The following is a 57671-nucleotide window of genomic DNA, read 5'->3' as shown; positions in this document are numbered from 1 at the left end:
TAAAAAATGGGGTTCTAAAGATCGGCGTTTTTTAGCCGCTACGATTTATGATGCGGTACGCTGGTACAGAACTTATTATGAAATATTGGGTAAAGAGCCTCAAAGCACACAAGATTGGTGGAAAATATTGGGTATTATGTGGATACTCCAAGGCATCGAACTACCTGACTGGGAGACCTTTGAAGCGTTAAATAAGGAATTTATTATAAATAAACAGGCTGAGTTGTCTACAGTTTTAAAAATAAAAACGTCGATTCCTGATTGGCTAGATGATTTGGGACGCCAAGAATTGGGCAACGAATGGGCTGCCTGTATGGAAGCTTCTAACGAACCTGCTGAATTGGTACTTCGTGCCAATAGCTTAAAAACAAGTACCGAAGATTTGCTAATTAATTTGGATAAAAAAGGTGTCCAAGCTCAAGCGATGGAACTGCCCGATGCCGTTATTGTTCCCAAACGACAAAAATTAACGGCTTTGCCTAGTTATGAGAGAGGATATTTTGAAATTCAAGATGCCTCTTCACAACAAGTCGCTCCCTTTTTGGAAGTCGAAAAAGGAATGACCGTTGTAGATGCTTGTGCTGGCGCAGGAGGCAAAAGTTTGCATTTAGCTGCCTTGATGAACAACAAAGGAAATATTACTGCTTTGGATGTGGAGGAAGAGAAACTGTATCAACTTGCTAAACGTGCTAAAAGAGCCGCCGTTTCTATTATCAAAACACAAACGATTACGAGTTCAGATACAATCAAGAACTTATATGATACTGCCGATCGTTTGTTGTTAGACGTTCCTTGTTCTGGCTTAGGAACCTTAAAACGCAGCCCACACATCAAGTGGCGTTTAACTCCTGATTTTTTAGAACAAATTAAGCAAACACAACAACATATTTTGCAAACATATACCCCTATTTGTAAAAAAGGAGGTCAATTAGTTTATGCTACATGTAGTATTTTGCCTTCCGAAAACCAACGACAAGTGCAAACATTCTTAGCTAGCGAGGCAGGAAGGGCATTTCAGTTGTTGAAAGAAAAACAAATTTTGCCTAATGAAGGTTTTGATGGCTTTTATATGGCGTTATTAAAACGAATCTAAAACTATTTCAAATGGCTATTACCACCAAAGAACAAGCCTTTCAGGTTTTAGAAACTCAAAAAAATGGAATTCCATTTGAAGCGATTGATTTTTTGTATAACAGTCCTACAGATGAAGATATTCTAAACAAAATACGTTCTACTTTAGAACAAATTTATGATAATATCGACCAATTAGAGGAAGGTTTTTATTCAGAACAAACACCTAAGGTCAATAACACTCCTAAAATAGGTCGAAACGCCCCTTGCCCTTGTAGTTCGGGAAAGAAATACAAAAAATGTTGTCTAAAGAACAAATAATATGCGCATTTTATTTTGTGATAGTGGATTCAATCCTAAAGAAATAGACTATATGTACCAAGAAGAATATGCCGCCGCAAAGGCAGCTAATCTTTCTTGTTCTTTGATTAGCTTTGAAGCCCTCAAAAAAGGCAATCTAGATGTTGCCCTTCGATTTGTTCATCCAGCCTCTGAGAAAGAACAGGCAGTTTATAGAGGATGGATGTTGACGCAGGAACAATACCAAACATTGTATGAGGCATTGTTCCAACGCAATATTCAACTAATCAATACGCCTGAGGAATATGCCTTTTGTCATTACCTACCCAATTCCTACGAAACCATAAAGGCAGTCACGCCCCAAAGCATCTTCAAGCCTCTAAATGGTGCCTTTGATATGGAAGATTTTAGAGAAGATTTAAAAGTTTTTGACAATCGCCCTATTATCGTTAAAGACTACGTTAAGTCTCAAAAGCATTATTGGGAAGAAGCTTGTTTTATTCCAGATGCAAGTGATTTAGCCAATGTTGAAAAAATAACCAAACGTTTTATTGAGTTACAAGATGTAGATTTGAATGTAGGGATTGTGTATCGAGCGTTTTTAAACCTACAACCTTTAGCCATACATTCTACGAGTGGGATGCCCTTAACAAAGGAGTTTAGAATTTTTGTCAAAAATGGCAAAATCATTCAAAGTTTAATGTATTGGGATGAAGGAAATTACGCGGCTAGTTTGCCCAACCTTTCGTTCTTAGAAAACGTTATTCCTACTATAAACAGTAGTTTTTTCTGCATTGATATTGCCCAACAAGAAAATGGTCAATGGATTGTTGTAGAATTAGGAGATGGTCAAGTCTCTGGATTGCCAGAAAATGCCGATAAAGCTACATTTTATAACCATTTCTCTTAAAATCAATTTCTATGAAACAATTTATCCTCATCGTTGCTCTATTCAGCATTTGTTTTGCTGCTCAAGCACAAAAAGTAGATTCCGACTTAAAGCTAAGTACCTTGTCGTTTCAAAAAACTTTCCAACAAGAGCCTTTAGTTATTGATGTAAAAAAAGCAAGAAAAAGCCCCACATTTGAACTACCTAAAGTACCCAATATCATTTGGAAGCACCATCCAGAAACTGTTAGTTATTATAATAATCATAGATTAAACCCACTGTGCTTTAATCAATCCAACGGTTGGGAGATGATCCAAGTACGCCCGATGAAGCACCAAGTGCTTTATGATGCGGCAGCCATTGGAGGAGGTATTATTTTAGGAACCGTTTTGGAAGCATTAAGCCAACTGTAATCAATCGCCTACAATAAATTCCTCATGCGCTTACCGGCTACTAATGCCCTTTATTGCGTTGGCATTCTTACACTTTTACTAGGTTTATCTTGTATTGATATAGGGCATAATTGGTCGGATGATTTTGCCCTATATCTACAGCAAACTCAAGCTCTTTGGGAAGGCAATACAGAGGACTTGCTTAAAGCCAACTACTTTGCCATGGAACATTCCTACGCCCATGTTGGTCCTTACCTGTATCCAAATGGTTTTCCTATCTTGTTGCTCCCTATTTATTTGATTTTTGGATTGAATTTTTGGGTTCTAAAAGTATATTGTTTGCTCTTTCTTATAGCAAGCATTCCTTTTATTTATGCAATTTTCAAACAATTTGGATGCTCTACCCCAAAAGCCCTTGCCATTACCTTCTTAGTTGTTATTAATTACCATTTTATACGTTTCTCAGATCACATTTTATCAGATCTCCCCTTCTTTTTCTTTAGCTTATGGAGTTATTATCACCTTCAACGACAGCAATATAACAGCTACTTTCAAAGTATTTTTTTAGGCATCCTCATTTTTTTTACGTATAACATTAGAGATATTGGCATTGTCCTATTGCCTTGTCTTTTTGCCTATCAATGGCAGCAATTTAAAACAGCAAAAAAAGCTTCTTTAGAGATTTACCTACTACCTTACATCAGTTTTGTATGTCTATGGTTAATGCGCTGGTATTGGTCCCCCTCTGTTTCAACCAAACAACTTAGCTTATTGTCTGAAACTTCTCTGGATATTATTATCAACAACTTCTACTATTATTTTTTATTAGTAGGCAACTATTTCTTAATTTTTAGAAATATTCCAACGTCTATTGCATTAGTGGTTGCCTGTTTCTTTAGTAGTTTAATCCTTCTTGGTATCTACCAAAAAGGCAATGCACACCTACCACTCTTGGTTTACCTTGGAGGAACAATAAGCATTTGTTTGATATGGGTTAGCTTTCAAGGCATGCGCTTTCTATTTCCAGTACTTCCTTTTTTGATCTACTTCCTATTAGAAGGCATCAAAGGGTTGCCCATTGCCCCAAAATTTCAAAAATACATCATTATAGGATTACTTTTAAGTAGTTTAAGCCAGAGTTTATTAACCAGCTATTATTATTGGCAGAAAGATACCAATGAAGCCTACTCCATCGAGCTGCAACAAATCTATCAATACATAAAAAACAATACTCCCAAAGAGGCTATCATTGTCTTTTACAAGCCAAGAGCACTGCGTTTATTTACGCAACGAAATGCCGTGCAAAAAGATATTTCAACAGCACATTATAACTTAAAGAAACGCACTCATTCACTCCTGCCAACAGACTCTATTTTATTAAAAACAGAACATTATATCTTAACTTATAAAAAGACTCGTTAGCCCTTTTGGTTCTTGTACCAAAAAAAATAGTGCCTATCTCATCTATGAAATAGGCACTATAATCCGCTTAATGACTTACGATCCGTGCGTAAAGTACAATAAGAGATTAACTCAATGCATCGACCGCTTTTTTAATGCGCTTTATTGCTTCCTCTAACTGTTCTTCAGATGTAGAATAAGCAATGCGCACACAATCATCTGCACCAAACGCTTCTCCAGCAACAATAGCAACATGAGCTTTGTGCAAAATATATTCGCAAAAATCCGAAGAATTTTGAATCGTCTGACCATCTACGGATCTGCCGTAAAGAGCACTAATATTAGGAAAAACATAAAAAGCCCCTTCAGGAAAATTCACTTTAAAGCCGTCAATTTCTTGTAATAACTTTAGAACCAAATCACGGCGTTTTCTGAACGCTTCATTCATATCATAGGTCGGCTTCATATCAGCCAACAAAGCCTCCGCAGCTGCTTTTTGTCCAAAAGAGTTTGCCCCAGAAGTAAACTGACCTTGCATTTTAGCACAAGCATTGGCAATCCAAGTTGGAGCTGCCATATACCCCAAACGCCATCCCGTCATAGAAAAGCCTTTAGAAAAACCATTAATAACAATACAACGATCCTTGATGGAGTCAAAGCTAGCAATGCTACAATGACCGCCTTCTAAGAAGTTGATGTATTCATAAATTTCATCCGAAGCAATCAAAACCTCAGGATGTCTTTCCAAAACCGCTACCAAAGGCTCAAAATCTGCCTTAGAATAAACTGTACCAGTAGGATTGCAAGGAGAAGAAAACAAAACCATACGAGTTTTGGCTGTAATAGCTGCTTCTAGTTGACTTGCTGTTATTTTAAAATCATTATCAATAGTAGCATTTACAAATACAGGCTTTGCGCCACTCAGCCCGATAATTTCTTTGTAAGAAACCCAATACGGAGCAAAAATAATAACCTCGTCTCCTTCATTGAGCAAAGACAAGGACAAGTTGGCCAAACATTGCTTGGCACCATTAGAAACTACAATTTGATTTTTATCAAAATCTAGATTATTGTCACGCTTAAATTTGGTAACAATTGCTTCTTGTAACTCTACTAACCCAGGAACAGGCGTATACTTAGTATAGCCCTCTTGCAATGCTCTATTAGCGGCCTCTTTGATGTGGCTGGGCGTATCAAAATCAGGTTCTCCCAAGCTAAGACTAATTACTTCATGCCCTTGAGTCTTCAATTCTCTTGCTAATTGAGCCATTTTGATGGTGGCAGATTCCGCCATATTTTTTAAACGGTCAGAAACGTACATTCTTAATAGTAGTTTTATGGTTGATTAATTATTGTTTTTTTCTATTTTTTTTGCACTATCCCATAATTCATCCATTTCGTCTAAAGACAAATCCGCTAAGGGTTTCGTTGCGTGGTCTTCAATATACTTAAATCGTCGGATAAATTTTTTGTTGGTTTTTTCTAAGGCGGCTTCTGGGTCAATTTTGAGATAACGAGCATAATTAATCAATGCAAAAATCACATCTCCAAATTCATCTGCAATACGCTCAGAACTTTCTCTATCATCAACAGAAACCTGTAATTCGCCTAGCTCTTCTTCTACTTTTTCCCAGACTTCTTCTATTTCTTCCCACTCAAAGCCTACCTGTTTTACTTTTTCTTGAATTCTGTAAGCCTTTACCATAGACGGCAAAGATTTTGGGACACCCTGCAAGATAGATTTTTTTCCTTTCTCTTGTAATTTTAACAACTCCCAATTTTTCTTAACCGTCTCTTCGTCTTCTGCCACCACATCACTATAAATATGCGGATGTCGATGGACTAATTTATCACAAATTGCATTTAACACGTCCGTAATATCAAAAGCTTTTTTTTCACTGGCTATTTTAGAATAAAAAACCATGTGTAGCATTAGGTCTCCTATCTCACCTTTCAATTCCTCCATATCTCCTTCCTGAATAGCATCCACCAATTCGTAGGTTTCTTCTATTGTCAATAGACTCAAACTCTCCAACGTTTGTTTTCTATCCCAAGGACATTTTTCTCTTAAGTCATCCATAATGTTGAGCAAACGCTCAAACGCCTTTAATCTTACATCCATATTGTGCTTATCTTAGTAGTTCTTCGTAAAGGTATAAATAACTTCGTTCAATTAATAATTACCTATACTAGAGTTCGTTGATTTTTTACTTTTTTAGTTCGCTATGCTGATAAGAGCCTACACCTGAGTAATAAAAAAACAAAAAGCACATACATACCAATCTATCAATCAACACTTTTAACACACAACTCCAATAACACCATAAATCTTCCCATAGTAACAACATAGTTAACTACAGAGTTATACACCATTGTTTTACCAAAAAGAGAAAGCCGCATTGAAGACTATTTTCCAATCTGTCCTCAATACGACTTTCATTTATAAACCGTATGAATATAATTAACGTCTTACTCCTTGATAATTTTGTGCGTATAAATGCCTTTTGAACTTCGAAGTTCTAAGAAATATACTGCCGTTGGCAACGCATCAACATTCAATTGAATGAACTGCTCACCATCTACTGTTTTTTCTACCAACACACGCCCATTTACATCCATCAATCGAACAAATCCTTGTTCCAACACCTCTTCTAACTCTATATTAACTTGTCCTGTTGTTGGATTAGGATATACACGAGCCTGCATGGTTCCTTCTTCAATAGTTGACACAGCATTGACAACTACATTAAAACAACTTGAAGTACTAGTACAATTATTGAAAGTAATCATCACCGCATAATCACCATCTATCGAAGGTGTAAAACTTTGCATGGTTTCTCCGACGATTGCTGCATTTCCATTGTTACAATCTACCCATTGATAAGTAGCTCCACTTTGGTTCGCTGTTAAAACAATTCCACTTTGAGTAACCATTGTATCTATTGTAGTAATGGTCAAATCCAAGGTCACCACACTATCACAACCTACTGCATTCGTCAAAGTATGCGTTGCTGTGTTGTTAGAACTCGTGTAGGTATTCCCATCTATCCATGTGTACGTATCACATGCTGTTTGTACATCTGTTCCCGTTGTTGGCGTGTTGATCGTCAAATTCAAGGTTACCACACTATCACAACCTACTGCATTCGTCAAAGTATGCGTTGCTGTATTATTAGAACTTGTGTACGTATTCCCATCTATCCATGTGTACGTATTACAAGCTGTTTGTACATCTGTTCCTGTTGTAGAGTTATTGATTGTCAAATTTAACGTCACTACACTATCACAACCTACTGCATTCGTCAAAGTGTGTGTTGCTGTGTTGTTTGAACTCGTGTACGTGTTCCCATCTATCCATGTGTACGTATTACAAGCTGTTTGTACGTCTGTTCCCGTTGTAGAGTTATTGATTGTCAAATTTAACGTTACCACACTATCACAACCTGCTGCATTCGTCAAAGTGTGTGTTGCTGTATTATTAGAACTTGTGTACGTATTCCCATCTATCCATGTATAAGTATCACAAGCCGTTTGTACGTCTGTTCCCGTTGTAGAGTTATTGATTGTCAAATTTAACGTCACTACACTATCACAACCTACTGCATTCGTCAAAGTGTGTGTTGCTGTGTTGTTAGAACTCGTGTACGTATTCCCATCTATCCATGTGTACGTATCACAAGCTGTTTGTACATCCGTTCCTGTTGTAGAGTTATTGATTGTCAAATTTAACGTTACCACACTATCACAACCTGCTGCATTCGTCAAAGTATGGGTTACTGTGTTGTTTGAACTCGTGTACGTGTTCCCATCTATCCATGTGTACGTATTACAAGCTGTTTGTACGTCTGTTCCCGTTGTAGAGTTATTGATTGTCAAATTTAACGTTACCACACTATCACAACCTGCTGCATTCGTCAAAGTATGGGTTACTGTGTTGTTTGAACTCGTGTACGTGTTCCCATCTATCCATGTGTACGTATTACAAGCTGTTTGTACGTCTGTTCCCGTTGTAGAGTTATTGATTGTCAAATTCAACGTTACCACACTATCACAACCTGCTGCATTCGTCAAAGTGTGTGTTGCTGTATTATTAGAACTTGTGTACGTATTCCCATCTATCCATGTGTACGTATCACAAGCTGTTTGTACATCCGTTCCCGTTGTAGAGTTATTGATTGTCAAATTCAACGTTACCACACTATCACAACCTGCTGCATTCGTCAAAGTGTGTGTTGCTGTGTTGTTTGAACTCGTGTACGTGTTCCCATCTATCCATGTGTACGTATTACAAGCTGTTTGTACATCTGTTCCCGTTGTGGAGTTAACTAAGCATGAAACATATTCTGCTGCTCCAATATCTCTACGACCTCCTTCTATACTGCCATTTTGTGCATCTGACATATCATTAGGATTTCCAGCATTAATCGCAATACTACCAACCCCTGGCATTCTTGTTTCCGTTACACCTCCATTATTTTGAAGTGGTCCAAGATTAACATTCGCAGCCGTTACTCCTACTTGATCTGTTGGCAACGCTCCACTCCGCCCAGCATCACTAATAAGGTTGTATCCGCTCGATGATATAGCTGAGCCTCCATTACCCCCTGACGTTCTAGAAACATAAAAATCACCTCTTGTATTAAATGCCCAAATACTACTTCCTATTGTTATATTGCCATTACCTCCTCTATTACCATAGTAAATTCCCTTTCCTATATTATCAACGACACTACATCCATACATCGTTAAATAATATCCTAAACTAGCAGCGGTAGCATAAATACTACTTGTTACCGTAAGAGCGGCACCATGTATTCCTAGGTAAGTATTTACATTCCCTGTAAAAGTAGATTTTGTAATGGTAATATTCGTATTTGAGTAGGTGCCATCAGGATCATGGTATGAATAAAAGGCAGCACCTTCGTACCCTGTATTATTTGCAAAGGTTGTTTCTGTAATATTTATGGTCATATCTTTGGTTGGCAATGAGGTGTTATCAATCCCATTGCGACAATAAATCGCTCCTCCATGTCTAGAACCAACAGCTGTATTGTTGCTAAAAGTCGTCTTGGAGATATTCCATGTCAACGCATAAGCATCATGACTCGTCAAATAAATCGCTCCTCCTCCAGAAGTACTAGAGTTATTATCAAACAAACATTCCTCTATAATAACATCTTTATCAGAAGTTTGAGAAAGGCTAGAATTGATGGCTCCTCCATAATTAGCTGAATTATTTTTGAATTCACATTTTTTTAAAGTAATACCACTACAAGCTAGGATCGCAATTGCTCCCCCCTTACCAAATTGTGTTGTAGATCCGTTTATAAAACCGAGGTTTTGTATTTCTAATGGGGGGCTAAATCGTGAAAAACTTACCTCTGCGATATTGGTACTAGTTTGACCACTAAGGTACAATTTATAATTAGGCATATTGGGTCCTAAAATGACAAGACTCCGATTGAGAATAAGTGGTGAATTTAGTTTTATAGTATCGCTACTACTAGAAAGCATAGCATTAGAAAAGAGAATTGTATCACCAGTAGCAACAAGACCGAGTACATCCCTTAATGATCCGCTACCTGTATCATTCAAATTAGTAACAGTGTGAGAAGTTGCAAAACTTCCAAAACTGTTCATGAGCAAGCAAAGAACAAGACTTACTTTTAATAGTCGATTTAAAATCATTTGTGTTTTTTATGTTTATTGTAAATAATAGTAGCCCTCCTTGGGCTGTTGAATAACAAGAGTTTATAAAAGTTATTTTTTAGTCATAACTTTGATTATGCAAATGTACTCTACTAGTTTCATAACCTCAAATCACTTTTAAGCCCTTTTTTAGGCTTTCAAAAAGTTCAAAAAACAAATAACCAGCTACAATTCAATTATTTAGACCCAATCATTCTAAAAATTCAGAAACATATTTTTTTTGATTACAAAATTAAAAAAATTCGCAAATAATTTAAACGTCATAATAGTAATTTTTTATTCCCAATGACGCCTTATGCTAAAAATAAAAAGCCGCATCAAATACTGTTTTACCAACTGTACTCAACACGACTTTTTTATAAACAATAATAAATCTTCAGCCTTTTATTCGTTTAAAGCTTTTTTCACTGCCAATTCTATTGTTGCAATATCTTCTAGAGATTCCAAATTCAACGTTGAATCAAGATTCCACAAACAGGTTTTATGGACATGCTCATTGTAAATTGTCACTGGAACATTCTTTAAGAAATCTTTAGCTATCTTTTTTGTATTCTCCGTTTGGTAATCTGAACAAAAAATGGTTATAACTATAGCTTTTTGCTTATTATTTAGGGCACTAGAGTAAAAATCTACACAAGAATTTACATTTCCTTCATTGATGTAATCTCTTGTAAATTCTGCTCCTTGAATATCTTCATCTTGGATGATCATATTAATATTTTCCCATGTATCTTGATTCATATTGTATATTTTTGTTGTTTACAATTTTTATACTTAATAAGAGTTGCGTTTACATAAAACAATAGTTCGTTGAAACCATTCAGTAGCACCGCAGGCAATCAACGAACTACTAATAAAAACAACTCTTATATTACTAATAACCTACCAGAGACAGTATTAAACTCCTAGTCAAAGGTTAGTTATTCGTCAAGCAATTTATTCTTTAATAATTTTTTGGCTATAAACACCTTTTAAACTTTGCAACTCTAAGAAATAAACAGCTGTTGGCAACGCCTCTATATTCAATTGAATGAACTGTTTACCATCTATAGATTGCTCTAACAATAAACGTCCATTTACATCCATCAATCGAGCCACGCCTTGTTTTAACACCTCTTCTAATTCTATATTAACCTGTCCTGTTGTTGGATTGGGATATACACGAACCTGTTTGATCCCCTCTTCTACCGTTGGTAGTGCATTCACAACTACATTAAAACAACTTGACGTGCCAGTACAATTATTAAAGGTAATCATCACTGCATAATCGCCATTTGCTACTGGTGTAAAACTTTGCCCAGTCGCCCCAGCAATTGCTGTATTTCCATTGTTACAATCTACCCATTGATAAGTAGCTCCACTTTGATTTGCTGTTAAAGTTAAACCATTCTGACTTACGGTTGTATCTACTGTAGTAATCGTCAGATTCAAGGTTACCACACTATCGCAGCCTGCTGCATTCGTCAAAGTATGCGTTGCTGTGTTGTTAGAACTTGTGTACGTGTTCCCATCTATCCATGTGTACGTATCGCAAGCCGTTTGTACGTCTGTTCCCGTTGTAGAGTTGTTGATCGTCAAGTTCAACGTTACCACACTATCACAACCTGCTGCATTCGTCAAAGTATGTGTTGCTGTGTTGTTAGAACTCGTATACGTATTTCCATCTATCCATGTGTACGTATCGCAAGCCGTTTGTACATCTGTTCCTGTTGTTGGCGTGTTGATCGTCAAGTTCAACGTTACCACACTATCACAACCTGCTGCATTCGTCAAAGTATGCGTTGCTGTGTTATTAGAACTTGTGTACGTATTCCCATCTATCCATGTGTACGTATTACAAGCTGTTTGTACATCTGTTCCTGTTGTTGGCGTGTTGATCGTCAAATTCAAGGTTACCACACTATCACAACCTACTGCATTCGTCAAAGTATGCGTTGCTGTGTTGTTAGAACTCGTGTACGTATTCCCATCTATCCATGTGTACGTATCACAAGCTGTTTGTACATCTGTTCCTGTTGTAGAGTTATTGATTGTCAAATTCAACGTTACCACACTATCACAACCTGCTGCATTCGTCAAAATATGCGTTGCTGTATTATTAGAACTTGTGTAGGTGTTCCCATCTATCCATGTGTACGTATCACAAGCTGTTTGTACATCTGTTCCCGTTGTAGAGTTATTGATTGTCAAATTCAAGGTCACCACACTATCACAACCTACTGCATTCGTCAAAGTATGGGTTACTGTGTTGTTAGAACTTGTGTACGTATTCCCATCTATCCATGTGTACGTATCACATGCTGTTTGTACGTCTGTTCCTGTTGTTGGCGTGTTGATCGTCAGATTCAAGGTCACCACACTATCACAACCTACTGCATTCGTCAAAGTATGGGTTGCTGTGTTGTTAGAACTTGTGTACGTATTCCCATCTATCCATGTGTATGTGTTACAAGCCGTTTGTACGTCTGTTCCTGTTGTTGGCGTATTGATCGTCAGATTCAAGGTCACCACACTATCACAACCTGCTGCATTCGTCAAAGTATGGGTTGCTGTGTTGTTAGAACTCGTGTACGTGTTTCCATCTATCCATGTGTACGTATTACAAGCCGTTTGTACGTCTGTTCCTGTTGTAGAGTTATTGATCGTCAAGTTCAACGTTACCACACTATCACAACCTACTGCATTCGTCAAAGTATGGGTTGCTGTATTATTAGAACTCGTGTACGTATTCCCATCTATCCATGTGTACGTATCGCAAGCCGTTTGTACGTCTGTTCCTGTTGTAGAGTTATTGATCGTCAAGTTCAACGTTACCACACTGTCACAGCCTGCTGCATTCGTCAAGGTATGGGTTGCTGTATTATTAGAACTCGTGTACGTATTCCCATCTATCCATGTGTACGTATCGCAAGCCGTTTGTACGTCTGTTCCTGTTGTAGAGTTATTGATTGTCAAATTCAATGTTACCACACTGTCACAGCCTGCTGCATTCGTCAAGGTATGCGTTGCTGTGTTGTTAGAACTTGTGTACGTATTCCCATCTATCCATGTGTAAGTATCGCAAGCTGTTTGTACGTCTGTCCCTGTTGTAGAGTTGTTGATCGTTAAATCTAACGTTATAACCGAATCACAAGTCCCTGGTGTACTAACAGTATCTACATAAATACCTGAATTCATATACACCTGCCCATTAAATGAATAGCTATTACAAGCGGTTACGGTTCTAGTCGCATACCCCAAAGAAGAAGTAATATTAATATCATCTAAATAAATGTTGTTGCCATATCCCGACAACACTGTAAATTTCACAATCACATCTGGCATATTACTGTAAGCTGACAAGTCGGCCGTATCTCGCACCCAATCAGAAGCCGTAAATGGAGGAAGAAAGTTGCTTGTACTTGCTCCCGCAGTTGCTAAATCCGCTCCTGATTTCATCCATACAGTTGTCCATGTTGCCCCACAATCCGTAGAAACTTCTACTTGCATGGTATCGACATTCCCTAAGTAATTTTGATGTGCGTAAGAAAAAGACACTTGAGCATTACAATCCAAATCGACTTTCTTCATTACAATAGCCATTTCATTGCCCGCAGGTATCGCATAAGTTCTAAAGCGAATAGAACGGTCTGAATTGACAAATCCTCCTGTTTGTCCATAACCGTACAACGAACCCTCTAAAGAAGAGAAATTGGCTTCTGATATATTATTAGGGTTATAAAAGTAAGCGTTCGTCAATTCTCGTGAATAACCAGTTCCTGAAATAAGTGCTCCTCCTTCCATATTTTCGGATAGGGTACCATTGCCTCCTGGTGTATTATAAATAATTAAATCCAATTGCACCACAGAATCACATCCAGTCCAAGAACCTCCTTGTATAATGTGTGTTGCTGTATTATTGCTACTTGTATACGTTTTTCCATCAATCCAAGTGTAGCTACTACAAGCCGTTTGCACGTCTACCCCACCAACAACAGGAGCAAAACGCCAAGCTTCAGGGGTCGCAATGGTCCATGCTATGCCATTTCTATTAGGCGCACTATATCCCAATACTCCTGTTCCATTTTCAATTCCCAATGTGTGTCTGCCTGCTGCCGGTTGTTTTGCAACATGCACTTCGATGATGTTGGTACTTTCGTAAATATGAATTTGCCCTTGTACACTGTCTCCACTAGGGTGATGTTCAATGTCAACAAACTCTACGACCAAAACTCTATTTGGTGCTGTTCCTGCTGTAAGGTAACGAATTGTTCCTCCATTCGGTGGCAACAAATCTTCCCAAAACAAAGCGATTAAGTTATTAGGTTGGTTGGTATTTGGCAATACCTGCCCTGAACAACAACCACTAGTAGTCGTATTCGTTCCAAATGTTATAAAACCATTGGAGCTAATTCTAAAATCATTGTATGTGTTTCCAAAAAAGTTAAAATCAAATCCAATTGGTAGACTTGCACTTAAAGCATCATCTCCTAAATTAACGGATGTTCCACCAGTAGCATTTATTGAAGTGTAAGTAATAGCGGATACATCATAAGTAGCTCCTCCAATCGTCAGATTAAGTGTTACGATAGAGTCACACCCACCAGCATTTGTTAAGGTATCCATATATACTCCTGAATTGGTATAGGTTTGTCCATTATAAGTATAGGAACCGCAAGCTGTTGCAGAGATACTGTTGGTTGTTGGATTACAAGCCGTACTTGTAGTTGTTGTTAATTTTGCCAAAAACCCATCCACAAAACCACCTCCATAAGTATTCTGATGACCACTTAATGCAATACCACTTGTAGAGCTTGTGTGTCCTGCCAAATAAACATGACCATTGGCATCGACAACACAACCTCTCCCTATATCACTAGCACTTCCACCCAAATAAGTTGCCCATTGACGCACACCATTCGTATTAAATTCAACTAGAAAAGCATCTTGACTACCTCCATGCGTATTTTGATGACCACCTGAAGCGATATTACTAGTAGATGCCGAAAAACCTCCTAAGAATATATTTCCATTGGTATGTATCGTCCCATATCCGCCAACATCAGAAGAACTACCTCCGTAATAAGTTCCCCATTGACGCACACCACTGCTATTAAACTTTACTAAAAAGGCATCTTGGCTACCACCTCCATAAGTATTCTGATGACCGCCTGAAGCCATATTCGTAGTAGATTCTGTTGAACCTATCAAAAAGATATTTCCATTGGCATCTGCAACACAAGCATTACCATTATCATCACCAGCAGTACCATAATAAGTTCCCCATTGACGAACGCCATTACTATTAAACTTTACGAGAAAAGCATCTTCGCCACCTCCATAGGTATTTTGATGCCCACTTGAAGCAATGTTATTCGCAGAACGGGTGATACCCGTTATATACGAATTGCCATTAGCATCTGCTGTACAATTAAGAAATATTTCTGTATCTGCACCACCATAATAGGTTGCCCACTGACGCGTACCATTACTATTAAACTTTACCAAAAAAGCATCCGAAGTCCCTCCTCCATGTATATTTTGATGACCACCTGAAGCGATACTACTAGTAGACTGTGCTCTTCCTACTATAAAGACATTGCCATTGGCATCTATAGCACAACCATCTCCAACATCACTGCCTATACCACCATAATAGGTTGCCCACTGACGAGTACCATTCGTGTTAAATTTGACCAAGAACGCATCTTCGCCACCTCCATACGTATTTTGATGACCACTTGAAGCGATGTTATTCGTAGAACGGGTATACCCTGCTAGGTAAATATTGCCACTGGGATCTACAGCACAACCATTCCCTATATCACTACCTGTACCACCGTAATACGTTGCCCATTGACGAACGCCATTGCTATTAAATTTAACCAAAAACGCATCTTCAGTGCCACTTCCATGTGCATTTTGATGACCACCTGAAGCGATATTACTAGTAGATCTACTGTAACCAGATACAAAAATATTTCCATTAGCATCGGTAGCACAACCAGTAATTCGGTCTAAGTCTGATCCTCCATAATAAGTAGACCAAATTAGGCTAGGGTCGATTATCAAGGCTTTGGTGGGGTCATAATTGCCAAGCTTAAATCGAATGCTATTTCCTTCCAACTCAAAAGAAGAACGCACTTCTTTTTTGCCTTGAAAAGAAACAGGAGCCTGCTCTGTAATTGTTCCCATAGAATTCGATAGTGTAAAACTACCATTTTTATTAAGCTGTAGTCCTTCATGGTGCTCAAACGCTAACTGAATTTGCGCAGGATCAGCGCCTGGATGTACTACAAAGTCATATTTCAACCCTTTATCTGTTGTGTATACCACCCAATCGATTCCAGGATAAATGTCTTTGTAAATTAATTTACCATAACTATGAATGTCTAGTCTATTTTCATTGTAATAATTGATGTAATTCTCCTGTTCCTCTTCCGCTTTAATAATAGCATTTGAATTAGCACCAACCAAACGCATATCCATTCGGTAAGTTTCTAAATCAACTGATTTCGGAGAGGCTTCCCTCCATTTATTATCATTTGAATTAGCAGCATTGACATCGTTAACCTTGCTAAACTGATAAGCAATTCCTGTCGATAGCATAAAGACGCTCGTTCCTCCCTGTTTGTAACGATAATGAACATAGGGTGCTCTATTGCCTTCTATATCCCGAATTTGACCTTTATTTTCCTCAAAGGCTGTTGATTGCCCTGAATGGATAAGCGCAGTTCCCTGTGCTAAGCTTACCCCCTGCCCATAACTAATTTGCAGGGTACAAAAGAGTAAAAGAAAAGAAAATAGTTTCATTTTTAGTAGTTTTAATTGCTTTGCAATCATTTTGATTACAGAAAAACATTATTTAGTAGATAAAAGTAAACATTTTGATGCAAAAGTATTCTTTTACTTATTTAACTCAAAAGCATCTTTTTGAGCATTTTAAAAGATTCAGCAAACTAATTCACAATACAAATCCATAAAAAACAATTACTTACAAGACAAAATAAAATATTTTTAGCCATATTTTTCTTTTAACAACACTTCCAAAATTATCACCAAATAATTTAAATACATAAAGTCATATTCTTTCACTTTAAGACAAGAGATGGCTCAATAATGCTGTTCCTATTTTTTAATTTTTATATTTGTTAACTCATCTATTTAACTAGAATAGTCTGTTTTCAACCTTATGCATCAAACAATCTCATATTCTTTAAGCTTTTTAGAGAAAAAGCACCTATCTACTGTGCTTGCTATTAGTCAACAACAACTAGGGGTAGGTTTTCTAGACCCAATATTGTTAGAAACCTATTTAAAAGCAGCGAATCAATTCTGCCATATTGTTTTACACAACGATCAGGTCATTGGCTTTTCATTAATGGAAATTTCCCATAGAACGATAGTGGCTCAAAAAATGAAACAAGCAGAACAATGGTTTTTAGATTACTTCAAAGACTACGACTATATTGGTTATCGTTCTCTAACGGCTGTGGATCGACGTTTTGAAGGCAAAGGAGTTGCTAGTTTTCTGGTAAAAAATGGCTTACAATTTTTATCACAAAAAGTACCCGTTGTTGTTTGCGATGCTTGGAAATCAGCAAACACTCATATTGGTTCGATTTTAGAAAAAAATGCCTGTCAACCACTAAAGGAAGTTCCTCATTTTTGGGCAATGGAAAGCATTCAGCATAATTACGAATGTAGTATTTGTGGTACGCCTCCTTGTCAATGTACTGCTATTATCTACGCTCGTTTTTTTGATAATAATAACACCAATACTCCCCATAAGAATAGACAGAACTACTGGTGGGAACGTTCGGACTTGCATTATCAGAAAGGCTATTTAAATTTTGCTACTACCAATCTTGTGGATTTTGTTAAGAACAAGCCAACTCCATTTTATGTCTATAACATTCAACGTATTTTAGACAAATACCAATCTCTATCTGCTGCTTTAAATCCCCATGCTATAGCTTACAACATTTACTATGCAATGAAAGCCAATAGGCACCCAGCCATATTAAGTCATTTAAAAGCTCAAACTAATATTGGGATTGATGTTTGTTCTCCCAATGAATTAGACTGGGCGATTCAACATGGCTTTCAAGAACAAGAGATTACTTATACTGGTACTTCTTTGTCACAACAAGACTTAATTGTTTTAACACAACATCCTCAAATCAAAATAAACTTTGATGCTATTAGCCCCATTCGACGCTTCATTCAATTAAATTCTAATCAAACTAGAGCAATTGGTATTCGAATCAACGCAGATATTGGCATGGCTTACAAACAAGATTTGGAATATTCTGGCAACAAGATTGTAAAATTTGGGATTTATCAAGAACAATGGGCAGCTTTAAAAGCACTTATTGATTCCTCCAATTTGGTCGTAACAACGGTTCATTGCCATTCAGGTTCTGGATTTTTAAGTGATCAATTACAACGTTTGCCGCGTATTTTTGATGTAATTGATGCTTTTATTGAGCTTTTCCCCACTGTTGAAGTTTTAAATCTAGGAGGCGGATTGGGTGTTCCACAAAATCAAGGCGATCAAATTCTAGATTTGGACGAATGGGCTTCTATTATTTGCCGCTATGCCGCCAAAAAAGGCTTGCGATTAGCTTTTGAACCTGGTGACTTTTTGGTCAAAGATGCAGGAATATTGATTACCCAAATAAACACCATTGAAGAAAAGAAGGGCAAATACTTCGTTGGCATTGACACAGGCATGAATATGAATAATGAATACGCCTACTATAAAATGAACTTAGAGGCAGTTCCTCTTATCGCTCCCAAAAGCAACCAAACGTTTAAAGCCACACTAGCAGGAAACATCAACGAACCTATTGATCTTTTTTCGGAAGACAAGCCACTAACATTTGTAGAAGAGGGGGATTATTTAGCACTCCTAAACAGTGGTGGTTATGGCGCTTCTCCAAGTTCCAATCATTGCATGAGGGGCGGTTTCAAAGAATACATACTTTACCAAAAAAATTAAACATAACACAACAAAGCAAAGACGATAAAACAATGACTTACAAAGCTTTAATTCCATTCTCTGGCGGTATTGACAGCACAGCAGGTTTGTACCTAACCCTAACACGATATCCTAAAGAACATTTCCTTGTTTTTAAAGTAAATCTAATTAATGGCGAATGTGCCAGCCGAACCGTAAAAGAAGAACAAGCCGTTCATCATATTCTTGACGAGTTGAGAAGGATGGGAATTCAGAATTTTACATTCAAACGACTCTCTTTTGACTATTCTCAATTGGGTCCTCCTCCTATTTGGGATAGCGAAGCCGTGAATTTTGCAGCGGCAACTTGTTTGCGTGCGCATCCAGAAATTTCAGAAATGGTTGAAGGAGCGATTGCAGACGATTATTTGCAAGAAGGCTTTCAAGACCGATTGGATCAAATTGAAAAAATATTATACTTGGTTAGCGAACAAAAAAAAGAGGATTTTAAAATAGTTTTTCCTCTTAAAAATATGTTTAAATACGAAGTTATGAAAGCCATTCCACCCAACATCTTAAAGCTAACTTGGTCTTGTCGATATCCAGAAGGAGCTGCCAATTGGGAATTAAAACGCTGTCATAAGTGTTCTACTTGTGAGACAATAGATGCTGTGCTAAAAAAACACCCCGACGAATTTCGTTTTTTACAAGACAGTTGGCTCTGATAACCACACCAAAACACCCCATTATGAAACGCTTATTCCTATTTCTCTTTTTTTGTAGTTCTCTATCTCTTTTTGCCAATAACTATGAGCCTAAAGACGTTACCGAGCTACAAGCTCAATACAACTTACTAATTGATTTGCACAATGAGCAAAGTATCTCTGAAAGTGTTTTTGAAGAAAAAACGGCTTATTTAGAACGCTTGGCTACAGAGAAGTTTCAAGTTGATATAGAAGGTTTGGAACTTCAGCAAATTGTTCCTGCTCAACGAATTGACTGGATTGGGTCAGCGTTTTACGTCATATCGGCTTTATTATTACTGGTTATTCTCGGTCCTTTGCTAAAAATAATCTTAACACCTTTAGGGAAGATTATCAAAGCACTTATTGATCACAAAACAGTTCAGCAACTTATCCATGTAATTCGTACTTTCGTTCAAAAAACATGGGAACCACTGGCTTATCTAAGCCTCTTGTGTTTTTTGTATGTTGTTCACAACGAATATGCGGTTTTGGTTACTTCTTTCCTATTGGGTTCTTTGGTTTCTTATAGCATTTACAAACGAAGAGGAAAAACAAAAGCTACTGTATATCGCACCATTGGCTCTTGGATTTTAACCATTTTATGGGGGTTGATTGCCTATTTTTTTAACAACGCTTTTGTTGGATTCATGAGTGTTTCTTCATTTATTTCAAGCATCGGTTTCTTTTTTTTCATGGACTCGGGACTGATTATGTTAGGTTTCAAAAAAGACGACACTCCGTTTGTTTTAAAATTAACACTATTCACATTTGCACTGACACTTTTATCATGGTTAATTTTTTACACCCAGTACATTCCTACTTTAAGTGCTTTAAAAACACACCTGCGTGTCTTTGAAACAGGAATGACTTCGTTGATTCCTATGGTTTCTTTTTTAGGACTTTTCTATATTAATTATATTTATAATTACAAAGACAACCCTATAAAAAAAATAGTGACCGAAACCATTGCCTTGGTTGCTGCCCTAAGTGTTTTAGCGATTGCATTGGTATACGGTATTGGTAGTATGTTCTGGATTGGATTGTTATTTACAATATGGTTTTCTTGCGACAAATTCTATTTCTTTGTCTACAAAAAAGTAGACTTTGTATGGGCAGGCTTAATTTTAGCTGCACTTTTGGCTGGCGCAGGTTACTTTATCAAAACCAATCTACCTATGATTATGGAATATTTAAAGTTTTTAGACTTGTAAACAACTACCCAAACACTAGCAAACTACTACTTCTGTTATGATTATAAAAAAGAAAAGACCATCCACAAGGATAGTCTTTTCTTTTTTAACAGCATTTGGGAAACGAAAATGATGCGAATTATTTCATCTCTAACTTACCTACATGAAGTGGATTTCCTGTCGCATCTAAAATTCTATAAATGTACATACCAGCAGGTAAATTTTCGCGATTCACTTGAAGTCTTTCATTCGAGTTGAATTCTACTTGTTTTACCTGTTGACCTAATACATCATAAAGGGCAAAGTTCAACACTTTTTGTTCCTCTGCTTCTACTAAAATAGTAGTTTCTTCGTCCATTGGATTTGGAAATACTTGAACCAATAGTCCATTACTACCAACATCTGTTGCATCCAATATCTGCAAATCATTCTCTCCTTCTAGTCCATCAAGACCATCATTCACTTTAGAAACTATCGAATTGTTATTTCCGCCAGAATGAGTCGTAAGAGAAGAAGGAGCATTACTAGCACAATGACGAATATTTACCCCTACCAGTCTATGGTAACCAACTGTTGTCGTTCCTCCACATCCAACAGGAACATTCATTACTTCTAGATTATAATAACCACAATCATTTACCGAAGGAGTGAAATCAACTGTTGCTATAGAATTGCTAAAGTTGCTTGGAATAATATTGCTACCTGTCAACACTGTTCCTGTTGTAGGACTAACCAAACGAACAGACAACATAGACGAACCTTGTGTAAAGTCAATATTTGCTCCAGACAGACGCAATCTCAACTGACCCGCTGTCGGTGATGGATAAGGATAGACGCTATACAATACAGGATTCAATGTACTACTTACGGTTACAGCATTATTATAAGTTAAAATATTATTTGAACAAGTATTTGGAACATAAACTTCCAAATCATAATTTCCACAATCATACGGCATTGAGTTAAAGTACGCCATAACTTCATTAGTTGAAATTGGTGCACTGAAAGAAGATCCTACTCCCGCTCCTGTTACCGTATTTCTCAACATGAAATACATAGACGATCCTTGAGTAAAATCAATTCCTGTTCCCGAAATATTAAGGACTAATGATTGTCCACCTTGTGCTGGAGACGGGCTAGAAGTTACATTCGTAATAACCGCTGGAACATTTTGAGCATTTACATACAAACCATCTTCAAAGCAAACTGGGCAAGTATTTGGTGTCTGCTCTACACAAACATCATAACTTCCACCACACATATAATTAGGTGTTGTGTAATTAACGGTTACACTATTGGCTGAAACATTACTAGCTGTCGCATAGAATCGTTGACCATTAGATTTTCTAAAATAAACAAGTAAACTTCCTTGTTGAAAATTAACCCCTGTTCCTGAAATAGTAATTGGTAATGTTTGCCCTGGAGTAATAGTATCAGGGTTGACCATTGTAATTTGTCCCGTATTTCCAATAACATCAAACGCATTGGGCATCGTAATGGCACAAGAATTACTACCCGGATAGACAATCACATCATAAGAACCATTGCAAGTCCCTTGAGGTATATTTACATCAACTGTTATACTATTCGATGTACCGCCTGGATTGGTACTAGGGAACAAATAATTGCCCGTAGCTGGGTCGTAAAAATACACCCAAGCAGCATTGCTTCCTTGACCAAAATTCATATTTGTACCTGATATACCTACCGTTAGGTTTTGACCTACCGTTCCTACATTAGGGTTAACAGACGTAATCTGACCACAAGAAACACTAAATGCATTCGCATAAGTCATTTGCCCATTTGCAGGAGTAGTAACAGATAAATCTGCATTGCCACATACACCACAAGGCACATAAAAAGTAACATCCATATTGGTATTCGTAACTGTATTCAGATCTACTATACCATGTACACTAGTACTACCAAATATAGCAGCAATATAGTTAGCACTTCCTGCTGAAAAGTTTGTTCCACTTCCAGAGATATTCACAGTAAGCACTTCCCCCCCTCGAACTGGATTTTGGCTAGGAACAACCGAGGTTATTGATTGTCCTTTTAATAATACTCCTCCCCAACAACAGAGGAAAAGTATTAACAGTATTTGTTTCATAATTTCATATTTTAATGGTTTAAAAATTTGTTTAAAATCGGGGTTAATCTATTAGATTCTTCTTCTGTAATGGCCTGCTGTTCTTTTGCCACAAAAAGCAAATCTAGATGAATTTGTTGTTCGTAAGTTCTGTTATATTGATGCGCCTGTTCATGCATTCTTATTTGCCACTTTTCGTCTTTTCCAAACTGTTGTATAAACGGCACAAGAGATTGCAACGCTTCTTTCTCAGCCAAAAAACTTGCATAACTAGCACTGATTGCTTTCAAAAATTGTAAAAACTGACTATCTTGATAATTCTTGGGCACACAATTACCAATATATTTTATCGCTTTTTGAATTTCTTTTTGATTGTACGCTATTGCAGCCATATTCATATTGGCATCTGGAAAATGAGGAGCAAAGTGCAGCACTTGTTCAAAGTGCTTCTTAGATGCTTCAATATCCTGCAATCCAAAATAAGTAGTCGCTAAATTATTAAGGGTATGAATATGATAAGGATGCACCGCATTTGCATTTTGATACGCTACTAAAGCTTCTGGAAATCGTTTTTGCAAGTACAAAGCCTCTCCTCTATAACAATCAATAGGTGTTGCAGATGGATCCAACTCATACACCCAAGGATTGATAGATTCTAGCGTCGCCAATACATTCAAATATTGTTGTTGGCTTCTAGCACCTAGCGCTACTTTCAGTTGTCGTTCAAACTGCCACCTTTTGGCTGAAAAAGCCACTCCTAATACGGCTAACAATGGCAATACATAAGCAATACTGCCTATAGACTGAAACGATTTTTTCTTATTATTTTGATTAGAATATAATTGTTGGTAGGTGCTGATAATATATGCAATAATCACGCCACTCCATAGCAAATGTATAGGGCGTTCTTTAGGAAAATCAAATAAACTAAATAACATAAATGCAACCAACCCTGCTGCCATTGCTATGGTTATGGCATACGTAGTGCTATGTTCCTCTTCTGTGGTTCTTTTTAATACTTGAGTGGCATAATACAAAGCGCTCAACAGAATTAATAAGTAGGCAACCAACCCTAGTATCCCCATCTCACTAGCTACCCACAAATAGTCATTATGAGGTCGCTGAAAAAAGACTTCCCCTTGTTCTGATCGAAGTCCTGCTATATTGTATTTCGGAAAATGTATTTTCCAGTTTCCAAGACCAACACCCCTAAAAGGACGTTCTTTAATCATCTCGACGGTATTATTCCATAGCAACAAACGCTCTTTGATGGTTTCGGTATGCTCATTTTTAGTATCTTCATAGGTAAACAATGCCTGAATTCGCTCTACGGGAGCATTGGCTACATTATTTTGACTGCTTAAGAACCAAACAAGCCCAACACTTAAAGCTAAAACACCTCCTCCCATTAACCAATAGCGTGCTTGTAAAATTAGGTTGCGTTTAGCACTCGTTAACAAAAGGCAAATCAATGCAAAAAATGAGCCTCCTCCCAAAGCTAGCCATGCTGCTCGGCTTTGTGTAATCAAAATTAAGAGAATACCTACTCCAAAAACTAATCCTGCTAGTAGCTTCCAAAATCGGCTATTTTCCAACCGAAAAACAATAAAACTAAAAGGTAGGCTCATCACCAAGCCTGTAGCCAAAAGGTTTTTGTGTTCAAATGTTGAATTGACAAAATACAAAATCTTATCTTCCTCCAAGCGGTTAAAAATCGAGGCAAATTCTTTTAGACCTATAACTTCTACAACCAGCAAAGCAACAATACTCGCTTTCATAAATAACAATAAGCTCCCTTTTTCTTTTAGCAAAAAGGAGCTTAACCAAATAACATTTAGCCAACCAACTAGCTTTAACCATTCCCAAATTCCTTCGGATAAACTAAGTGTTCCTCCCAAAGAACAAAGCCCTATTAGTAAATAGGCAGTTAGGCTCATCCCTAAAGGATTAGAAAAAAATTGCTGTGTATGTTCTAAAAAAGTCTGTCTTTCCTTTATTAACAAATATAGGTTGGTGCAAACAACTGAAATTAATAAAAATGTGACGCGAGGAATAGACACAGCATCTACCAAACTACCATATGTCATTATTAATGGTAATAAAAGTAGCATACCAGCCCAAACCCTTTGGGATAATAGCATGTAGTAAAAATTATTGTTAATACGATTTAAAAGTACCTCTTCATCATAAACGCCTCAAAACGGAGTAAACACATTGCCTCAGTTCTATATTATTTAGTCTATAAACTTGTGATATTTTAATAAGCATTTGTTACTACTAGGCACTTATAGATGCTCTACACAGAAAATATAATTCAATTTCGAAATTGCATTCTAGTTAAATCATTGATTTGCTACTAAATTATTTTATTTACAAAAATATAAAAGAGCTAACAAACCTTATATTTATCTACATTTGAGGCTTTTACACTGTGTTCAAAATACAGTACAAAGATAATCTATTCTAATAGGAGAATCAAGATCTATTTGTTGTTGAAGATGTTAAATTTATTCCTTCTGAAAATACTGCCTCTACTCCCATAAATATAAACATTATTAAAATTAGTACTTCGTGGATTTTTTAGTTTTTTTTGTAAAAAACTAAAAAAGCATCTTTACATAATTTTGATTATCAACTCTTTAAAGAAGCAAGCAACAAAAACATATTCTATTGATAATCAATGGCGAAGCCCTCACACGGTAAACTGATGCGATTTTCCCACGAAGTAATTAAAAATGTAATTGAAAAACAAAAATGCTAATTTATTTACTAGATAAAATATTTAATATATATATGTATTGATTTCAGATCAATAACCAACACCACTTAACTTAAAACTACTCGACTTTAACGCTTTTATGCTTCTATATTCACTAATTTAGTTTCCCTTTGTCTCAAATCACTAGCTTGAGGCTAAGATACATTTATTACTAATAAGCTAAAAAAACATATTTTTAACTTTATCAGAAATCAATTGTAAGTTCAGAACAAAAGAAACAAATCTAAAAAACTAACAATCAAACCAATAAGAGCCAATAATTAAAAGTCATTTTTCAGCAAAAAAACTATTCTAATTTATAATATACAAATACTATCATAGCTACATTCTACGATATTAATACTGCTGCCTAAAATCCATAGCGCACGTTTCGGGTTGTTGTTTTCAAAACAATCGCCTAAATTTACTTTATGAAAGAAACTATAAATTATCAAAGAATAGAAAAGGCCATGCATTACATGGTACAGCACCTAAACGAGCAACCCAAAATAGAACAAATTGCTGCACATATACACTTGAGCAAGCATCATTTCCAGCGTATGTTCAAAGCATGGGCGGGAATTTCTCCCAAAAAGTTCTTGCAGTACTTAACGATACAAAGTCTAAAGAAAGAAATCGAAAGCACCAAAAACATACTAGAGTTGACAGAAAATATTGGTTTGTCTGCTCCCTCTAGAGCTTATGATTTGTTTGTTAATTTTGAAGCAGTTACACCAGGAGAATATAAACAACAGGGCAAAGGATTAACCGTTTTTTACGGTACTCATACAAGTCCCTTTGGCGATTGTTTTTTAGCTATAACGCAACGAGGAATTTGTGCATTAGATTTCTTAGATGACGACAAAACCTTTCGACTTGCCCAATTGCAACAACGTTTTTCAGCGGCTAAGTTTCAAGAAGCCCCGCAACAAATAGCTCCTTTGATAACGCAAATTTTTTCTCCCCAACCTCAACAATCCATGCCCATCTTACTCTCTGGCACTCCCTTTCAAATCAAAGTTTGGGAAGCTTTGCTCAAAATTCCTTTTGGAGCTGTTCGATCTTATCAACAAATCGCCCACCTTATTGGCAATCCTAAGGCAAGTCGTGCCGTAGGGTCAGCAATTGGTCAAAACCATATTGGCTATTTAATTCCTTGTCATCGAGTCATTCGGTCTGTAGGCGCTATTAGTGCCTACAAATGGAACAAAACACGCAAAGCTTCTATATTGGGCTGGGAAAAAGCTCGTTCGAGCGCAACCGATGATGCTTTGACTTAAATAGCCTGCATCATTTGTTCGACTTCCTCTACTGTCTTTTTCTTAAAAACAGGTTTCACCCCTTGCAAACTCTTTACTGTTCCTTCTTCCACAAAGACCTCCATACTATCTCCAACTACCCTAAAACCAATCAATTTAATAGCTCTATTGGCGGGAACTCGTAAGGCTTTAAAATTTTCTTGCATAGGAAACGCTTCTAATAAAGCTCTAAATCCACCTTCAAACAGAACAAGTACACGTGTATTTTGCGTATGCTCTGTAACAATTTCTAAATCCATAACATTGCTTTGATTTATAAATCGGTCGCAATTAATCCATCCTACGTTTTGAATACGCATGGCATTACTATAAATATCAACAACATCGCTCGGAGTCAAAATATTGAGTTTCGTTTTCGCTTCCAAGAATTTTTGCTCCATCTCTAAAGTTGCCTTTTCTTTTTCGCAAAAGCGAGTAATTAAAGGAAGCGTTTTAATCTGTTTGCGTTGTAACTCTTCATCAACTTTTGCCAATTTATTGTAATTATAAAGTTTTTTAACGATTGTTTTCATCGTTCGAATTCGGCGCAACTGATAAGGTCGCAAATTACCTTCACTATTCACTCGATTATACATATTCGCTACTCGGTAACGATTGGTCCTAAATTTTGAAGGATTAAAATTCCAATGAGCAGAATAATTTAATATTTTTTTTCCTAGCTTGTCAGACCAACATATTTCCACTAATCTAGCCTCTTCCTCTGTAAATTTCCTCAAACTTGTATTATGGAGTGTCTCCTGTAGTTCTTGAATAACAGCAGTTGTATCGTATGTTGTACTACTAATTTCTTGTTTTATATACGCTTTTCTTGCGGACATCCTTCCATTTCTTTGTCGAAATTGCCGACTAAAGCTATGCAATTGATAATAGGTCGCTAGATACTCTGCAAGATCAAAATTCGTCAAATGATCATACATTTCTTCTAGTACTATACGCATATTATCGTTATACAGACGATATTTCAAGACGTTTTTTTCATGCGTTGCCAAAGCTCGCTCGTAACGAATGCTATCCCTTCTATAATCCTTTTTTTTCTTTTTGTTGTACTGAACTTTTTTACGATATTTTTTTTGAAGGGCTACGTATTTTTTACGAATCTTTTTCTTGTAATTAACATCTGAGATATTTGTTGTTTGAGGCATTTTTGTACTCAAAACCTCTTTATTAGGTTTCTCTACTATTTTAAGACGAGGATATTTAGGGATTCGCTTTCTAAACCGTGGTTGATCTATTTCTTTGGGCAATTTTCGATTCCAAACAGGTACTTCTTTCAGCCCAGTCAAACTTTCGTTAAAAAGACTTTTTTGATACCTACTATATTCCCCTTCAAGCATTCTTCCACTCCACAACAAATTACCTTGATTATTGGATAAAACTTGCTGATTCGTAGCCACCCAATTGACCGTATTGGTCGAAGAATCTACTATACCATTAAACGTCTGCATTTCAGGCAAACTTGCCGCTGTGCTCGCCATCGCTGCTGTAATTGCTGCCCCTTCACGAATTTCTAAACGGTTGCCTGCTGTATCTTTAGCTTCTATAAAAAGCATACCTCCTGTTTCTAATAACCTTCCATCAGATACGGTACTCAAATTTTGAAATAGCATATCGCTATAAGTATAAGCCTCTTGCAACAAGAACGAAATTTTTCCATTGACGATATTTCCTTCTTGATCAACAAAGCAGTTCATAGGAATTTGCAGCACTGTTCCTTTTTTGCCCTTTATCACCGCCCCTTCCGAAGCATTGATAGTAAACTGTTGTTGAAATTGTACAGGATTTCGATTAAAAAAGCTTTCAATCGTAAACGCAGGTTCATTGAGAATTGCTTTACTAGAATCATTTTTTAGTGGCAACGCCCAATACTCTATTACCACACGACGATTCTCAGCTCGTTGAATAGCTATATTTTTATCTGGATTCAAACGCAGCTGTTGAAAAGCTTGAATTTCTATTTGCTCGGTTAAAACAGTTTGTGTTTTTAAGTATTCTTGAACTTCAGTCGTCCTTCTTTTTGCCAAAGCTGCATTCAATGTTGGGCTACCTACATCATCGGTAAATCCTTGTAAACGAAATCGAGTATCATCCGAAATCGGTATTTCTTGTAGAAAAGTCTCTAAAGTTTGGATTGCAGCAGCATCCAATGTAGCATTTCCCGAAGCAAAATAAACGACACAATCCTTATGCTTTTTTAATCGTAAGGCATCTGCCTTTTGCCCTAAGGCACTCTCCGTATAAAAAACACTACACCAGCACAAAAAACAGATTAAACAATATTGTTTCATAGTTGGGGATTATTTGGTTTAGAAAAATTCATTACCTCTTAAATACATTTAAAAGACTACAAGTTCAATACCTTAAGCAAAGAGCCTTTTGCCTTTTATCCTACTGCACAAGCTCACTTTACTAACAACGCTGTCTTAACTCCAATTAGTTGGTAACGATTACTAATTTAACATACAGTAGGTAGTATTTTAAGCTATCCCCAATCCATTAATTTTATAGGTTTTCCTCTTTTTGTTTTTTTTGAAGTTGCTTTCTTTCTATCAATTTATAAGTATATCCACCTAACAATCCCAAAAATCCAGCAATCAAGGCATCTGTCCAAATCATGCCTTGTGCTTCTTGATAAGCTGGTATTCGAAGCAAAGAAAAAATTAAAGGTGGTCCATAAGTAAATATTGATCTGAGCATTTTTATTTTTTTTATAAGAAAAGTCAATTCACTTGCCCAATAATAACACCAAAATCGCCCTCCTCCTCTATCCAACCTTGGCTTGGCAAGTACATTTTAGAAACAAAACCATCCAAATATAGGGCGTTGTTACAACCGTGGTTTTGAAAGAATTTGGCAAAGGTATAGAAATTTATTTCCTTTGTAGACATTCCAAAAAGTAAATTTCCATTAGGCAAAACTCCTACTCCATTCCGAGTATTAACATTAGTAGAAGTGGCGTTAAACTGAGGGTGTATTTGCCCATCAATTAAGAGCATCGGTCCCGATTGGGTAGCATAAATCAGGCTAGAGTCCGTTTTAAAATCTATGGTTGTAGAAATATAACCGTTCTTGTCTTTGTCAATATAAAACACACCATTGGGTTGCAAATAAAAATTGCCATAACCTCGATTCTTTCGATCTATCGGTGTTATTTCGTTGCCCTGCTCAATATACAAGCCATTTGGTTCTCCCCCCTTTTTATACATACCACCATTCATAGCAAAAAGAAGGCGCTCTCCTTTTGTTGCCAATTCTTCTCGAAGTCGTTTGTAGTTTTTATAACGTACCCCCTTACTATTCTTATAATAAAACTGAATGTGCTTGGGAGCGACTTCATAATTCAAAATATCGGGATACGTGTTTTCTTTTGAAGAAGGTGGACTAGAACAATTGGTTGCTATCAACAACCAAAAACATCCAACCATACTTACCACTAAAGATTTTTTGATATATTTCATTATAATAGCATCTTTATCAAATAGTTTGCACTAAGGTAAGCAATCTTTCAAAATAAAAAGAGCCGCCTCCAAAAGAAGCAGCTCTAATATTATACGTTTGTTTACAACGAAACGAATTTAGTTCAACAACTCATAAATTCCCGCAATACCTTGACCACCACCTACACAAGCAGTAACCATACCGTATTTCTGACCACGGCGACGCATTTCGTTGAATAATTGAATACTTAATTTAGCTCCAGTACAACCTAGAGGGTGTCCTAAGGCAATTGCTCCACCATTGACATTGACCAAGTCAGGGTTTAAGCCTGCCTCTTGAATAACTGCCAATGACTGAGCTGCAAATGCCTCATTCAATTCTATTTGCTCAATATCGCTTAGTTTCAAACCAGCATAGCTCAATGCTTTAGGAATAGCCGCACAAGGACCAATTCCCATATACAAAGGATCGACACCTGCTACCGAACAAGAAACCATACGAGCAATTGGTGTTAAGTTTAGATCTTTGACCATTTGTTCACTCATAACCAATACAAATGCTGCTCCATCTGACATTTGAGAAGAATTACCAGCCGTCACCGAACCTCCTTGCGCAAATACTGGACGCAACTTGCCCAAACCTTCTACCGTTGTCTCTCTACGCACACCTTCGTCCATACTAACAGTCCACTCGCTTTCTACTCTTTTGCCATCAACAACTTTTACCTCTTTAACATTAACAGGTACGATTTCATCATTGAATTTTCCGCCATCAATAGCAGCAGCAGCTTTTACGTGTGAATTGTATGCAAATTCATCTTGTGCTTCACGAGTAATACCGTATTTGTTGGCAACAGCTTCTGCTGTCAAACCCATTCCCACGATATAATCAGGATTATTCAAACCTACTTCGTAACTTGGTGATAGTTTGTATCCTGTCATTGGAATTAGACTCATACTTTCTGCTCCTCCAGCAACGTAACAATGTCCCATGCCTGCTTTAATTTTTGCTACAGCCATAGAAATAGTTTCTAGACCTGAGGCACAATAACGGTTTACCGTTACTCCAGGAACTGGCTTGCCCAATCCACGCAAGGAAATTTGACGTCCAATTTGTAGCCCTTGCTCCCCTTCTGGATTCGCACAACCTACAAATACATCGTCCACAGTATGTGGATCAAAATCAACTTTATCTGCCAAATATTTCACTACTTCTACCGCTAAATCATCAGAGCGGAAGAAACGGAAACCGCCTTTTTTGGCTCTTCCTACTGCAGAACGATAGCCTGCAACAATATATGCTTCCATTTTTATTTTATTTTTCAGTTGTAAGCCATAAGTCTTGCCCTATACACTTACAATTATTTTTTTGATAATGATTGTTTCTATTTTAAAGCCATCTTTTAGATAACTCAAAACACATCTTTCAACTAATAGTACAACATCACTTGATGTTCATTCTAATCCCCTATTAGTTTCTTAGTGGTTTGTTTTTCTCCAACATGTGCTGAATACGTTGCAATGTTTTCTGTTCACCACACAAACTCAAGAATTCTTGACGTTCAATATCCAATAAATATTGCTCGGATACTTTTTGTGCACTTGTTAGGTCTCCACCACACAATACACTAGCCACTTTCTTCGCAATCAAAATGTCATGGTCAGAAGCATATTTTCCTAAACGAAGGCTTTCAGCAGCAACATACAAAGCACCCAATCCTCCACGACCTAAAACTAAAATTTCATTTTTAGGAGCAGGTTGCGTATAATTGGGAGCCAATTCTAATACTTTTTTCTTTGCTTCACCCAATGTTCTAGAAACATTGATACTCACCTCATCAATACCTGGGCGCAAGTACCCCATTTTGAACGCTTCACCTGCTGAAGTAGCAACAGAAGCCATTGCAATGGTTTTAAATTTCTCGATTAAGGTAGGAATTTGTACATCGCCAGGTCCAAATTCTTGGCTAGCACGCAAAGCAAATTCTTTTGTTCCACCACCACCAGGGATCAAACCAACACCAACTTCTACCAATCCGATATAAGACTCCGCAGAGGCAACGACAGCATCTGAGTGCATCGAAAATTCACAGCCACCACCAAATACATATCCTTGAGTAGCAATAACAACAGGAATAGCAGAGTAGCGAATACGCATACTTGTTTTTTGGAACACATCAATCGCCATGTTCAACTCATCCCAATCTTGCTCGTAAGCCATCATCGCAATCGCCATCAAGTTAGCGCCCACAGAGAAATGTTCAGCATTGTTACCAATTACCAAACCTTTCCATTCTCCCTTCTCAGCAATTTCAATTGCTTCGTGTACTCCTCTAATAACACCTTCTCCCAAAGAGTTCATTTTTGAACGGAACTCAAAGCAAAGAACGCCATCACCTATGTCATGCAAAGCAGCGTCTGAATTTTCCCAAACAATAGAAGAAGAACGAATGTTGTCCAAAACAATAAACTCTTCTGTTCCTGGAACTACTTTGTAAGACTTAGATTCGATGTCATAGTATTTCTGAACGTTGTTTTCCAACTTGTAGAAAGAGTCGTGTCCAGCAGCAACCATATCTTTTACCCATTGCGCCACTGTTTGACCATCTTCCTCAGCCATTGCAATACCTTCTTTGATACCAACCATATCCCAGTACTCAAATGGTCCTACTTTCCAAGCAAAACCTGAACGCAAACCATCATCAATAGAATACAAATGATCGGCAATTTCTGGAATTCGGTTCGATACATAAGCAAACAATCCAGCCAAAGAGCGTTTTACCAATTGAGCAGCAGGAGAATCTTTGAATTTATCGCTACAGAACGTACGAATTTTCCCTTTCAAAGAATCTACTTGCTTAACAGCATCTAACACAGGTAGCTTAACACGTTGTGTTGGGGCATATTCCAATGTTTTAAGGTTCAATCCTAGTTTAATTCTACGACCACTCGCATCTTTTTCTTTGGTACGTTCGTAAAATCCTTTCTTGGTTTTATTACCCAAAAAGTTATTCTCCAACATGAAGTTCAAGTAAGCTGGCATTTTAAAGGCACTAGCCTGCTCATCATTCGGACAGTTATTAACAATTCCTTTGATTACTTTTTCGGCCGTATCCAAACCTACCAAATCTCCTAGAGCAAATGTTCCTGTACGAGGACGACCAATTGCATCTCCTGTCAATTTATCTACTACCTCGATTGGTAAATTCAATTCTTCTGTTAATTGGAAAATTTTTGCCATCGCATACACCCCAACACGGTTGGCAATAAACGCAGGTGTATCCTTACACATTACAGCACGTTTACCCAAATAACGATCGGCATACATCATAAAGAAATCCAATACTTCAGGGTCTGTTTTAGGACCAGGAATAACCTCGAACAAACGCAAGATACGTGGCGGGTTGAAGAAGTGTGTTCCACAGAAATTTCTTTGGAAATCTTCACTGCGTCCTTCCGACATCATATGGATTGGAATACCTGATGTATTAGACGTTACCAATGAACCAGGTTTGCGATATTTATCCACTTTTTCAAAAATCTGCTGCTTGATATCCAAACGCTCTACAACGACCTCGATGATCCAGTCGCAATCGCTGATTTTTTCAAAATCATCGGTGAAGTTACCTGTTGTAATTTGTGCTGCTGTTTTCGTATCATAAAATGCAGATACAGGCTTACGATTTTTGATAGCAGTTTTTAAGGCAGCATTAACAATACGGTTACGTGCTGCTGGGTTGTTTTTTTCTTCTTCTTTTAGATCAAATGGTACGATGTCTAACAACAATACCTCAAGACCAATGTTAGAAAAATGGGCCGCAATTCCAGAGCCCATTACTCCAGATCCTAATACGGCTACTTTTTTGATTCTTCTACTCATCCTTGTTTAATAATTTTAGAATGGTGTTAAATAATTAGTAGTTCGTTGATTTTTTACTTTTTTACCAAAAAGACAAAAAAGCACACTTATATTAGTTTGATAATCAAATTTTTAACGCAAAATGCAATAAAATTATAACTTGTTAATTATCAAACTAATAAAGTTTTTCAACGAACTATTGAAATAATAATAGTTCATTGAATTAACGCCCTACTTATCTAAATAAATTAGATACTTGCCCGTACTTGTAATATTGTAGCAATATGGCGTTCTATTCATTGCTTCTTTGGGTGTCTCATCAAAAAAGCATCCTATGTAAAATTAGCTGTTAATTAAAATATACTAATTGGAAGATTCGGGGAAATGATTATGATTCATTTCTACTGTCTTCTCGAGTCTTCAAATTAATACATATTACACAACAATTCAATAAACTTCTTTCTTTTTAATATTATTTAATATTACAATAATTTATAACCTTATCAAACGTTTGTTCGATTCATTTTCAAAAAAAGAAACAAGTCTTTTTTTTATCTTAAAACTCTCTTTTTTTTACAAAAGCCTTATTCTATGTGTTACACCATTAAAGACAATAAAGACCAGCAATTGTTCATCTAAACAGCATCTTATCTAACAAACATTTAAGCCCTTTCGTGGCTATTTTTTCAATCGATCTAGGACTCGCAAACAAGCAGACTTTAACAACTCCTTATCGTCATATAAGCGCATCATCATCAAGGCACCTTCTATTTCCATCACACTCTGCTTTGCGAGCTCCAAGGCAGTTTCTTCCTCATGATTTTCTTGATACAAATGTTGAAATGTGGCAATCCAATCGGAGAAAAAGCCTTTCAAAAAATTTTTAAACTCCATTTTATTACTAATACTCTCTAGGGTCATATTCCCAAATAAACAACCTGCTAAGTCTTGTGTAATAATTGGCTCTTGTTTTTTGAATAATTTTATAAATCGCTCCTCTGCTGATAAGTCCTTCTCGTAAGCGATCGAAAATACTTTTTTATTATAATAAGAATGTACCATTTGCAATACAGCTTGCATCAACTCTTCTTTGCTCTTAAAATGATAATAAAAACTCCCCTTTTGCAAACCGCAAGCCGCTGCCAAATCACTCATAGACGTTTTGTGGTATCCCTGCTTTCGGAACACCTCTATAGACTTTGCAATAATTTCATCTTTTGTTGTCTTTTGAACTGGCATAGTATTTCTTTGTTTTAGCCAAATCTACCAAACGTTCGTTTGAAAACCAAATTTAAAGGCAATTTTCTACCAAACGTTCGTTTGAATGCATATCATAAAGTAGCAACTATCGCTAGTAATCGTTACAATAAAAAAGGCAACAAAAAGTAAATTTCTGTTGCCTAAATAGCATTTTCAATATAATTATAGGGTAAAACTATTGCTGCTATTCTTTTTTAAAACCTTTATTCCTTCTGTTTCGCTGCCCCTTCTTAAAGATTCATCTAAGAAAACACAACTTTTGTCGGTTCCTATTCCCCAATTTGAACCAAAAAGATAGAAATATACTTGACAAAATACTATCTCACTTAATCACTCTTAATTATGAAACGTATTATTTTTATATTATCCCTATTTGCAATAGAGTTCAACCATGCCCAAACGCCTCCCGAACTAATTCAAAAATACGGCAAAGCCTTTCCTGAATATACGGAAGTTGCTATTGCCATCATCGAGGGAGATCAAGTTTCTTATTATGGATTTATCAAAAAAGACAGCATATTTGAAGCCAAAAAAAACAACACAGCCGTATTTGAAATTGGTTCTATTACCAAAGTTTTTACCTCTACCCTTTTGGCACATCAAGTCGTGAACAAAAAAATGCAGTTAAAAGAATTGGTCAAAAAATCATTGCCTTTTAGGTTAAAGGGCAATCCTAAAATTACATTAGAATCACTTTCCAATCATACCTCTGGATTGCCTCGACTGCCTGATAATATATTTTCGATGATGGTGAACAATCCTGACAATCCCTACAAAGGATATGATGAAGCGAAATTAAAAGAATATTGCACCCAACAATTGAGTCTCAAAACTGCCGTTGGCGAACGGTATGATTATTCCAATTTAGGAGCAGGTCTACTCGGATATGCTATTGCAAAAAAAAACAATCAAAGCTATGAAGAGCTGCTACAAGAGATTATTTTTACACCTCTAAAAATGACCCAATCTACAACGCGTCAAAGTCTTGTTCAAGAACAACTCGTCAGAGGCTTGGACCCTGCTGGAAAAGTGACTATTAATTGGGAGTTAGAAGTTCTAGCTCCTGCTGGCAATGTGCTCTCTTCAGTCCAAGATTTATCCAAGTTTATTATTGCTAATTTTGATGCGACCAACCCTGTTTTTCAATTACAACAAACCAAAACCAAAAACATCAATAAACAGATGGATCTTGCCTTAGGTTGGCACATTATCCATACCAAATCTGGTCACCAACTGCACTGGCACAATGGAGGAACAGGCGGTTATACTTCATCTATGGCTATTGATGTTTCAAATCAGAAAGGAGTTGTACTCTTATCCAATGTTTCCGCCTTTCATCCCAAGACAGGAAATATAGATACCATCGTTTTTGAACTCATGAAAACACTAGCAAAACAATCACAAAAATAAGACCTACTGTAACCAATTGATGCCTATCGGTTTCCTTTAGTTGTATATCTAAAGGAAACAAGGCTCATTCTCACCTATATTATTCTCAATCGATTTTTTATTCTATGCCCACAACTTGAGTGTGTTTCAACTTATCTTTTAGTGTTGGTGGTAATTGCAATGGAAATTCTTCTGGGCCTTTTCGGTTTTTGGACAAGACAATTTTTTCTAACCAAGGCATTTCTAACAACACCATAGGAAATTCGACCAATTCATTATCACTCAAATCAACGACCCTCAACGCTTTCAACTCACTAAAACTCTTTGGTAGTTCCTTCAAAAAATTAGCACTCAAGTCTAGTACTTCTAGTGCTTTTAATTGAGCAATTTCTTCAGGAATACTTCCTATTCGACAACCTGCGCAATTTAGTTTTTTCAAGTTCGTTTGTTCCAAAATCTCAATTGGGAATTCTGTTTTTTCATAATAAGCATAGCCAAAATAATCGTAAAGGGGCATGTAAGAAGCGTATGCTTGGTAAAAATTCAAGCTATTATCTTGAGTTAATTTCCGAATAATTTCATAACGCAAGGCGCTACCTTGTGGTTCGTAGTCAAAGGTATATCGCAAACCATTTCCAAAATTCTGATACAAGTACCAACCCATTCTAGTCCAGTTAATTTCAGTGCTCAATTTTGCTAATTTGATTAAATTCTTGCGCACATTTTTTTCTGCATTGTGTGCCGTAGAAACTAGCTTTGAACGGTCTGCCAATGCCTTTTGTACAGTAGCAGAACCATTAACTTTGAGCATCTTTTTAGCCTGTTCTCGGATTTTTTTATTCGTGACAGTTTTAGCAACAAAAAACAGTTCCGTCATCAAGTCTCTAGGAACACCACCTGTTTTTAACAACTCTACCCCTAATTCGATGCTTCCCTCGTCTTTACTCAACAACAGTCGTTTGACATTTTCTTTGTTCAGAGCCGTATCCGCTTCTTTTTCCAACAGATAAGGCGTGTCTTCTCGATTTAAAAACTGATTTAAATCTTGCTCTGTCAAAAAAGTAATCTTTTGATTTTCAACCCACTCAAAATTTTTAGGCTTTATTCCCAAAACAACATGTGTTGTTGATGGCGTTAATTGTGTTGTATAAGCAATTCCACTTTTTTTTAGGCGTGTTTTAATTGTTTTTTTCTTTAAATTCGTATCCCCAATCAGTAATACTTCGTCTCCCTGCTTAATTGGATTTTCAACCAACGTACTTCCTGGCCAATTTAACAAATATCCCAGCGCTCTACTTCTTACCACCTCATTTTGAAAACTTAAACAAGCCAATAAATCTTTAATCCCTAAATTTTCTTTAATTTCTTTTTTATGATCTGTAAACAAATGAAACTGTTTTTCTTTATCGACCATAGATAAAGAACTCTTGTGTAGAGCTTGCAAAAATTTCAAAAATTCAGTACTCGTTTTTGCTCGGTCAAAGCCTTTAATTCCTGAGACTTGTTTTAGGTTAAAATGCAAAATAATTTTAGGAATGTGGTTGAACTTATTCCCACGCAAATACAAATTTTCCAACTGCTGGCAATTGGCCAATGAGATTGGCAATTCTTTTAAACGATTGTTCTTGACATTTAATGTCTGCAAATGCGTTAGGGCTCCAATTTCGTTTGGTAATGCTTCCAATTCATTATCACTTATATCCAGCAATTGAAGTTTTTGCAAATGATTCACCCCTTTGGGCAAGGTCTTTAATTGGTTGTTTTTCAACAGCAAGGTTGTCAAACTTGGTAAACGCTCAAAGAAATGCTCAGGAAGTTCCTCTATATAGTTTTGCAGCAATTCCAAACGCCTCAAACCTTTAAAAGTCAAAACAATGGAAGGGATTTTGGTTAAATTGCACGCATTTAAGATCAAAATATTTTTCTTTTTAGACGCTTCAATTGCCTTTTCGATTTGTTGGTGGGTTCCATGCTCCAAAAATAAGCCTTTGATACTAGGGTGCATTTCTTCAATAGGAAGTAAGTGTTCAAAAAAGTACAGTACTTTTTTAGCCTCTAAAACCCCTGTTTCGATGTATGGATTTAGGTTGCCTCTAAACATATAATTAGGAGACCATACCGAACGCCCTTGCAAATGATTAGAAGGACTTGAAAAGTCAAAAAATTGCTTAGGAGCATAGATTTCTAACAAACCACGAAGTTCTTGGCGCAAGGTTTCGTCATCTGTGACAAAGTACATTAAATAAATCTCTGTCAAAGCATCTTCGCTCACGTAAGGTTGCAACAGTTGATAAGCCAGCTCTATATTTTCTACTTCTGCGGTTGCTAATAAATCTAATATTTTATAAGCGTACTCCATCCTTCCTATTTTTGTTTTAACGACAAGCCTCCAACTCTGCTCCCATTTTGGGATACCCCAATTCTTCTGCCTTGTGAAAATCTTGGCAAGCTTCTTCTGTTCGGTTCAATGCGTTTAAAATTAATCCTCGATAATAATAAGCATAAGAGTTATTGGCATCTAGCTCCAAAGAATACGTGCAATCTCTCAAGGCTGTTTCATAGTTTTTTAAGTGATAATAAGCGTAACCACGGTTATTATAAGGATAAGGCTGCCTCAAATCCAACTTTATAGCACTATTAAAATCTTCTATAGCTCCTTCGTAATCTCCAATAGCATCTTTGACCATGCCTCTATTATTATATCCATACCACGACTCAGGATTTAATTTGATTGCTTTATTCAAATCGTCAAAAGCCTCAGCGTACTGCCCTAATTTTCTGTTTAAGTTCCCTCTATGAATATAAGAATAAAAATCATCAGGTTTTAGCTTTATTACAATATCAAAATCCTTAACAGCAGCTGTATAGTTTTCTAATAATTGTTTCATTACAGCGCGATTATAAATAGTTATGTAATTCGTGGGATCTTGCTTTATAGCACTATTATAATCTCGAATTGCCCCTTCCAAATCATCCAAATATTTTTTACAAACTGCTCTAGCATTATAAATATACTGATAATTCCTATCTAATTCAATCACCTTATTATAGTCCATCAAGGCAGACTCATATTGCTTTAATTCTACTTTAGCCCGTCCTCGTTCATAATAAATTTCAGGTGCATTGTTTTTTATTTGAATAGCCTTGTCATAAGCTGCAACAGCAGCTTCATATTCGTTCTGCCTGAACTTTACAGAACCTTTCGAAAAATAGGCTTGCCAATAATTAGGCTTTAATTCTATCGCTCGTTTAAAAAACTGAAGTGCTTTTTCATATTGTTCAGATGTTGCTACTTCAATTCCCTTCTCGTAATAATACTCAGGCGTTTGAGCAACAGTCGTAGAGAACATTCCCAAAAGTAGGAAGAATAACATAATTGATTTCATGGTATAGGATTTTATAGATAAAAAATTACAAGCGCACCATTTCAGAAGCCATGCCATTAGAAACATGAAATTGTTTAAAATCGGTTCCCAATCCAGTGACAATCTTTGCGATTCTATTTTCGTGTGTATCTGTGATAAATATTTGTCCAAAATCACGCTCCAAAAGCAGTTCCAACAATTGTTGCACTCGCTTTTTGTCTAGTTTGTCAAAAATATCATCTAACAAAACCAACGGCGCAACATCAGATTCTTGGCGCAGCAACTCATATTGCGCCAACTTTAAAGCCAGCAAATAAGATTTTAATTGACCTTGTGAAGCAAACTTTTTTACAGGATAATCATTAATTAATAATTTTAAATCATCCTTGTGTATACCCTTTGTTGTTCGTTGCAACCAAGTATCCTTTTCTTGACTTTCAGCAAACAAACGTTCTAATTTTTGTTCTGACAATTGCGAGTGATAACTCAAATCTACTTGCTCTTTATCCCCCGATATGATTTTGTAATAAGTTTGAAAAATAGGCTTTAACTTAGCAATAATTTTTTGACGTTCCTGATAAATATAATTGGCAGGAATAAGCAGTTGTTGGTTGTAGATTTCCAACAATTCAAAATTAACGTCCAAAGGATGCTTAAAACTTTTGAGAAAAGCATTTCGTTGTTGCAAGACTTTATTATAAACCATCAAATGATTGAGATAATTCGCATCCAATTGTACTAACAATACATCCACAAACTGGCGGCGATTCTCACTTCCTTCTGTTATCAACAAGGTATCGTCAGGCGTAATCATAATCATCGGAAACAAGCCAATGTGATCTGCCAAACGTTTGTAAGTGACTTTATTTCGCTCCATCACTTTTTTGATTTTGGGCGCATACTTACAAACCACTTGTTCTCGTTTTTCTCCTCGCTCTAAATATCCTTCTATCCTAAAAAAGTCTTCTCCATGTCGAACAACCTGACGATCTGGCAAGCTAAAGTGACTTTTGCACATACACAAATAATGAATGGCATCCAAAAGGTTCGTTTTTCCCATACCATTCTCTCCTACAAAGCAATTGAGCTTTGTAGAGAGTTGCAATACTTGATTATCGTAATTTTTAAAATTACTTAGTGTTAATTCTTGAAGATGCATGCACTATCAACAAAAGTCATTTAAGAATTAGAAAGCGTTTCAGAGATATCTGCATTGTAAGCTTGCAAGGCGGGTATAATAGCTGCCAAAAAGCCAATTAACAAAGCACCAAGCCCCAGATATACTTCCTCCCACAAAAAGATAAAACCTGAAAAGGTATATTTATACGTTTCTTCCAAATCGGCTGCCATAACTTCTACCCCTATATGACTCACCAACAAGCCCAACAAAAGACCAAAAACAGCAACCAACAATCCTTCTAAAACTATCATTATAAACAGCTTAGAAGGTGTTGCCCCCATCACGCGCATCAAGGCAATTTCATAGCGTCTTTCTTTTAAAGAATTGTACAAAGAAATGAACATACTAAATGCAGAAATAATGATGATAATAAAGGCTAAAGCAGTTAAAAAATCCATCCCCAATCCTGTCATTTCTAACAAACGTTGCAACTGAATAGCAGGTTTAGCATAGCCCAAGCTCTCGCTGTTATCTTCAATAATTTGGGCAGCTTCTACTACGGCGCGCATGGAGGTATTTCCTTCTCCATCCTTTTTATATTGTACTAAATAAGCCGTTACTTCTTTTCCTTCTTTGGATATTGGAGGTAAATTTTGAACTTTTTTATCTCCGTGGTCGTGATTATCATGGCTATGTCCATCGCCGTGGTCGTGGCTGCCGTGGTCGTGAGCATCATGACTGTGTCCATCGCCGTGGTCGTGGCTGCCGTGGTCGTGAGCATCATGACTGTGTCCGTCTCCATGGTCGTGGCTGCCGTGGTCGTGAGCATCATGGCTGTGTCCGTCTCCGTGGTCGTGGCTGCCGTGATCGTGAGCATCATGGCTGTGTCCGTCGCCGTGATCGTGGCTGCCGTGATCGTGATCGTCATGACTATGTCCGTCGCCATGGTCGTGGCTACCATGGTCGTGATCGTCATGCATTCTCCAAACAGTAGACACGTTTGTTAAAATTAATTGATCCAAGATCAGATTTGTCTCTTTTAAAATTCCAACCACTTCATAAGCATAGGTTTCATGTACATGTCCGCCTTCTTGAACTAATCCATGAGAACCGTAAAATGTACTCCCTATTTTAAGACCTAGCTTTTTCGCTGCACGTGCCCCTACGTTTACTTCCAAGTCTTTTTCTATCAAACGACCTTCAGCTATTTCTGCGTTAAAATGAGCAATATATTGGCTGTCTGTTCCGACAATCCTAAATCCATTGTAGCTATCTCCCAATGCCAAAGGAATTGCCTTTTGGATGTATGGGTTTTTGGTAACAACAAAAGATTCTTTGAGAGGAATATTTCCTGTTGGTGCATCAATATGGTACACCGAAGACAAAATCATTTGCAAAGGGCTACCTTTTGCACCAACGACCAAATCCACTCCTTCTATATTTTTATACAATCGATCTTGAAATTGCTTGTTTAACAAAAACAAAATCGATGTCAAACTTACTCCTAATGCTACTAAAACAGTACTCAGTAAGGTCGAAAATGGTTTATCGGCTAGATAGTTCCAACTTAATTTTAGTATGTTCATAATATTGCAAATTAAATCTTTAGTACATGATTCCTCGCTAAATTCTATTATTTTCTACAAAGTATTTTTCACCAAAACGCATCCAATTCGATAGCTAGATTAATCTTTCTTGTCCGAAATCAAAGAATCGTAGGTAGTTGGATCTTCTATTACAATACCTTGTTTTCTCATTAAGGCTTCTTCTTTGTTTCGTTTAATAATTTTGCCAACCCAATTAGGGACAACAATAGCCCCCACTAAAAGATATACATAATACGTAAATGTACGCCAAATTGTCGCCATGATAACCATTAAAGTTCCTGCTGCTGCAATACCTGTAGCTTCTGTTGGTATATAATCAAAGTGGAATGTTTTGAATGCATACTCAGCAACCCCTGCTCCTCCTGGACTAGGCATAACAGCCATAATTACATACATCGCTTGCTGACGAGCATAAATAAACAATTGTTCCCAGAATGCTGTAAAGTTTAATTGCCCGTGCATAAAGTCGTTATAATGCGCTTGAATTTCAGGGTTAGGAGAATAAGCAACAAAAGCAACAATCAAACAGTTTAATACCATAAAACGAGAAGCCCATGCACACATAGTACTAATATAGGTACCGATATGAAACGTCCATTTTTGAGTTTTGAGCTCTTCTGAAGCCAAATCCATATCGTCTGTTATCTTGATCGCTTTTTCTCTAAAACGTTTCAAGAATGGAATTTTGCAGAACCAAAGCAGCAGGTTTTCTAGCTTTTTGGCATCAACTAATACTCCATAGAAAAAAATACCTCCATAGACCAACATCAAACTATAAGCAAAAACAAAGGCAATTCCCCACTCACTATCGTGCCAAAGATGTGCTATAGTATCTGATCCTGGTTGAATCATAAGAGGTCCGAATAGTAGAAAGAAAACAAGCAATGCTGATAAGAAAGAGAAAGTATCTACAATAACTGTATACAACACTATCATTGCTGTTTTTCCAGCAGCCAGCTTTTCTTGCGCTATCGCAAACATAGCCACTGCTGCTCCTCCTACACTCGTTGGTGTTACAGCAGAACTAAATTCCCACATCATCACCAACTCAAAACATTTTTTCCATGAAAAGAAGCCATTGGTAATAATCCTCAACCGTACCATATAGCAAAAATGGCGAAAACACATAAAAAAAGCAGCCATTCCAATCCATGTAAATACGTGGCTACTAAATTCAATTTTACTAAATTCTTCTGCATTAAAATCCTTGACGAACATATACACAACAACCGATAACCCAATCATTGCCGCCAAAAAAATTCTAAATGGACTAATAGAATTTAAGACGCCTGCGTGTTCTTCTTCCTGCTCCTTAATAGACTGGTTGTCTACAGATTCCATTTCGCTCATTATTCTTTTTATTTATTGTAATCAATAATTCGCTGAAAAATCGCATCAAACCGATAATCAGCAGGTATTATTTTCAGTGTTAAAAGTATTAAAAATTTGATTATCAACTATGTAACCAACACTTACGAAGTTGCACATTGTAGCACTGAACTGTGCGAGCTCACAACTACAGGGAGTAACAAAGCTAATTTAATTCAACATAAGTAATCGTCTAGGAAAAAATTTTATAAACCACGAAGTAGCAACACAGCTAACTAAAAGCAAAGCACTTACGAAGTAAACAGCCTATTCTTCCTCTTCATTTGTCCCCAATATATGATCTATTGGTGGAGCTTTAATCGTAAAATCGTTAAAACCACCATTTCCCTCTACAAAGATAATTAGTTCTTGCTGCATCAAGTCCAAAATCGCCAAAAAAGTAAAAATTGCATGCAGTCGATTTTCACAATTGCTAAAGATACCTCTAAAAGAAAGATTCTTTTTTGTAGTTAAACTACTTAATAAAAAATCTCTTCGTTCTTCTATCGTATAATGATAATGGACAACAGTATGTATAGTTTTTTCCATCCTAAATTCAAAAGTAGACAAGACTCGTTCATACGCTTGTAACAAACGAAATAAGGATAGGTTCTCTAGTTCTGCATCGGCTAATGCCGCAGAGGTCATTTGCTGGACTTCGTCCAAAACATTTCCTCGATGTGTTCTTGCTGCACGGGTTGCCTCCATTTGACGCAACTCTTCCAAAACTTCTTTGTAACGTCTGTACTCCAACAATCGTTCAACTAATTCCTTACGAGGATCAATTTCATTGCCATCTTCATCTAATTCTTTTCGAGGCAAGAGCATCTTGGCTTTGATTCTCATCAATGTTGAGGCTACTAAAATAAACTCACTTGCTGTGTCTATATTTAATTCTTCCATTTCCCGCAAGTATTCCAAAAAATCATTTGTAATAGAAGATATTGGAATATCATAAATGTCCAGTTCATCTCGTTCTATAAAGAAGAGTAAGAGATCAAACGGCCCTTCAAACTCAGGAAGTTTTATTTTATAAGTCAATTTTAGTGTTTTTAATGGTCAAATGAGCGGAACAAGCTAACTATTCTTTTTAATTCAAAATTAATAGTATTAACTTTGTCGTTCGTGCATAAAAGCATTTTAGGGTATAGATGCAAAAATACAGGTATTGTCAATTAATACAATCTATCCCAAATAGACACAAAATTAGGGAAAAATAATATTAATGGAGCTAAAAGATCAAATAGATTTAAACAATCTACCAAAACATGTTGCCATCATTATGGATGGAAATGGTCGCTGGGCAAAACAGCAAGGTAAAGCACGCGTTTTTGGACACAAAAATGGTGTTCACTCAGTACGAGAAGTAACAGAAGCTGGCGCAGAATTAGGCATTCAGTATATGACATTGTATGCTTTTTCTACAGAAAATTGGAATCGTCCAAAATTTGAAGTTACAGCTTTGATGACCCTCTTGGTGTCAACGATTCGAAAAGAAATTGCTACATTAAATAAAAACCAAATTCGGCTGCAAATGATTGGCAACATCAATATGCTTCCTTCTGCTGCTCAAAAAGAGTTGCTAGAAGCAATTGAAAGTACCAAAGATAACACACGTATGACCTTAATTCTCGCCCTGAGTTATAGTTCTAAATGGGAAATTATCGAAGCGGTCAAAGATATCGCTCGTCAAGCAGTCAGTGGAGAAATTGCTATTGACGATATTGACGAGGACAGTATCAAACATGCTTTGAGTACAAAGGACTTTCCTGATCCAGAATTGATGATTCGTACGAGTGGGGAATCTAGAATTAGTAATTTCCTACTTTGGCAATTGGCTTATGCCGAACTTTTCTTCACCCCTGTTTTTTGGCCCGATTTTCGCAAGAAACATTTTTACGAAGCTATTCTTAATTTTCAAAACAGAGAGCGTCGTTTTGGAATGACTAGTGAGCAAATCACAGATGTAAGCACCTAAACAAAAAATTATAGTAGGAGCTGCCATTCTTACTAGAGATGAACTTTATCCTAAAAATTACAGTTATTCTTTCATAACTTGTGATAGGGCTTTCTTATGCCCCTAAGAAACTAATAGATTGATTTTTAGACTATCATAACTTCATCTCTTGAAGTCCTTGCAAAGGGTCAATAACCAAGTACCAAAACCTATAACAAAATTTTGATAATCAAGTAACTTATTATCAACTACAACCGCAAACAGAAGACGACAAACTAACTATTATACAATAATAAACAAATTACCTATGCGATTTTTATTAACAATAAACTGCCTATTTTTTCTATCTATTTCACTTATCAATGCTCAAGGATTTAGTTCTCCTGTAGAGTATATCGAGTACTTTAATAAAGAGTTTGCATTAATGCAAGAAATGCAGATTGAATACTCCTCTTTCTTAGCACACACAGGTAGCGCTGAGGCAGAAGCCAAACGCCAAAGTTTATTAGCATCTTCTCAAAAAATTCACGATCGATTTGCTAGTTTAAAAGCTTTTGAAGACGACAAAGGCATCAAATCTAATGCGGTTAAGGTCTTGGATATAATGCTTTTATTAGGCAATAACAACTATACAGCTACTGCAATTGACAAAGCAGGTTGTTTGGATTGTTTTGAAGCGGTGTTGATTGAAACAGAGTTGATAGACAAGGATGTAGATAAACTAGGCAAGGCAATGAGCTCAATGGTCAAAAGTATTGAAGAATTTGCCAAAGCAAATAATATTCAAATGACCGATGAGGGTGATAATCACGAGACGTTATTAGCCAAAATCAATAGAATTAACAATTATCTACAAGAATTGAATTTAGCAACCTTAGAAGTACAATATGCCGATGCTGCCATTGTCAAAGCATTGAATGAAAAAAATCCTAGTAAGGCAAAAGAAGAAGTTAAAAACATGGTTAAAGCAGCCAACAATGCTAGCAAACGCTTGAAAAAAATCGAGCGTATCAAAGAGGATGCTACCGCTATTGGTCAAGCAGAAAAACTAGTAGATTTTTATAAGGATGCCTCTAAAAAACTATATCCAGATATGGTCTCTGCCTTTGATAAAAAAGGTAATGTTATCAATGAAAAAGTAGATTTATACAACAAAAGTATCCAGAAGTTAGCCAAAAGTACTGGCACACTTACAATGAAGTATGAAACAGCAAAACTCAATTTACAACAACGCCATATCCCCAAACCTAAGGAAAAAGTCATTCGCTCTTAACCTATATTATAACATAAAATAGAGTTGGGATTTTCCCTAACCTCAAACATCATCCAATCTTTGGATGGTGTTTTTTTTTTATAAATTAACTACTATTGGATGTAATCAACAGGCTCTCCAACATCCCATAAACAAAGCATTCCATTCTTTCAACTATTCTTCTGACTTGTAAGAATTGCCCAAAATTGGTTATAACTCCACAAATAATATGTCATAATATTGCATAAGAAAGTTACGCTTTAGTAACCTCACATAATTCCCCCATAATATGATTTTATAACCATCCTTATAACTTTTAAACAATGATCATGAAAAACCTAATTTTATTATGTTTTCTTTTTGTATTTACTAATTATAGTAATGCACAACTCCGCCAATTAACTTGGTACAAAACGAGTCCATTGGGCAACTCTTACACCACTCAAAACTTTTCTGTTTGTGGTAATCCACCACAAAAAAAATTCAAAGTAGCTTACCACCACTGCCCGCAGTATGTCAATGTCGATTGTATTGGCGGTTGTGGTAATAACCCAATTCGTTACACAGTTGAGCTACAAAGAAATGGTGTAGCTGTTGGTTCTCCTCAAGTATTCCAAGCATCTAGTGTTTGGAGCAATACATTTTTTTATAATGTGCCCACTTCTCCAGGCACCTATCGAGCTTATGTAAAAGTAGAACGTAGAAAGCCGATTTGCATTGGTTGGGAAACGCTTACAGTAGGCTATACCAACAGCATTACAGTTGGCACTACACCTGCTACCCCTAATTTTAATGTAAATGGAACAGCCATTCCTGCTAGTGGCTATATTAATACATGTATTAGTAACATCAAAATCAATGCAGCTTCTACTAGCTGTGAAACTGCTTACTACATAGGTGTTCAAGAGTCTAATGAATGGTGGAATAGAACCTTCGAATATGAATGGGGGGGCTGGATTAGTGGACAAGCACCTAACAACATCAATCTGCAAGGTTTGGCAACGACATTTGGTACAGGTGCTCGATATACAGGAACCGACGCTAGTAGAGAAGGAAATATTTTAATTGGTGGCAACCTATCCACTGGGCAAGCAAGATTTTATCGAGTTAGCATTTGTACAGGTACGCCATCTTGGCAATGCAAAACAGCTCTTATTCGTGTTGACCCCAACTGTAGAATTGATCCATCTACTATTACCGAAGACACCAACGAATACATTTGGATAGAAGACAACGAAATGGCTCAACGACTTAAAAACGAATCGATAGAAGCTTCTTTTGAAGCAGATGTAGACAATGACATAAGTGCTTTGGAAGGTAATCCAATAGGAAATGTTACTATTGCTCCTAATCCATTCAGTGGTTCTGCTGCTGTATCTATAGATAACTATGAGGGCGAAGCACCTATTTTATTTGAACTTTACAATGCCTTAGGAGAGCGTGTTGCATCCATACAAACGAACAAAACTCAATTTGAGATTCAACGCAATCAACTTTCTGCAGGTATTTATATGTACCGTGCCACTGTTGATAATGAACTACTAGGAAGTGGAAAAGTTGTCATTGAATAATAGATAAAGTATCCTTAAACTGTGTATAGAGGCTGTCTAAGGGAGTGTGCCTTGGCAGCCTTCTTTTTGTATTTCCCATTTTTTCATCAAAAACAAATCCTAATCCAAGCATTTATACCCAAACTACTCCACAATTACATAACAACAGCACAACTAAATCTCAACTTAGCGCCCCCTTTCGCGATTAACTAAAGTTTATAATACACCCCAAAGTTGGCAAATAGCCCACTCTTTGAATAACTAGAATCCGTACTCTTGTTTTCTTTTAACATAAAGTTATTCTCTACCCCTAATGTTGTTCTCAAAGAAAAATGAGGACGCACATTCCAACTCAAACCAGCCCCTGTCATAAAACTCATGTATTGTAATGTTTTGGTATTCGCATTGTCTTCATTAAGTGCAAAATTAATTGCTTGATCGTTTGACATTACATTTATATTAGACGTCTTATATTCATAACGAAAAACATTCCATTTGGCACCAGCATAAATAAAAGGCTGCCATCTTTTTGAGTCAAAATGATACTCGACACTCAGAGGAATTTGGATGTGTGTAGTTTCTAGCTCTTCCCAGTAATCTAATTCTACCAAATCGCCATCCGTCGTTGTACTAGGAACTGTTAACTGTAAGGTATTGATAGCCTTTGTATATCCTGTAGACGTATTGACGATCAAGTCACTTCCAACATCTCCCGAAGGCAATAAGTATTCCTGTGCATCGCTATAAACAATTCCCATTCGTTGCCCCCAAAAGTCCTTGCTTCCTCCCAATTGTATTCCTGCTCTTACCCATATATTTTTGAATGGAGAATAAGCTATATTCGCTCCCACATAAGGTTCTATTAATCGTTCTGAGGTTAATTCTTTATCCGCTATAATTCTTTGGTTGAGAATATCAATTTCCTTTTCTGTAAATAGAGCTTGTAAACCAACTTGAAAGCCAACTTCTAGCGAATGTAGCTCTCTTTTTTTCTTCTTTTTTAAGGAGAAAGAATAATCAGGAGTTGCCTTAGGTATTGTTGATGGAATTGCCAATAGACTAGGTGCAATAACCTGTAAATCATCCATAGATTTATTTCCTTCTGCTGTAACAGCTTTAACAACAGCCTTCTTCTGTTGAGTTTTTGGTTGTAAATCATCAGAATTCAACCTTGCTTTTTTAGCATTAGACAATATGGATGAAGCCTTTTGGTCTCCATTCGAAGTGCTTAGTATTGGTTTTTCGTTTCTTCCCTCTTCCCTATTGATTACATTAGCAACATAATTATTTTGATCCAATTGATACTCTAGTGTTTGAATCGTTTTATTTTGTTGAGCAAGTAACGTTTGAAGGTGCTGTTTTTCTGCTTTTAAAGCCTCTATTATATTTGCTTTTTTTGTAATTTCCTTATCCAGCTCCGTTTGTTTAATTGTATTGGAATCAATAGATGTTGTGGTCCATTCTGTTTTGTCTGTTGTGCTTGAAGTCGTTTGGTCTAAAGTAATGTTTTGATGAGTATTGATAGATGTTGTTAATGGCTTTAATGATGGAGTGGTATTTATAGTTTGAGTATTTGAAGTAGCTTGGGCATATTCTAATTGAGCAATATGATGCTTTAGATAAAAAATATACGCCAACATTGCCAATATCAACAAAGCAGGCAACAAATACTTTAACCAATATGTTTTTTTTCTATTTTTAGAAGCGCCAATAAGATTTTGCAAGACGACATCATCTGTTCTAGGATCCGGATGAAACCAGTCAGCATCCTCTCCTTCTATTGAGGACAGCCTTTTTCTAAAAAAATCTCCTAAGTTGTTGTTATTATCTTCCATCTTATTCTCAATATTAATACTAGGGTAAAGCTACAACACATCCACCAAAGAATTCTTGCCATTTATTAACAGTCTCATAAACGTACCTCTATAAACTTTTTTAAATAGCTTCTAAAGGAAATTAGAAGATTTGAAAACAGCCAACTAGTAGCCCATTGCAAACCTTCTAATTTATTGTGCTACTTATTATAATTAGTAGTTCGTTGATTAGCTCCCTGCGGTCGTGAGATCGCTATCGCTTAGTTGTTTACTTTTTTACAAAAAAAATAAAAAACAACATTTATATCAGCTTGATAACCAAAACCTTAACACAGAACACAACAAACACACAACTTATTGATTATCAACTGCGCAGCACTCACGAAGTAAACTAATAAAGTTTCTCAACGACCACGAAGTAGCAGCGTAGCTAACTATTGATAATCCAATCTATATACTTTTTTCTCCTCCTCTATTTTTGCTTTGTATCGAACCTCTTTTCCACACAATCTATATCCAACTGTCATTCCTGCTGAAATATCATCTGGCATCAAGTTTTTCTTATCAAAATCAAAAATATGTCCTGCACGCCCGTAGACATTGATATCTACTCTAGGGCTTACTTTGTATGACAACATCAATTTAAAACCAGCAGAACTACTATACCATTCTGTATATTCTCCTATATCCGAGTTCTTTACTCCTTCTGTTACCAAAAAATTTGTCGCCTCTATACCCACTCCAACTTTAAACTTATCAACTGGTTTGAAACAAAATAAGGCGCTAACAGTTCCTCCATTCAAATAAGTAGACTTGTATACATCCTTGATGTCATCGTTGTAACTATAAAATACAGGCTCAGGAATAGCACGCATGGTATAAGCAAAATGTATTTGAAAAGAAAAAATACTCTTTGTCTTACCTATTTCTCCAAAAACACCGATCTGTGCTTCTGGTCTTGCTGCATACATTACTCGATACGTTCCCTTTCCTTCTGGCATTTTAAGGGTTGGATTACTTTCTGGTTTTAAAACATTAGATACTCCTACTCCTGTAAGAATTCCCCATTCCATTTTCCAACTCTTTTCAATCTCATTGGTTCTATTGCTTTCTCTAATTAGAGTTTGAGCTTGAGTCATACTATAAGCCATGCATAATAAACCAATAAACAACAATACTCTTGAATTTCTAGCAACCATAATTACGTTTTTTGATTCTTGTATCAGTTTTTTTATCCTGATAAAGAAGTGTGTGTTAAAACAAAATTTTAATTTTTGCCCTCAAAGCTTTTTTAGCTTTAAAGAGTTGTGATTTGGAAGTACCAATTGAAATTCCAAGAATTTGAGCAATTTCGTAATGTGAGTAACCTTCAATTTCGCGCATATTAAAGACAACTCGATATCCAAAGGGTAATTGTTGAATCAATTGGGTCAATTCTTTTGCGGTGATTTTTCCTAGCGTACTTTCTGACATGTCCATTTCATCTTCGACCAAATCTAAATCTTTAAAAGACTGTTGCCATTGGTGTTTTTTTAAATATAGAAATGCCGCATTGACAAAAATTCGATTGGACCAAGCTTTAAAACTACCTTTTTGGGGCTTAAATTGATTTAACTTTTCAAAAACACTACTAACAGCTTCCTGAAAAACATCGTGTGCCTCAAACCGATTGCTTGCATACCGCAGACAGATACCAAACCAGTATTGCTTGTGACGAGTGTAAAGCATTTCTATTGCTTTTTCGTCACCTTTCAAACTTCTCTTAATAAGTAGTTGGTCTTCCAAATTCATATCTGTGATAATTATCATTCTATCAGTGCTTAGTATAGAATGACTAAAAAGGTTGCCTAGCGCCTAAAAAATTTTATAAAAAATATGATTTTTTTTCTAGACAAGTAGAAAGATGGTGCAAAATACTCCTATAATAACATGAACACGATGCCATACAATGTTCTTGTAGCCAACTTAAGTAAGTGGTCAGAAAAAATAAGAACAAAAAATGGGATTATTTTTTTGCTAATCCAAGAAGAAAAAGGAAGGCTTAGCGAGCTAAGACAAGTTTTTCTAATGAAGAGTAGCGCAAAAAGAAGGCTGTTTTAGCTATGCTGCTACTGCGTGGTACTTGTTATTTTTTTGAACGATTACTTAACATTACTCCGTTGAAAAATCGTATTAATTTATTGCATGAGTGCTTCGCAGTTGATTATCAGCAAGATGCACTTTCGCCAACCTTTATACTAAAAGACTGATAATCAAACTAATGCAAGATGCTTTTTTATGTTTTTTGTAGGAAAACTAAACAACTAAGCGATAGCGATCTCACGACCGCAGGGAGCTAATCAACGGAGTATTACTTAATACACCAATACAATAAGAAACCCAACCAAGCAAGTTGCTCAGTTGGGCCCTCTATAAAAAATACCAATCATTTACATATTTAAGTAAGTTAAAACAGTGTTACTTCACTAGAAGATTTAGTTAGTTTCTCAGTTTCTAGTAACAAGACGTTATGCACACTTAACAAAGCATATAAATCAACGTCATTGGCTTTCAAACCATATTCTTTAAAACGTTTGAAGTAGCGCTCTATCGACGTTAATTGATTGGTCAATGCAGGCGCATCGTCCATATAATTGTGAAAAAGTTTTAATGATTTTTCATATTCAGAGAAAATCTCATTCAATTCATTTTCATAGCTTTTTTGACTCCAACGCCCTGCCAAGCAATACAACAACACCTGTTCAGTTCGAGTTCTTAGATGTGCGGCAGCATTAATCGTTGTTACTTGCTGTCTGTTGGCTGTTTCATTAATTTCCTTGACAACCGACTCACAAGCTACTAACATTTCTTGGCTTACCTCCAACAAAGAAGCAACATCCTCTTTAACCAATTCAGATCTAAAGACCGTTTGGCAACGTTCCCATTGAGTGCTTACAGAAGCCAGTGCATTTTTTAAAGAAGCCGTTTGAGCAAATGATTTGAGTTCTTCCAATTGCTTTTGAAAAACAAGTTTGTCTTTCTCTAATTGTTGCGCTTGGTGTTGACCATTCAAATCCATTGCTACTGCCAAATAGTTAGCAGCCATCTTTTGAGACAACATACATTGTTGATTGGCTTTTTCTATTGCTTCTTCTTCTACCATGCCGTTAATTTTTTCTCTATACAGCTCTGTTAAATCACCTAGTTCAGTTGCCAAATCTCCCGACCAATCGCTCAATTCTTCTCTATAACTATCTGTATCTTGCAAGTAATTTTTAATCACTTTCCATTTTTCAACCAAATTTTCTCCTCGTTTTTGAATGTTAGGAATTGGAATAGACAAACTTAATTTATTAAAGTTTTCAAGGTACTCATAACCCGTTTTCTCCAATTCTTTTGCAATACCCTCTTTTTTGATGCCCCAAGAAAGTGCATAGCTGTACATTAATATCCGTTCTGTTAGCATTTCTTGATGATCAATTTGCTTGATCCAATCTGCCATGGCATAGTTATAAGAACGAACATTTTTCTTGTAGATTTTTGCATATAGCTCCAACAACATACTCACATTATCACAAGCTCTTAACAATTCATTGTTGCTGTACAATAGCTTTTGCGCTCCCTCTTTGGTACTTGCATTCATTGCCTCATTTCTATAATCGGTCCATAAAGCATCTACAATATTCAACGCCTCAGTAATTTCATCCATTGGAGAAAATAACTTCAACTCATCTATATTCTGCTCAAAGCGATCAATATCTTTTTGACGTTCTTTTTGGTATTTCGTATTCTTTGAAATCCCTTCTAAAATATAGGTCTTGATAATTCTTTGAGTCAATACATTTTGTTGACCAGCCAAATCAATGGCATTATTTAATAATAAAGAAGCTACCCTCAAATCAATCAACACTTCATAGTTCTTGGTAATTTCTTCCATTGCTTCCAAGAGTCCTTTTCCCATTTTCAAAACTTTCTCAATATTCGAAAAGTCTTTTTCTTTTTGACCACAAGAAGTCGAGAGAGCTTCCCACTCTTTGCTTAATAAAATCAATCGATAATCTATTTCGGGTGTATTCTCTGTCGCTCCCATCAGTGCAGTTAGATTAGTTTGATAATGCTCCAAGGCAAGGTTTAATTCTTTATCAAACTTCGTGTTGCTTCCTATCAATGCATGATTTGCCAAAAAGTAAAGTAATACTCGTTCTGTTAACATTCTTTGTTGACCTGATCTATTTTCCAAATGGACAATGCTTGCATTCATTTGGTACAATCCATTTCTGTCTGCAAAACGATTGGCATACCACTCTACTTCTTTCGTAACCAAATCACAAGCTTCTAAAATAGTGTTGTTTTCTTCCAACAACAAAAGTATGTTTTCTTTCGTAGGGCGGCTTTGAACCAAGTTTTTATACTTGCTCCATAAAGTATTTACTTTTTCAATTCGTTTAGCGTATCTAGCACTAATACGAATAGCTTTCAACTCTCTTAATCTTTTTTCAAAGAGCAATACGGCTCCATCTAGCTCATCTTTATGAGTTCGAACGTCTGTTCCTAAATAAAGCGCGATATAAGATTTTGCCATACGTTGGGTAAGCATTCTTTCTGAACCAGCCTTATTTAATATCTCTCCGATTAGGAGTGTTTCTGTCTCTTGTGCTTGCAATACATTTGAACTCAAAAGGATAGCAACTAGCCATAAAATCTGTCTCATTTGATATGTGTGTTTTTTAAAGTCCTCTTCTATAAATAAAAACAAAAAATATTTCTATTATTATAATATCTATTATTTACCTCAAAGGTACGAGATCCAAACACGGCATAAAATGATAGGAAATACTTAGAAACATGACATTGGTCATTTGTATAGACAGCATAGATTTATGTTATCTAAAAAGCAACTACTTATACGCCCAAGACAATTACAAAAAAGCTTTTGTAAGCTAAAAAAAAATAGCGTGCACATTAAGTGCTTCTAGTTTAGTACATTTTCTTATAACAAAAATTCAATTGCTCGAAACAAGGGGCTTCACCTACTAAATCATTCGCTTGCTTCTAAAAAAGATTACCAAAGAAAAAGAAAATAGCATTGAACCTCCCAACAAAAACCAGAACGCATAAGGGCTTTTTTGCAGTGGCAAGTCATTGACATTCATACCATAAAAACTAGCTACTAAAGTAGGAACCATCAAAATAATGGTAATAAGTGTCAACCGTTGCATGACTTCATTTAGGTTGTTAGAAATCATAGAAGCCAAAGCGTCCATCGTATTGCTCAAAATATTGGTATAGATGTGCGCCATTTCTTGAGCTTGGCTATTATCAATCATAATGTCCTCTAGCAAATCTGCTTTTTCTTCATCTTTTTGGATACTCAACAAGTCCATTCGCTGTAGCTTTTGCTTTAACAGCGCATTGGAACTCAAAGCCGTAACAAAATAAACCAAGCTTTTTTCTAAACTCAACAGACGTTTTAAGTCTTTGTTTTGGCTAGACTCATACACTTCTTTTTCAATAATATTTCGGCGAACATTAATATCTTTTAGGCATCGAAGGTAGGTATAGACATTCTGTTCCAAAATTTGCAATACAAAAAGAGAAAAATCTTGTGGGTTAAAGCTGCGCACTTTGCTCTCTATAAACTTCTGCATGACAGCTGTTTCATAAGAAGAAATCGTAACAATATGTTCTGTTGTGATAATAATACCAATTGGAACAGTGATGTATAATGTCAGGTCATCCCTTCCTTTTTCATTCAAAGCGGGGGTGTTGACAACAATAAATTTCACATCATCTTCAATTTCAAAGCGAGTTCGTTCGTCAATATCCAAAGGATCGGTCAAAAAGTCTATAGGGACATCTAATTGCTCTGCTAGTTGATCAATTTCAACAGCATTAAATGGTGGAGAGATGTTTACCCAGCAGCCCGAAACCAAGCTTTCTAGCTCTTCTAACTTGCCCTTTTTTTGTTTTTCAAAATAACGAACCATAATACTTTGATTTAGTGTAAAAGCAAAATAATGGTGTTCCGTGTATTGGATAGTTTCTACTTTCTGTCATAGGGAATAGCGATTACACCCTCCATTTATGATTCGCCCAATAATCTAAAACCTTTATTAAGTGAATTACTTATGGTCTCGCACAGCAAATTATCGAGAAATTATCTTTAACAAACACTTATTTTGGCACGAAAATACAATATTCAATAGATAGAAAAGAGTACTTTTGTAATTATTCCTATTGTTGTCCTATATTTTTAGCAATTTGGGGACTCACTTAACACACTCCAATTATAACTTTAACGCTTTCTTAAAGTCAAAAAGTTGGATGGCATCGTTGTCCATAAAACGGCATATTTATACTATCAAATATGCTTGGGAGATACAACTTACAAGATCCCACATACAGCTCTATTTTATTAAAAATTTAATTATGCGCTTACAACATTCTTTATTAATTTTCAGCTTATTTTTCAGTGTTCAAACTTATTTATTCAGCCAAGACAAAGAATATCCAGAATTTAGAAACTACGACTACATCTATAAAGAATATATCAAAAGCGTCCGATTTTATCAATATGACTCAGAAACAGACTATCCCATACTAAGCCTTCAAAGCCCTGGTCATTTTATCTTATCGTTTGACGATATGGAAGCTTATACCAAGGATTTTTCTTATAAAATCATCCATTGTGATGCCAATTGGAATCCATCAGAAGAATTAGATGCACTAGATTATATTGATGGCTATCAAGAGAACCGTTTTTATGAATCTCAAAACTCATTCAACACAAAGGTTCCATACACACACTACGAAATTCAGCTTCCTAACGAAGATGTAAAATGGACAAAATCGGGCAACTACCTATTAAAAGTATATCGAGATAACGACGAGCGCGACCTGATTATTACC

38 protein-coding genes (2 of these 38 running past the window's edge) are annotated in these 57671 nt (G+C 36.4%); 14 read left to right on the top strand and 24 right to left on the bottom strand.

Annotation, left to right across the window (positions count from 1 at the left end):
* The 5 genes in view from QP953_RS11280 to QP953_RS11260 are tightly spaced (at most 24 nt apart) and all read left to right on the top strand, a layout consistent with a single transcriptional unit that may run on beyond the window.
* Positions 1–1093 carry the 3' portion of a class I SAM-dependent methyltransferase gene (locus QP953_RS11280; protein ID WP_309555079.1) on the top strand. The gene continues 107 nt to the left of window position 1, outside the view, so 1093 of the gene's 1200 nt are visible here — the last part of the coding sequence; its start codon lies off the left edge, out of view; the stop codon is at positions 1091–1093.
* Positions 1094–1104: 11 nt separating this feature from the next.
* Positions 1105–1392 carry an SEC-C metal-binding domain-containing protein gene (locus QP953_RS11275; protein WP_309555078.1) on the top strand — a complete coding sequence of 96 codons (288 nt, stop codon included), beginning with the start codon at positions 1105–1107 and terminating at the stop codon, positions 1390–1392.
* A 1-nt stretch (position 1393) separates the two neighbouring features.
* Complete coding sequence (locus QP953_RS11270) at positions 1394–2281, top strand: ATP-grasp domain-containing protein (protein WP_309555077.1); 888 nt, start codon at positions 1394–1396, stop codon at positions 2279–2281.
* Between the two features lie 11 nt (positions 2282–2292).
* Positions 2293–2673 carry a hypothetical protein gene (locus QP953_RS11265; protein ID WP_052599709.1) on the top strand — a complete coding sequence of 127 codons (381 nt, stop codon included), beginning with the start codon at positions 2293–2295 and terminating at the stop codon, positions 2671–2673.
* Between the two features lie 24 nt (positions 2674–2697).
* Positions 2698–4074 (top strand): hypothetical protein, encoded by a 1377-nt coding sequence (locus QP953_RS11260; protein ID WP_309555075.1) that lies wholly within the window; start codon positions 2698–2700, stop codon positions 4072–4074.
* A 106-nt stretch (positions 4075–4180) separates the two neighbouring features.
* On the opposite strand, the gene QP953_RS11255 is transcribed toward QP953_RS11260, so the two are convergent.
* The 5 genes from QP953_RS11255 to QP953_RS11235 all read right to left on the bottom strand — a co-directional run bounded on the left by QP953_RS11255 (position 4181) and on the right by QP953_RS11235 (position 16554).
* On the bottom strand, positions 4181–5374 hold the full coding sequence (locus tag QP953_RS11255) for a pyridoxal phosphate-dependent aminotransferase (RefSeq protein ID WP_309555073.1): 1194 nt from the start codon (positions 5372–5374) through the stop codon (positions 4181–4183).
* A 24-nt stretch (positions 5375–5398) separates the two neighbouring features.
* Positions 5399–6175: a nucleoside triphosphate pyrophosphohydrolase gene (gene mazG, locus QP953_RS11250; RefSeq protein WP_309555072.1), complete on the bottom strand. Its 777-nt coding sequence runs from the start codon at positions 6173–6175 to the stop codon at positions 5399–5401.
* 347 nt (positions 6176–6522) lie between these two features.
* Entirely contained in the window at positions 6523–9741 is a 3219-nt protein-coding gene (locus tag QP953_RS11245) for a T9SS type A sorting domain-containing protein (RefSeq protein ID WP_309555071.1), read from the bottom strand.
* Between the two features lie 405 nt (positions 9742–10146).
* The gene (locus tag QP953_RS11240; protein WP_309555070.1) at positions 10147–10503 is read right to left on the bottom strand and encodes a hypothetical protein; all 357 of its coding nucleotides are present in this window, start codon (positions 10501–10503) and stop codon (positions 10147–10149) included.
* A gap of 195 nt (positions 10504–10698) precedes the next feature.
* Positions 10699–16554, bottom strand: coding sequence for an SBBP repeat-containing protein (locus QP953_RS11235; RefSeq protein WP_309555069.1), 5856 nt, complete (start codon positions 16552–16554; stop codon positions 10699–10701).
* Between the two features lie 379 nt (positions 16555–16933).
* On the opposite strand from QP953_RS11235, the gene QP953_RS11230 reads away from it, so the two are divergent.
* The 3 genes from QP953_RS11230 to QP953_RS11220 are packed head-to-tail and all read left to right on the top strand — an operon-like array spanning position 16934 to position 20660.
* Positions 16934–18745 carry a hypothetical protein gene (locus tag QP953_RS11230; protein WP_309555068.1) on the top strand — a complete coding sequence of 604 codons (1812 nt, stop codon included), beginning with the start codon at positions 16934–16936 and terminating at the stop codon, positions 18743–18745.
* A 32-nt stretch (positions 18746–18777) separates the two neighbouring features.
* Positions 18778–19428, top strand: a complete 651-nt coding sequence (locus tag QP953_RS11225; RefSeq protein ID WP_309555067.1) for a 7-cyano-7-deazaguanine synthase — start codon at positions 18778–18780, stop codon at positions 19426–19428.
* A gap of 23 nt (positions 19429–19451) precedes the next feature.
* On the top strand, positions 19452–20660 hold the full coding sequence (locus QP953_RS11220; protein WP_052597103.1) for a hypothetical protein: 1209 nt from the start codon (positions 19452–19454) through the stop codon (positions 20658–20660).
* 118 nt (positions 20661–20778) lie between these two features.
* On the opposite strand, the gene QP953_RS11215 is transcribed toward QP953_RS11220, so the two are convergent.
* Positions 20779–22752 (bottom strand): T9SS type A sorting domain-containing protein, encoded by a 1974-nt coding sequence (locus QP953_RS11215; protein ID WP_309555066.1) that lies wholly within the window; start codon positions 22750–22752, stop codon positions 20779–20781.
* 11 nt (positions 22753–22763) lie between these two features.
* Positions 22764–24872: an O-antigen ligase family protein gene (locus QP953_RS11210; protein WP_309555065.1), complete on the bottom strand. Its 2109-nt coding sequence runs from the start codon at positions 24870–24872 to the stop codon at positions 22764–22766.
* A gap of 1048 nt (positions 24873–25920) precedes the next feature.
* Between QP953_RS11210 and QP953_RS11205 the strand changes: the two genes are divergently transcribed.
* The gene (locus tag QP953_RS11205) at positions 25921–26769 is read left to right on the top strand and encodes a methylated-DNA--[protein]-cysteine S-methyltransferase (RefSeq protein WP_052597098.1); all 849 of its coding nucleotides are present in this window, start codon (positions 25921–25923) and stop codon (positions 26767–26769) included.
* On the opposite strand, the gene QP953_RS11200 is transcribed toward QP953_RS11205, so the two are convergent.
* The 6 genes from QP953_RS11200 to QP953_RS11175 form a co-directional block, all read right to left on the bottom strand.
* Entirely contained in the window at positions 26766–29093 is a 2328-nt protein-coding gene (locus QP953_RS11200) for an OmpA family protein (protein WP_309555064.1), read from the bottom strand. The genes QP953_RS11205 and QP953_RS11200 overlap by 4 nt on opposite strands.
* Positions 29094–29307: 214 nt before the next feature.
* Positions 29308–29502, bottom strand: a complete 195-nt coding sequence (locus tag QP953_RS11195) for a hypothetical protein (RefSeq protein WP_052597094.1) — start codon at positions 29500–29502, stop codon at positions 29308–29310.
* A gap of 23 nt (positions 29503–29525) precedes the next feature.
* Complete coding sequence (locus tag QP953_RS11190; RefSeq protein WP_309555063.1) at positions 29526–30263, bottom strand: phosphodiester glycosidase family protein; 738 nt, start codon at positions 30261–30263, stop codon at positions 29526–29528.
* 117 nt (positions 30264–30380) lie between these two features.
* Positions 30381–31550, bottom strand: a complete 1170-nt coding sequence (locus QP953_RS11185; RefSeq protein WP_052597092.1) for a thiolase family protein — start codon at positions 31548–31550, stop codon at positions 30381–30383.
* Positions 31551–31713: 163 nt separating this feature from the next.
* Positions 31714–34122 (bottom strand): 3-hydroxyacyl-CoA dehydrogenase/enoyl-CoA hydratase family protein, encoded by a 2409-nt coding sequence (locus QP953_RS11180; RefSeq protein ID WP_052597090.1) that lies wholly within the window; start codon positions 34120–34122, stop codon positions 31714–31716.
* 657 nt (positions 34123–34779) lie between these two features.
* Positions 34780–35340 carry a TetR/AcrR family transcriptional regulator gene (locus QP953_RS11175; protein WP_052597088.1) on the bottom strand — a complete coding sequence of 187 codons (561 nt, stop codon included), beginning with the start codon at positions 35338–35340 and terminating at the stop codon, positions 34780–34782.
* 363 nt (positions 35341–35703) lie between these two features.
* On the opposite strand from QP953_RS11175, the gene QP953_RS11170 reads away from it, so the two are divergent.
* On the top strand, positions 35704–36771 hold the full coding sequence (locus QP953_RS11170) for a serine hydrolase domain-containing protein (RefSeq protein ID WP_309555061.1): 1068 nt from the start codon (positions 35704–35706) through the stop codon (positions 36769–36771).
* A 97-nt stretch (positions 36772–36868) separates the two neighbouring features.
* Here the strand turns inward: QP953_RS11170 and QP953_RS11165 are convergent, their stop codons facing one another.
* From QP953_RS11165 to QP953_RS11140, 6 genes are all read right to left on the bottom strand, one after another.
* Entirely contained in the window at positions 36869–39109 is a 2241-nt protein-coding gene (locus QP953_RS11165) for a leucine-rich repeat domain-containing protein (protein ID WP_309555060.1), read from the bottom strand.
* A 16-nt stretch (positions 39110–39125) separates the two neighbouring features.
* On the bottom strand, positions 39126–40136 hold the full coding sequence (locus tag QP953_RS11160) for a tetratricopeptide repeat protein (RefSeq protein ID WP_309555059.1): 1011 nt from the start codon (positions 40134–40136) through the stop codon (positions 39126–39128).
* Between the two features lie 25 nt (positions 40137–40161).
* The gene (gene recF / locus QP953_RS11155; protein WP_309555058.1) at positions 40162–41274 is read right to left on the bottom strand and encodes a DNA replication/repair protein RecF; all 1113 of its coding nucleotides are present in this window, start codon (positions 41272–41274) and stop codon (positions 40162–40164) included.
* Positions 41275–41294: 20 nt separating this feature from the next.
* The gene (locus tag QP953_RS11150; RefSeq protein ID WP_309555057.1) at positions 41295–42821 is read right to left on the bottom strand and encodes an FtsX-like permease family protein; all 1527 of its coding nucleotides are present in this window, start codon (positions 42819–42821) and stop codon (positions 41295–41297) included.
* Between the two features lie 99 nt (positions 42822–42920).
* Complete coding sequence (locus QP953_RS11145; RefSeq protein WP_063832975.1) at positions 42921–44192, bottom strand: lysylphosphatidylglycerol synthase transmembrane domain-containing protein; 1272 nt, start codon at positions 44190–44192, stop codon at positions 42921–42923.
* Between the two features lie 285 nt (positions 44193–44477).
* Complete coding sequence (locus QP953_RS11140) at positions 44478–45251, bottom strand: ScpA family protein (RefSeq protein ID WP_052591887.1); 774 nt, start codon at positions 45249–45251, stop codon at positions 44478–44480.
* 184 nt (positions 45252–45435) lie between these two features.
* On the opposite strand from QP953_RS11140, the gene QP953_RS11135 reads away from it, so the two are divergent.
* From QP953_RS11135 to QP953_RS11125, 3 genes are all read left to right on the top strand, one after another.
* Positions 45436–46188 carry an isoprenyl transferase gene (locus QP953_RS11135; RefSeq protein ID WP_052591888.1) on the top strand — a complete coding sequence of 251 codons (753 nt, stop codon included), beginning with the start codon at positions 45436–45438 and terminating at the stop codon, positions 46186–46188.
* A gap of 286 nt (positions 46189–46474) precedes the next feature.
* Complete coding sequence (locus QP953_RS11130; RefSeq protein ID WP_309555056.1) at positions 46475–47440, top strand: hypothetical protein; 966 nt, start codon at positions 46475–46477, stop codon at positions 47438–47440.
* A gap of 308 nt (positions 47441–47748) precedes the next feature.
* Positions 47749–48990 carry a T9SS type A sorting domain-containing protein gene (locus tag QP953_RS11125; protein WP_052591891.1) on the top strand — a complete coding sequence of 414 codons (1242 nt, stop codon included), beginning with the start codon at positions 47749–47751 and terminating at the stop codon, positions 48988–48990.
* 188 nt (positions 48991–49178) lie between these two features.
* Here QP953_RS11125 and QP953_RS11120 read toward each other — a convergent pair whose 3' ends face one another.
* From QP953_RS11120 to QP953_RS11100, 5 genes are all read right to left on the bottom strand, one after another.
* Entirely contained in the window at positions 49179–50804 is a 1626-nt protein-coding gene (locus tag QP953_RS11120) for a hypothetical protein (RefSeq protein WP_309555055.1), read from the bottom strand.
* 413 nt (positions 50805–51217) lie between these two features.
* Positions 51218–51982 (bottom strand): hypothetical protein, encoded by a 765-nt coding sequence (locus QP953_RS11115; RefSeq protein WP_309555054.1) that lies wholly within the window; start codon positions 51980–51982, stop codon positions 51218–51220.
* A gap of 55 nt (positions 51983–52037) precedes the next feature.
* Positions 52038–52592 (bottom strand): RNA polymerase sigma factor, encoded by a 555-nt coding sequence (locus QP953_RS11110; RefSeq protein WP_081909411.1) that lies wholly within the window; start codon positions 52590–52592, stop codon positions 52038–52040.
* Between the two features lie 637 nt (positions 52593–53229).
* Positions 53230–55473, bottom strand: coding sequence for a type IV pili methyl-accepting chemotaxis transducer N-terminal domain-containing protein (locus QP953_RS11105; RefSeq protein WP_309555053.1), 2244 nt, complete (start codon positions 55471–55473; stop codon positions 53230–53232).
* 322 nt (positions 55474–55795) lie between these two features.
* On the bottom strand, positions 55796–56749 hold the full coding sequence (locus QP953_RS11100; protein WP_052591899.1) for a magnesium transporter CorA family protein: 954 nt from the start codon (positions 56747–56749) through the stop codon (positions 55796–55798).
* A 442-nt stretch (positions 56750–57191) separates the two neighbouring features.
* Here QP953_RS11100 and QP953_RS11095 point away from each other — a divergent pair, with 442 nt between their 5' ends.
* Positions 57192–57671, top strand: the start of a protein-coding gene (locus QP953_RS11095) for a DUF5103 domain-containing protein (protein ID WP_309555051.1). The gene runs 810 nt beyond the window's last position; the window shows 480 of its 1290 coding nt (coding positions 1–480); it begins with the start codon at positions 57192–57194; its stop codon lies off the right edge, out of view.

The sequence above is a fragment of the Aureispira sp. CCB-E genome (genome assembly GCF_031326345.1).
In the GTDB taxonomy this organism is placed as follows: domain Bacteria; phylum Bacteroidota; class Bacteroidia; order Chitinophagales; family Saprospiraceae; genus Aureispira.
The sequence above is the reverse complement of the archived record's forward strand: the minus strand, read 5'-3'. Positions and strand labels throughout refer to the sequence as shown.

Coding starts and splice junctions, on each gene's coding strand:
- QP953_RS11275 (WP_309555078.1), top strand. CDS start 1,105: ATGGCTATTACCACCAAAGAACAAGCCTTTCAGGTTTTAGAAACTCAA.
- QP953_RS11270 (WP_309555077.1), top strand. CDS start 1,394: ATGCGCATTTTATTTTGTGATAGTGGATTCAATCCTAAAGAAATAGAC.
- QP953_RS11265 (WP_052599709.1), top strand. CDS start 2,293: ATGAAACAATTTATCCTCATCGTTGCTCTATTCAGCATTTGTTTTGCT.
- QP953_RS11260 (WP_309555075.1), top strand. CDS start 2,698: ATGCGCTTACCGGCTACTAATGCCCTTTATTGCGTTGGCATTCTTACA.
- QP953_RS11255 (WP_309555073.1), bottom strand. CDS start 5,374: ATGTACGTTTCTGACCGTTTAAAAAATATGGCGGAATCTGCCACCATC.
- mazG (WP_309555072.1), bottom strand. CDS start 6,175: ATGGATGTAAGATTAAAGGCGTTTGAGCGTTTGCTCAACATTATGGAT.
- QP953_RS11245 (WP_309555071.1), bottom strand. CDS start 9,741: ATGATTTTAAATCGACTATTAAAAGTAAGTCTTGTTCTTTGCTTGCTC.
- QP953_RS11240 (WP_309555070.1), bottom strand. CDS start 10,503: ATGAATCAAGATACATGGGAAAATATTAATATGATCATCCAAGATGAA.
- QP953_RS11235 (WP_309555069.1), bottom strand. CDS start 16,554: ATGAAACTATTTTCTTTTCTTTTACTCTTTTGTACCCTGCAAATTAGT.
- QP953_RS11230 (WP_309555068.1), top strand. CDS start 16,934: ATGCATCAAACAATCTCATATTCTTTAAGCTTTTTAGAGAAAAAGCAC.
- QP953_RS11225 (WP_309555067.1), top strand. CDS start 18,778: ATGACTTACAAAGCTTTAATTCCATTCTCTGGCGGTATTGACAGCACA.
- QP953_RS11220 (WP_052597103.1), top strand. CDS start 19,452: ATGAAACGCTTATTCCTATTTCTCTTTTTTTGTAGTTCTCTATCTCTT.
- QP953_RS11215 (WP_309555066.1), bottom strand. CDS start 22,752: ATGAAACAAATACTGTTAATACTTTTCCTCTGTTGTTGGGGAGGAGTA.
- QP953_RS11210 (WP_309555065.1), bottom strand. CDS start 24,872: ATGCTATTATCCCAAAGGGTTTGGGCTGGTATGCTACTTTTATTACCA.
- QP953_RS11205 (WP_052597098.1), top strand. CDS start 25,921: ATGAAAGAAACTATAAATTATCAAAGAATAGAAAAGGCCATGCATTAC.
- QP953_RS11200 (WP_309555064.1), bottom strand. CDS start 29,093: ATGAAACAATATTGTTTAATCTGTTTTTTGTGCTGGTGTAGTGTTTTT.
- QP953_RS11195 (WP_052597094.1), bottom strand. CDS start 29,502: ATGCTCAGATCAATATTTACTTATGGACCACCTTTAATTTTTTCTTTG.
- QP953_RS11190 (WP_309555063.1), bottom strand. CDS start 30,263: ATGAAATATATCAAAAAATCTTTAGTGGTAAGTATGGTTGGATGTTTT.
- QP953_RS11185 (WP_052597092.1), bottom strand. CDS start 31,550: ATGGAAGCATATATTGTTGCAGGCTATCGTTCTGCAGTAGGAAGAGCC.
- QP953_RS11180 (WP_052597090.1), bottom strand. CDS start 34,122: ATGAGTAGAAGAATCAAAAAAGTAGCCGTATTAGGATCTGGAGTAATG.
- QP953_RS11175 (WP_052597088.1), bottom strand. CDS start 35,340: ATGCCAGTTCAAAAGACAACAAAAGATGAAATTATTGCAAAGTCTATA.
- QP953_RS11170 (WP_309555061.1), top strand. CDS start 35,704: ATGAAACGTATTATTTTTATATTATCCCTATTTGCAATAGAGTTCAAC.
- QP953_RS11165 (WP_309555060.1), bottom strand. CDS start 39,109: ATGGAGTACGCTTATAAAATATTAGATTTATTAGCAACCGCAGAAGTA.
- QP953_RS11160 (WP_309555059.1), bottom strand. CDS start 40,136: ATGAAATCAATTATGTTATTCTTCCTACTTTTGGGAATGTTCTCTACG.
- recF (WP_309555058.1), bottom strand. CDS start 41,274: ATGCATCTTCAAGAATTAACACTAAGTAATTTTAAAAATTACGATAAT.
- QP953_RS11150 (WP_309555057.1), bottom strand. CDS start 42,821: ATGAACATACTAAAATTAAGTTGGAACTATCTAGCCGATAAACCATTT.
- QP953_RS11145 (WP_063832975.1), bottom strand. CDS start 44,192: ATGAGCGAAATGGAATCTGTAGACAACCAGTCTATTAAGGAGCAGGAA.
- QP953_RS11135 (WP_052591888.1), top strand. CDS start 45,436: ATGGAGCTAAAAGATCAAATAGATTTAAACAATCTACCAAAACATGTT.
- QP953_RS11130 (WP_309555056.1), top strand. CDS start 46,475: ATGCGATTTTTATTAACAATAAACTGCCTATTTTTTCTATCTATTTCA.
- QP953_RS11125 (WP_052591891.1), top strand. CDS start 47,749: ATGAAAAACCTAATTTTATTATGTTTTCTTTTTGTATTTACTAATTAT.
- QP953_RS11120 (WP_309555055.1), bottom strand. CDS start 50,804: ATGGAAGATAATAACAACAACTTAGGAGATTTTTTTAGAAAAAGGCTG.
- QP953_RS11115 (WP_309555054.1), bottom strand. CDS start 51,982: ATGGTTGCTAGAAATTCAAGAGTATTGTTGTTTATTGGTTTATTATGC.
- QP953_RS11110 (WP_081909411.1), bottom strand. CDS start 52,592: ATGATAATTATCACAGATATGAATTTGGAAGACCAACTACTTATTAAG.
- QP953_RS11105 (WP_309555053.1), bottom strand. CDS start 55,473: ATGAGACAGATTTTATGGCTAGTTGCTATCCTTTTGAGTTCAAATGTA.
- QP953_RS11100 (WP_052591899.1), bottom strand. CDS start 56,749: ATGGTTCGTTATTTTGAAAAACAAAAAAAGGGCAAGTTAGAAGAGCTA.